Source organism: Candidatus Methylomirabilota bacterium (assembly GCA_035315345.1).
Classification (GTDB): Bacteria; Methylomirabilota; Methylomirabilia; order Rokubacteriales; family CSP1-6; genus CAMLFJ01.
Map to the genome: position 1 here is coordinate 1 of DATFYA010000105.1, position 56174 is coordinate 56174.

A 56174-nucleotide genomic window follows, 5' to 3' on the forward strand; every position below is an offset into this window, starting at 1 on the left:
TGAACGCCACCGTGATGACGATGGGGCCGGGGGTGAGCATGGCGACGGCGACGGCGTCGACGAACTGCTTGTCGTTGAGCCAGCCATACTCCTGGACGACGCCACCGTAGAGGAACGGCACGATGGCGAGGCCGCTGCCGAAGACGAAGGCGCCCGCCTTCGCGAAGAACCAGAGGATCTGCGCCAGCAGCTCCGGCGTCATCGCGACGGCGAAGCACACCGGGGCCGAGCGCCGGAGCCACGCCGGGGGCGCCTGTGCGACCATGACCGCGACGCCGCACAGCAGGAAGAGCCAGAGGCTCTCGGACTCGGTCCACGCGGTGACCACCGCCATCACGGCGAAGACGACCCACTGCAGGCGGTCCTTCGCCATCGTGAGCCGGGCGAGCTTGTAGGCGGCAATGGTGATGATGCCGATCACGGTCGCCCCGACGCCGTAGAATGCGGCCTGCATCCAGGACAAGCCCCCGAACCGCACGTACAGCCAGCTGATCGCCACCGTCATCACGAACGATGGCAGCACGAAGGCGAGCGCCACCATCGTGGCCCCTCGCACCCGGGAGTGCACATAGCCGAGGCAAATCGCAAGCTGCGCCGCGAGCGGCCCCGGGGCCAGCTGCGAGAGGGCCAGGGACTTCATGTACTCGTCCTTCGTGAACCATTTCCGCTGCTCGACCAGGTCGCGCTGCATGTAGCCCACCAGCGCGACGGGTCCCCCGAAGCCGAGGCTGCCCAGATAGAGGAAATACTTGAGCAACTGCATCGTCGTCGGCCGGCTCATCATCGCCCCCATGCGGTCTGGCCCGGCAACGACCGCGCGAGCCGAATCAGCGCCGCGGTGAACCGGGCCAGTCCCATCAAGAAAACGTGATTTCCTTCCACGTATTGCCGATCGTCTCAGCCATCGAGCGCCACCTCCTGACCTCGACCGTCACGCCGCGCCTTCTCGTACACCGCCACCGCCGCCGCCACATCCTGCAGCGCCGTGCCCGAGCTATCGAAGATCGTGATCTCCTCAGCACGGCTACGACCGGGCCGCCCCCCCGCGACGACGTCACCGAGCTCGGCATGCACGTCCTCCGGCGCCAGGAGACCCTGTGCCACCGCATGCTGCAGCTCCCCGATCTCCACGCACTGGGCGAGCACGTCGACGACCACGGTGGAGCTCGCCATCAAGGCGGGCTCGAGCTCCTGCTTGCCGCGCGCATCGGCGCCGACCGCCGCCAGGAACGTGCCGGGAGCGACGTCGGCCGCAGCTACTACCGCCTGGCGCGATGGCGTGCACGTCACGCATACGTCGCTGGCAGTCAGTGCCTTTCGAAGATCCTTGACCGCCTCGACCTCCAGCCCCAGCCGGGTGCTCGCCTGGGCCGCCATGCACTCCGCTCGCGCGTGGTCGATGTCCAGCACCCACGCCCGCTCCAGCGGAAGGACGGCGGCGATGGCCGCCAACTGCAGCTCGCCCTGAATCCCGCACCCCACTATCGTGGCCGTCCGGCTGTCGGGCCGCGCCAGGTACCGCGCCGCAACCCCGGTCGCCGCCCCCGTCCGCAACGCGGTCACGCTCCCGGAGTCGATCACCGCCAGCGGCGTCCCGCGCTCGCCGTCGACCAGCACCACCAATCCCTGGATCGTGGGCAGCCCGGAACATTTGGGGTTGCCGGGGAAGTTGCCGTTGGTCTTCGCCGCGAAGTACGCACGCTCGCCCAGGAGCCCGGCCGCCTTGATGTGGAAGGCCCCACCCGTGGCGGGCACCGAGAGTACGCCGGGCCCGAGGGTTCGACCCTCGGCATGCAGCCGAAAGGCGTACTCGACCACGTCGACGCACTCGCGAAGACTGAGCAGCTCGAACACATCCGCGCGGGACAACGCGAGAATCGGCATCTCAGCCTTTTCCGGAGGTGTTGGTGTACAGCCCTTCGAACAGCGTCATGCCTTGTGCCAGCACCTGGTGATCGTCTGCCGCGGCGGTGAGCAGGGCCCGGATCGCCACGTCGATGCCGCGCGCCTCCTCGCGCGGGTACTTGCCGTCGCGCAGGTCCGCCTCGTGTACTACCTCCGCGAGCCGGATGAGCCGCCGGTCACGCAAATTCGCGCGCTTGATCAGCGTCTCGAATGTGCAGTCCTCGCCCTGATGGCTGAGCTCCGCCCCCGGCGCGTCGTAAGGAATCGCGTCCTTGGGAAACTCGGCCGGCGGAGCGAACAGGAACACTGCATCTGGATCGATGAACCGCCTGATCAGCCACGCCGAAGCGACGCGGTCGACGTGCGGCCTGGGCCGGGTGACCCACCGGCGTCCTCGCAGCTTGGTCAGATCGAGCCGTGGCTCCGGCACCGGTGTTTCGGGACGTCTGGTACGCATGGCGATGGCCTCCTCGAGACGCCTCACCTCGGCTCCGCCGGGGGCGTCGAAGAAGTCGATGCCGCGGATCCGCTGGTGGTCCTTGGACAGGCGGGCGAGCTTGTCGTGCATCTTCGGGCTAATGGCTTTCCCTTCCAGGCCCGGCAGGAGCCGGCGGTAACGTAGAGCGAGCTGTCGATACTCTCGGTCGCGGGGCTCGTGAAACAAGCGCAGCACATCCCCCGGGCTGACGTTCTCGATCTGCTGGACGCGGATGAGCGTGGCTTCGCCCCCGTCGCGCTCCACCTCTTGAGCGAGCCACTGGAAATCCTCGTAACGCTCCGGCGTGTCCGGGAGCAGATACGCGGACCGCTTGAGGGCAACCGCGCCAAGGGAGCGCAGGCGCCTCCATACTCGCACCCGCAGGCTAGACGGCGTGGGGGGCAGGCTCAACAGTAGAAGGAGGAGTTGTTGCTGGCTCATCGCCATGGATGAAACACTAGTTTCATGTCCCTGTCAAGCCGGAGCAGTCGCGCCTGGGCCGAGCGACCGTCGCTCGCAGTCATCCGGCAGCTCATAGCGGCGGAGGTGGGCGTCCTTTCCTACCTCGACGACCGGGAGACGACGTCGGCGACTGGGAACCCATCGCTGCTTCTTGGGGCCGTCGTCCGGGCCCTGCTGCCGCCTGTAACCGGGACGCGCGGGTCCGGATCGGGAGCGAGCCAAAGCGCTGGTGACCCCGGCGGGACTGACCTGACCTGGCTTCCGACGATCCCGCTGCGCCTCGCGCTCCCCGCCGCCGCGTAACCGTCGCCGCCGCCACGGATTCCCGGTCCGTTCCCGCACGGTCCGGGGCCCTCTCAGGGCTCCGACCCTTCCGGACCCCGGCCGTGGCGTGCCTGGGCCCGATCCTCTCGGCCCACCGCCGTCGCCCCATTCCCGGACCCTGAAGGATGTCCGTGCGGGTTGAGAGTCGCGCACACGGTCACGCGGAAATATTGGGACACAGCTATCATGTGTTGTGTCGATCCACTCATGCCCTCGTCGGGAAGCACGCCGCGAACAGGAGAGACAGTAGTGGACATGGACACGGGCAACACCGCGGTCACCGTCTCTCAAGTCGGCCAAACCTCCGCCTTCCCTGTGCGGTAGAGAGGGCTCTGTTCCAGTGCACATGCCGGGCACTCCTAACTACTACGAGGTGCTTCAGGTCAGCCGGGCGGCCCAGCCCCTGATCATCACCAAGGCGTACCGGCTGCTCGCCGCCTTCTACCACCCAGACAACAAGGAGACCGGCGACAGCGAGGCATTCCATAACGTCGTCGCCGCCTACCGCGTGCTGTGCGATCCAGTGCGCCGAGCAGCGTACGACCGCGACACCTTCGGCACGTCCTCGCCGCCGCCGAGCAACGGCGGTCCCCCAGAACGAGAACTCTCGGAGCGCCGCACCGAGGACGAGCGGGACTTACGTCGTCAGTTGTTACAGGCTCTCTACAACGTCCGCCGCACCGAGCCACACCGCCCGAGCTTGCCTCTCATGGTCATCCCTGACCTCTTCGGCTGCTCGATCGACGAGACACAGTTCACTCTGTGGTATCTGCGAGGGAAGAAGTTCATCGAGATGACGGACGATGGAATGGCGATCACTGTGGCTGGCGTCGACTATGTGGAGAGCCGCGAGTTTGGTCTGCCTACCTCGACCTCACCCGATCCGGCGCTAGGCCCCGGGTCGTTCATGCTCGGAGCAGGCGACTCGAGCGGAACGTAGTGACGCGATGACCGCGACCGCCCTCCGCGGGCTTGGAGCGGCGGCGAGTCAGATCAATGGTGACCCCGGCGGGATTCGAACCCGCGATCTCGACCTTGAAAGGGTCGCGTCCTTGGCCAGGCTAGACGACGGGGTCCCTGGGCCGCTGTGCGTGCGGAATGGCAGCGGCATGATAGCAGGCCCCTGGAAACTCGACAACCGGACGACGCGGCCGAAGCGCTGGTAGAACTCCCCTGAAGGCGCGGCAGTGATCGGCGTGGCCGTGCACCGGCTCCTAGTCGGGGACGGGGTCGCGGGCTTGGAGCTCGTGCAACGGGCGCGGCTGCGGACACTGGAGGACACGGCGGAGTTCCTCAACATCGTCCTGGCGGATCTCGTCATCGTTCATGGGCGTGCTCTGGCCGGATCGACTCCGAAGAAGGCTGAGCGCAACGCGTCGGCGGGTCGGCCTGACTCCTCATGCTATATTCGCCGAAGCCTCGTGACGGGAATTTTTCTGAAGAAGCCGAGCGATGGCCGGGTGGGATCTCTTGCGGTGCAGGACGTGCGCGGCGCCTATCGCCCGATCGGCGAGTCTCGCGACTCGAGCCCGGAGCCCATTCCTCTGTCAGAGGAATTGTGCGACGCGCCGGGCCGTCCCGGCGGACCGCTCGCGCGCGGAGGAGGATCCGTGATGCGATATCAAGGTCGATGCGTAGGGTTCGCTCTCGGGCTCGCCCTGGTCGGCGCTATTCTGACCACCTCGTCGGTTCGCGGCCAGGACGGCGGCGGGCCGCGCGGGCCCGTCTTCACGGTGGCGAACGAATCGGGCCGAGCCCGGACGATCAACGTCGCTGGATTCCCGGTCGTCGCCCCCGACAATCCGTTCTTCCGCGACCTCGGACTGAACGGGCGCCGGTGCGTGACCTGCCACCAGCCCGAGAACAACATGAGTGTGAGCGCCCGCGGCATCCAGGCGCGCTTCGAGGCGACCGGCGGTACTGACCCGATCTTCCGGACGAATGACGGCGCGAACTCGCCACTCGCCGATGTCTCCACCCGGGAGGCGCGGGGGCGGGCCTACAGCATGCTCCTGACCAAAGGCCTCATCCGCGTCGGAATTTCCATTCCCGCCAATGCCGAGTTCGAGCTCGTCGCGGTCCGCGATCCGTACGGCTACGCCGGAAACAACCGCGACCGCGAGCTGTCCCTCTTCCGCCGGCCGCTACCCGCGACGAACCTCGCGTTCCTCAGCACCGTGATGTGGGACGGCCGCGAGACCATCGAGCGGGGGTCGCCCTCGGCCATCCACTTCGACCTTTCCCACCAGTCGAACTCGGCGACGCAGGGCCACGCGCAGGCGCCGAACCCGCTCGACGACGTCACGCGGGATGAGATGGTCGAGTACGAAATGGGCAACTTCACCGCCCAGATCTTCGATCGCGCCGCCGGCCATCTCCACACCGCCGGCGCGCAGGGCGGTCCCGAGAGGCTGTCGCGCCGGTCGTTCGTCTTCGGCGACAACGATCCGCTGGGCTGCGATGCGAGCGGCGTCAACTGCGCCGGCTCGAACCCGGCGTTCGATCCGATCGTGTTCACCGAGTACGACGCGTGGGCACGGCTCCTCGGCGGCGGCCGCAATCGCGCGCGGGGCGCCGTCGCCCGCGGCCAGGCCCTGTTCAACACGGTGGTGATTCCGATCGCGGGGGTGTCCGGCGTCAACGACGACTTCGGCGGACCGGGCAACTTCGACGTCCCCATCGTCGGCACGTGCACGACCTGCCACGATACGCCGAACGCGGGCGATCATTCGGTACCGGCGCCGCTCGACATCGGCGTCGCCGACCCCCCCGTGTCGGTGGCCCAGGGTGGTGACGGCGTGCACAACCGGTTCGGGCTGCCCGTCGGCGACATGCCGGTCTACACGTTGCGTAACAAGACCACCCGGGAGATCAAGATCGTGACGGATCCCGGTCGCGCGCTCATCACCGGCAAGTGGAAGGACGTCGGGCGATTCAAGGGGCCGATCCTGCGCGGGCTCGCCGGCCGCGCGCCCTACTTCCACAACGGCGCCGCCGCCACGCTGCGGGACGCCGTCGATTTCTACGACCGCCGGTTCAACCTCGCGCTCAGTGACACGCAGAAGTCCGACCTCGTCGCGTTCCTGCGGAGCCTGTAGTCGCCGTCACGAGCGTGACAGCTGACGCGCGCGCCGGGCGCGCCGGCGCCTGGCCGGTGTACTAGCGTTCGTAGCGTCCGTTTCGCGCGTCGAGTTCTTCGCGGACGATGCGGCGGATGCCTTGGCGCGTCGCGAACCCGATCCGTCGCCCGCCGAACCACACGCCCGCGATCCCGCCCAGGAGCAGGACACCCGTCAGACCCCACTGGTACTCCTCGCGGTGGAGATACCCCTGCTCCTTGTGCTTGATGTCGCAGTCTTCGCGAACGCGCTCCACGTCGGGGAAGCCCGGGTGAATTCGGTCCGCTGCGCTCATGTTACGGTAGGCCCGGTAGTGGAGGTCCCGAAGGTACAGGTCGACCCCATGGTTCCACAGCCGCGTGAACATGCTGTCGGCCCTGGGCACGACTCCGGCCGCGCGCGCGGCCTCCTGGATCGTCTCGACCGGGATGAGGAAGTTGAACCCCTGGACGACCTGCTCCCCCTGGGTCGACGTGAACGTGGCCGCGCCGATGACCTGGCCACGGTCGTCGAACACCGGCCCCCCGCTATTGCCCTGAATGATGGCCGCGTCGGTCTGGATGACACGCTGGCCCCCGATGTCCTCTTTGAATCCCGAGACGCGACCAGTCGTGATCGAGGGCTCGTACCGCGTGGCCCGGCTGAGCAGTTCGTGGGAGGCCACGACACCCGGGAAGCCGATCACGAAGAGCGTCTGCCCCAGATGGAGGTCCGTGCTGTGTCTGGCGAGGCGGACGACGGGCAATTCCTTGTCTTCGATCTTCAGGATCGCGACATCACGGCCGTGCTCCGTGCGGGGCTGCCCCGAGGGATCCGGAGAGCCGGCCACGACCACGTAGGCGGGCGGACTGTAGAACTTCACCGCCGCGGGATAGCCCTTGCCATTGGACAGGTGGACATCCAGCGACCGCTCGACCACGAAGCCTTCCCGGTTCTCGCGCGTGGCCGCGAGCGCGCGGACGCGCTGGGTCCGTGCCGGTGTGGATAGGCCGTCCAACTCGGCGGCGCACGCCGAGGCCACCGCCTGCTCGAGCAATTCGACCGCGAACGATCCGGCCGCGCCGTCCTGGTACGGCTGCACGACGTGACCGTTCGTCACGATCCAACCCTCGGGATGGATGATGGCACCGCTCCCAAGCTCGCCGATCGTGCCCGGCCGCACGACCGTCGTCGTCCCGTCGCTGCACCGCACCGTCGCGCTCGCGCCGATGCGGACGGCGACCATGACAACGGCCGGTTTGGCGCGGAACACGGCCGATTGGAGCTCCGCTTCGGTTGCGGCGTCCGACGGAGCCACGAGGCCCGCCGCCAGGACATACGCCATCGCTCCCAGGATCATCGCGCTCGCTCTCGTCTTGATGGGCCCTCCCCATGCTCCGGCGGCCTGGACGCGTCGTGGAGGCTGCAAGGTTCGTGGCCAGGGATCAGCTCGCCTCTCCGCGTGCCACGGCCGTGATGGCGCGCACACCGAACCCGACGCTCTAATAGCACCCATGCCCGACCCGCTCAAGAACAGCCGAACAGCCGAACCGCCGCCGCCGCTTCCGCCGCTCGCCCATGGGCCACTCCGGTCGCGCGTCTGGGCCGCATCCTCGACCAAGCTCGACCACGCTCTCGGAGACTCGACAACCGGAGGGCCCGCCGCGCGGCGCGCTACTTGGTGTAGGAGACGAAGAAGGAACCGAACTCGATCGGCTCGAAGCAGGCGGGCAGCTCGCCGTGCTTCCACGCGCCCGGGATCTTCTGCAGGTGGAAGTTCTTCTCGTGGCCGAAGCGCTGGTAGAGCTCGCCCTCGCTGAAGACGCGGCAGTGATCGGCGTACCCGTGCACCGGCGCGTAGTCGGGAATGGGGCCGCGGGCGCGGAACTCGTGCATGGGCACCACGAAGCAGAATCGCCCGCCCGGGCGGAGCACGGTCATGATCGATCGGATGGTCTCGTCGACGTCGCGCACGTGCTCGAGCACCGCGAAGGAGTAGACCAGGTCGAAGGAGGCGCCCGGAAAGGCCCGGTGCACCTCCTCGGCGAGGCCCTGGCGGAAGCGGGCGTTGGCGAACCGGTTGAGCCGGTGCGCGATCCGCACGTTGGTGGCCGAGACCTCGACGCCGTCCACCTGCATGTCGGGGTGACGCGCGGCCAGCGCCATTGCCACGCCGCCTTCCCCGCTGCCCGCGTCGAGCACGCGGCGGGCGTGCGCGGCGGCCACCTCGCGCTCGAGGGCCTGGAACTCGGGGTCGCGCGCCCGGCGCTCGATCATCTTGCGGGTCTTGCGGCCGAGCATCATGCGGATGCGCTTCTCGATCAGCTTGAGCCCCATCCGCCAGCGCAGGCGCCGGTACTGCGCGTCCTGGGCCGCGATGTAGGCGTCGCGGTTGGCCAGGTGGCTGAGCCACGAGCGGATGCGGGCGGCCTGCTCGAGATACCGCGGATCGGGATGGACGTGATGGGCGGCCTCGACCATCTCGAGCGCTCCGTAGATGTTCTCGCGGTACAGCTCGAAGCGCACCGCCTGGATGACCGCGTCGAAGTCCTTCGGGTCGGCGCCGAGCCGCCCGAGCGAACCGCCGGTCGCGTCGCCCGCGGTCACGAGCCGCCGGCCACCGGGCGCGGCGCCATGTCGCTCACGGCGGGGCGCCGACGGGAGGCGCGCTCCCGGAATCGCTCCAGGTAGAGATAGATCACGGGGGTGATGTAGAGGGTCAGCAGCTGGGAGAGCAGCAGGCCGCCCACCACCGCGAGACCCAGCGAGCGGCGCGAATCCGCGCCGGCGCCGAAGCCCACCGCGATCGGCAGGGTGCCCATCAGGGCGGCCATGGTGGTCATCATGATCGGCCGGAAGCGCAGCAGGCAGCCCTGGTAGATCGCCTCGGCGGCGGGCTTGCCGCTGCGCTGCGCGTCGATGGCGAAGTCGATCATCATGATCGCGTTCTTCTTCACGATGCCGACCAGCATGATGATGCCGACGAAGCCGTACAGGTTCAGCTCCTGATTGAAGATCAGCAGGGTCAGGAGCGCCCCCACGCCCGCCGACGGCAGGCCGGAGAGGATCGTCAGCGGGTGGATGAAGCTCTCGTACAGGATGCCCAGGATCAGGTAGATCACCAGCACCGCGGCGAGCAGCAGGAGGCCCAGGCCCTGGAGCGAGCGCTGGAAGGCCTGCACCGTGCCCTGGAAGGAGCTGCTGAGCGTCGCGGGCAGCCGCAGCTCGCGCTCCACCTTCTGGATCTCGCTCACCGCCTGACCCAGGGCGATGCCGGGTCGCAGGTTGAAGGAGATCGTGACCGCGGGGAGCTGGCCCAGGTGGTTCACGGTGAGCGGGCCCACCGTGCGGGTGAGCCTGGCCACCGTGCCGAGCGGCACCAGCTTGCCGCTGGACGAGCGGATGTAGAGCATCGAGAGCGCGGCGGGATCGCGCTGGTACTGGGGCAGCAGCTCCATCATCACCCAGTACTGGTTGGTCGGGGTGTAGATGGTGGAGACCTGCGGCGAGCCGTAGGCGTTGTTGAGCGCGTTCTCGATCTGCATCGCGGTGACCCCGAGGGCCGAGGCCTTTTCCCGATCGATCTCCACCAGCACCTGCGGGCTCGTGATCTGCAGGTCCGAATTGACGTCGAGGAAGCCGGGCAAGCCCTTCATGCGCTCGAACATGATCGGCGACCAGCGGTAGAGCGACTGCAGATCCGCGTCCTGCAGGGTGTACTGGTACTGGCCCTTGGTCAGGTTGCCGCCGATGCGGATGGTGGGCAGCACCTGCGGGTAGACGTTGACCCCCGGGATGCCGGAGAGCTTGCGGCGGAGATCCTGCACGATCTCGTCGGCGCTGACCCGCTCGGAGCGCGGCTTGAGCAGCATGAAGATGCGGCCGGTGTTCATGACCACGCTCGAGCCGCTGGCCCCGATCGCCGAGAAGAACTGCTTGACGTAGGGCTGCTGCCCCACGATGTGGGCCACCTTCACCTGGTGCTCCATCATCCCCTCGAAGGAGATGTCCTGCGAGGCCTCGGTGAACGCGAAGACCTGGCCGGTGTCCTCGTTGGGAATGAAGCCCTTGGGCACGATCACGAAGAGGTACGCGGTCATCCCGATGGTGGCGAGGAACACCATGAAGGTGAAGCGGGGATGGCGCAGCACGAGCTGCAGACTGCGCTCGTAGCCCTTCAGCATCGCGGTGAACACGCGCTCGGAGGCCGCGTACACGCGCCCGTGGCTCTCCCGCGGCGGCCGCAGGAAGCGGCTGCACGCCATCGGGGTCAGCGTCAGCGACACCACCCCGGACACGATGACCGCGGTGCCGATCACCACCGCGAACTCGTGTAGCAGCCGGCCCACGATGCCGCCCATGAACAGCACGGGCAGGAACACCGCGGCCAGCGAGGCGGTCATCGACACGATGGTGAAGCCGATCTCGCGCGCCCCGTCGAGCGCGGCCTCCATGCGGCCCTTGCCTTCCTCCATGTGCCGCACGATGTTCTCGAGCATGACGATGGCGTCGTCGACGATGAACCCGACCGCCAGGGTCAGCGCCATGAGCGACAGGTTGTCGATCGTGTAGCCCAGCACGTACATCACCATGAACGTGCCGAGGATCGACATGGGCAGGGCGAGGCTCGGGATCAATGTGGCCGAGACATTTCGTAGAAAGAGGAAGATTACGAGCACCACCAGCGCGATGGCCAGCAGCAGGGTGAACTGCACGTCGTGGACCGAGGCCCGGATGGAGGCCGACCGGTCGTAGAGCGTGTTGAGGTTGACCGCGGCGGGCAGCTGCGCCCGGAAGGCGGGGAAGATGCGGTTGATCGAATCCACCACCTCGATGGTGTTGGTGCCCGGCTGCTTCTGGACCGCGAGCACCACCGCCCGCTCGTCGTTGAACCAGGAGGCCACCTTGTCGGTCTGCACCCCGTCGATCACGCGCCCGAGCTGCTCCAGGCGGACCGGCGAGCCGTTGCGGTAGGCCACGATGAGCGGCCGGTAGGCCGCCGCGCTGGTGAGCTGGCCGGTGGCCTGCACGCTGAAGGCCTGGTTCGGGCCCCACAGGGTGCCGGTCGGCAGGTTCACGTTGCTGTCGGCGAGCGCCTTCTGCACCTCGTCGATGCCGATGCCGAGGGTGGCCATCGCGTTCGGATCGAGCTGGGCGCGCACCGCGTACTTCTGCGAGCCGAAGATCTGCACCTGGGCCACGCCCGCGATGGTGGAGATGCGCTGCGCGAGGTTGGTCTGCGCGTACTCGTCGACGACGTAGAGCGGCAGGGTCGGCGAGCTGAGCGACAGGTAGAGGATCGGCTGGTCGGCCGGGTTGACCTTCTTGTACGACGGCGGCGTGGGCATGCCCGGCGGCATCTGGGGCTGCGCGGCCGCGATGGCGGCCTGCACGTCCTGGGCGGCCGCGTCGATGTTGCGCTCCAGCGTGAACTGGATCGTGATCTGGGTGGTGCCGAGCGCGCTCGTCGACGTCATCGAGTCGATACCCGCGATCGTCGAGAACTGCTTCTCCAGCGGGGTCGCCACCGCGGAGGCCATGGTGTCCGGCGAGGCGCCGGGCAGGCTGGCCGTCACCTGGATGGTCGGGAAGTCGACGTTGGGCAGGTCGCTGACCGGCAGGAGCCGGTAGGCCATGATGCCGAAGACGAGAATGCCCGCCATGAGCAGGGTCGTCATGACGGGCCGCCGGATGAAGAGATCGGTGGTCATCCGCCCGCCTTCGGCGCGGCCGCCGGCGCCGGCGTCCCCGGCGGCGTCGTCTTCACGTCCACCCGCGTTCCCGGCGCCAGGCGCAGCTGGCCGTCGGTCACCACCCGCTCGCCGGGCTGGAGCCCGCTGGTGATGACGACGTCGCGGCCGTCCACGGCGCCCGGCACCACCGTGCGCGCCTCGACGGTCTGGTCCGCCTTGACCACGAAGACGTACTGCCCCTTCTGCCCGCTCTGCACCGCCTGCGACGGCACCAGGATGGCGCCGGGCTGGCGGGTCAGCGTGAGGGCCACGTTGACGAACTGGCCGGGCCACAGCGCGTTCTCGTCGTTCTCGAAGGTGGCCTTGAGCTGGATGGTGCCGGTGCTCGGGTCGACCGTGTTGTTCACGAAGGTGAGCCGGCCACGCACCACGCCGCCCGGCACGCCGTTGACCTGCGCCTCCGCCGGCAGCGGACCGGCCGCCTGGTAGCGCTTGATCTCGGCCAGCTGAGCCTCGGGCACCGAGAAGGCCACGTAGATGGGATGGATGCGGTTGATCACCACCATCGGGTTGCCCACGTCGTTGGCTTTCACCACGTTGCCCTGGTGGAGAAGCAGGCTGCCGGTGCGGCCGCCGATCGGGGCGCGGATCTCGGTGTAGGAGAGCTGCACCTTGACGTTCTCCACCGCCGCCTCGTCGGCCCGCACCAGCGCCTTGGCCGTCTCGACCGCGGCGCGGTCGGCGTCGATGGTGGCAGTGAGCGTGAGCTCCTTGGTCCGGATCTGGTCGTACTGCTCGCGGGCCACGAAGCCGCCCTCGACCAGCTGCTTGTAGCGCGCCTCCTCGACTCTGGCGTTCTCGAGCTCGGCGGTATCCTTGGCCAGGTTCGCTTCGGCCTGCTTCACCGCGGCCTGATGCTGGGCCATGGTGGCCTGGGCCTGGAGCAGCTGCGCCTGCAGCTGGCGCGGGTCGATGGTGAAGAGCGGTGAACCCGGCGGCACTTCCTGGCCCTCGGAGAAGTGGACCTTCAGCACCTCGCCGTTGATCATCGACAGCACCGAAACGGTGGCCAGCGCCTGCACGTTGCCGATCGCGCGGATCTGCACGGGGACGTCGCGCACCATGACGTCGGCGACGGTGACCGGCACGCCGGGCGGAGGGCTCTTGGCGGTGGCCTGCTCCGCGCGGTCACAGCCGACGAGTAACGTGGCGCCGAGGAGGGCGGTCAGGGCCAGAGCGGTGCCGCGCGGGCCGAGCCGGCGCATCAGGCGCGCACCACGGCGGGCTCGGGCCGACGGGTCACCAGCGCGTCGGCGAACCGGCGGAGAAACTCGGTGTGCTGCCGGCGAAAGGCCGGATCGGCCGCGCGCTTGCCCGTCACCATGCGAGTCACCTGAGGGAAGGCGAGCGGATAGGCGAGGACGCCCAGGATGGTCAGGAGCAGGTGGCCCACGTCGAGATCGCCGGGCACGAGGCCCCGGCGCTGCCGCGCCCGCAGGTCCTCGAGGGTCCGCTCGAGCGAGGCCCGCCGCTCCGCCTCGCGGATGACCCTCCCCTCGCCCGCCCCGAGGGCCTCCCACTGGATCAGCCGGATCCAGTCGCTGTCCTCGCAGGCCATCTGGAACCAGTACGCGAGGCTCGCGCCCAGCTCGGCGGGCGCCTCGCTGATCCAGCCGGCCCGCTCCCGCAGCTTGCGGTCGAAGATCTCGCGGAAGAGATCCTCCTTGTTGCCGAAGTAGTGGTAGAGCATGCGCTTGTTGATCTTCGCTCGCCGGGCGATGCGGGCCACCCGGGCGCCCGCGAAGCCCTCGGCGGAGAACTCGGCGAGCGCCGCGGCCAGGATGCGATCGCGCGTCCGCTGCGGATCTCGGACGGGACGGGATACCAGGCGCTTGACGCGGGCTGTGGTCGGCATGAACGACGACTCCCATAGTAACCATCTGGATACTTCGGGTCAAGAAGTGCCCCGGGGCGCAGGAGCTCGCCACTCGGCGGCGAGCCATCCGGCCCGACGCTCGTCACGTGGTCGCAGGTGAAGTGGACGGCGACGGCCAGAGCCGCCGACGTGAGGGCCAGGACGATCGCCGCAACGGTGTACGTGTCGTCATGCGCGAGTGAAGCGAGTGGGTGCGCGGAATCGGTCTCGTGCCGACGCGATTGCGCGTGCAGTGTCGTCGCCGGCCTGCTACCGTGTGGCTCCAACTTTCGTCACCGAGCCACCACCTGGAGGGTGAGCGTGATGCGGCCTCTCCCCGAAATCTGCACGTTTTCGTGACGTTGCACGTGGCCTCTGACTTGCACATCTGAACGGTCGTGCCGATCAAACCGCGCCGAGATCAGCCGCGCCCCATGCCGCGGCCCGCGCCGCCCGCGCTCAACCTGTCCGGGATCGAGGCGGCGAGCCTGGTGAAGTTCGCCTACTTCACCAGCGACGCGCCCGCGCCCGGCACCCTGCTCTACACCGCGTTCCGGCGAAACATGCCGGCCGGCGTCAAGGAGTTCACGGTCCGGACCGCCGCCACGTTCTTCTACGGCATCCAGCAGACGGGCGGGCTGCTGAACATCCAGGTGCGGTGGATCAATCCCGACGGCGTGGTGGTGCGCACCAGCAATCTGCCGATGGACCAGTCACGGGAAGGCGCCCTCTGGACGTGGCAGGTCGATCGGCTGGAGAAGCGCGATCTGGTGCTGCCGGGCGTGTGGGTCGTCGAGCTGCTGATCTCGGGTCACCGGGTCGGCCGGTACCCGCTCCTCGTCCGGCCGGCGGTGCGATAGGCCAGGCACCGTGCGGGACTTGCGCGCCTTGTTAGACTTCGCCCCGGAGCGTGCCGAGCCGAGCCGGAGCCACGAGAGGAGACGATGACCGCGCGGGCCATTGTGCTGGTGGTGGAGGACGAGCCCGACGTGCGCGAGCTGATCGCCGACGTGCTGGCCGAGAACGGCTACGAGATCGAGGTGGCCGCCGACGGGGCCGCCGCGCTGCAGCTCTGCGACGAGCGGCGCTACGACTTGATCCTCAGCGACCTTCGCATGCCCAAGATGGACGGGGCCGCGCTGTACTGGGCCCTGCAGCTGCGCCACGGCTCGGCGATGCCCCGCATCATCTACGTGACGGGGCAGGCGCACTCGATGGACTACGCGGGGTTCCTGGCCGCCTCCCGCGTCCCGGTGATCTCGAAGCCGTTCAGCCCCGACGACCTCCGCACCGCCGTCCGCAGCGCGCTGGACAAAGGCACCAACTAGTCGAGCGTCGTCGTCAGTTCCGCCGCGACCGACGCTGGCGAATCTCGTTCGCCGTCGCGACCCGGGGGCGTCGATCCAGCAGCCGCTCCCGCTCCTCCCACTGCCGCGCCGTCCGTACACGATCGAACCGCTTGCCCAGCCGATCGATGAGGGTCAGGCAGACGATGAAGGCGATGGCCGCGAGGGTGAGGAGGATCAGGTTCATGACTGGCGGGTCGTCAGGGACGAGCGCGACGCTTGCCGGCGGGCCGCGCGCGCTTGACCACCGGGGCGGGGGCCTTCGCAGCGGGCTTTCGCTTGCGGGAGCGCCCGGGCTGGATCATCGGGAAGCTCGGCTTCGGCGTGTAGGTCTTCATCACGGCGGTGCGGTGTCCACACTCCGGGCAGAACTCCCCACGGCTGGCCGCGCACGAGTCGCGCTCGTGCTCGCACGATGGATCTTCCTGACAGTAGACGCACATGGTCCCGTCCCCGCCGACCGGCCCTCCCCCAATCCGGTTCGCAGGGGCACATACCCTAGCACGCCAACCGTCTCAGTGCGAGCGTCTCTTCAGCGAGACGGGGTCGGCGCCGACGGCCCACCCGGGACGTCGGGCACTGGGTCGGCGGAGGGCGCCGGCAGGGGGAGCGGCGCCTGGGGGGCCGAGGGCGTCAGCGTCCGGTCCTGGCAGTCCCACCAGGCGCGGTGCAGGCCGACCGTCACGGTATTGCCCCCGCGGGTGTTCCCCCAGCCCGAGAGCCACCCCCCGGTCCGTCCCTGGCATGCCTGGCCCGAGGCACAGCCGGCCAGGAGCAGGGCGGCCACCAGCACCAGGCAGATGGGGCTCACCATCGGTTCCAGTGCACCAGCTCGGTGAGCGGCCGGCGCCGGCGGGCGACTGAGGCGGCAGGCCCGGCCCGCTCGGCATCCACGTAGCCGAAGCCGATCGCCCGGTTGACGGACAGGTCGGATGGGCGGCCGAGGAGGGTGGCAACCGCGGCCTCGGGGAGGTGGCCCGGGCACGAGCCGATGCCGTCCTTCCAGGCGGCGAGCATCAGGCTCTGCGCGCACCGGCCCGCGTCGAATGCGTGGGCGCGGGTCTGGACCAGCACGAGGACCACCGCGGCGCGGGCGCTGGTCCCGGCGAGCGCGGCCAGCTGCGGTAGGCGCGCTGCTCTCGCTTGTCGACGACGGCGCGGTAGGTGTCCATGCGTGAATTCTACGTGAGGGCAGAGGTGTCGTCGGGCGGGGCTGGTGTACCTTCGAGGCACGCGGGGCCGAGATATCGGACAGGAGCGCGGCCATGAAGCGTTCGACGTGGCGAGTGCAGCTGTGGGGCCTGCTCGTCTATCCCGTCGCGGTGGCCCAGACGTACCTGCTGTTTCGGTCGGAGAACGCGGGCGAATTCTTCTTCCTGAGCTTCGTCTACCTGCTCTTCGGGGTGATCTACGCCTTCCTGGGCTACATGACGCGCGACAGCCGGCCCGACCAGGACGAGGCCGCGGCACCGCGCGAGTCCGGATAGCCGCCCGTCACGGCCCCCGAAAATCGCAATAGCCGCCCATGAGATCGTCGGGTCGCCACCAGCCGCGCTGGCGATCGCATCGGGCCTTGAGCTCGTCCTGCGTGTAGGTCGGCGGGATCGGCGCGGTCGTGCATGCGATGAGGGCGGCGCCGACCAGACCGAGCGTCACGGCGCCCATCCAGCCCGCGACGGTCATCGCCCGGCTACTTGATGATGACGTAGCCGCGCCCTTCCAGATCCTTCACGCAGTTGTCGCGGGTGCGCTTGGCCATCTCGTCCCACCAGCGGCCCGTCGTGCCCGACTCGCCCGAGCAGGTGAAGACCTGGCCGGTCTCCGGATTGCGGAGCCGGATGTCGGGCGACGCCGAGCACCCGGCCAGCGTCACCGCCGCCAGCACCACGCTCCACGCCACCGTCGCCCTGCGCATGCGATACCTCGACCCCGCCGGGAGAACGTTCCGAATGGTGAGCCGTGGTGGGATCGAACCACCGACCCCCTGATTAAAAGTCAGGTGCTCTACCAACTGAGCTAACGGCTCGTTCCGTACGGACGCTGAGTCTACCACGCCGCCACCGCTCGCTCGACGACGGGTCAGAACTCGATCCGCGCGCCCAGCTCGACGACGCGATCGGGGGGCACGCCGAAGAAATCACTGGCCGAGCTGGCGTTCCACGACATGAAATTGAAGAGCCGCTTGCGCCAACGCCACATGGGGGCCGGCCCGTCGGGCAGCCAGTACGCGCGGCCCAGGTAGAACGTGGTGTCCACCGGCCGGGCGAGCATGCCGTGCTCGCAGCAACGGGTCACCACCCAGCGGACATCGGGGCGCTCCATGAAGCCGTAGCGGGCCTCCACCCGCCAGAAACCGGCGCCGAGCGGACGGCTCGACACGCGATGCCGCGCGTCGACCTCCGGCACCGTCTCGGTGACGATCGACACCAAAATCACCTCCTCGTGCAGCACCTTGTTGTAGCGGAAGTGGTGCACGAGGCTCGGCGGGGCGCCCTCCACCGTCGGGGTCAGGAAGACCGCGGTGCCGGGCACGCGCGGAGGCCGGGTCTCCTCCACCGCGGCGAGGAACGTCTCGAGCGGCATCGAGCGCCGGGCCAGCGTCGTCATGACGAGCTCGGTGCCGCGATGCCAGGTGGTCATGATCACGATGACCGCGGTCGCCACCGCCAGCGGCACCCATCCCCCGCCCGCGATCTTGCCGACGTTGGCCCCGAGGAACGCCAGGTCCACGACGAGGAACGCGACGGTCAGGGCCCCCGCCGACCACGGGGACCACCGCCAGCGGTAGCGCGCGATCGCGAAGAACAGCACGCTGGTGATGGCCATGGTTCCGGTGACCGCGACGCCGTAGGCGCCGGCGAGCGCCGCCGAGGAGCGGAAGCCCAGCACGAGGGCCAGGCAGCCCACCATCAGCGCCGAGTTGACGGCGGGCAGGTAGATCTGCCCGAACTCGGAGCGCGAGGTGTGGATGACCGTCATGCGCGGCAGGTAGCGCAGACGGATGCCTTGCTGGGTGAGCGAGAACACGCCCGAGATGAGGGCCTGCGAGGCCACGATCGTGGCCGCGGTGGCGAGGGCCACCAGCGGATAGAGGAGGACCCGCGGGGCCAGGAGATAGAACGGGTTCGCGATCGCCTCGGGCCGCGCGAGCACGAGCGCGCCCTGGCCGAAGTAGTTGAGCAGCAGCGCGGGCAACCCGAGACCGAACCACGCGAGCTGGATCGGCCGCCGCCCGAAGTGCCCGAGATCGGCGTAGAGCGCCTCGGCGCCGGTGACGGTGAGCACCACCCCGCCCAGCACGAGGAACGAGGCGCCGCGATGCTCCCAGAAGAGCCGCGCCCCGTGCCACGGATTGAGCGCGGCCAGGATCGCGGGCTGGCGGACGATCTCGACCGCGCCGAGCGCGCCGATGGTCACGAACCACAGCAGCATGATCGGCCCGAACACGCCGCCCACGCGGGCGGTGCCGTGGCGCTGGAACCGGAAGAGCAGGAACAGCACCACGAGCGTCGCGGGCAGCACGACGTGCGCGATGCCGGGGGCCGCGATCTCGATCCCCTCGGTCGCGCTCAGCACCGAGATGGCGGGCGTGATGATGCCGTCGCCGTAGAGCAGCGCCGCCCCGAAGAGCCCGAGCCCGACGAAGAAGCCGCGGCGCCTCATCCACGGAAGCATGGCGAGCAGGGCCATGGTGCCGCCTTCGCCGTTGTTGTCGAGCCGGATGATCACGAGGAGGTACTTCACGCTGACGATCAGGATCAGCGACCACGCGATCAGCGAGAGCACGCCGAAGACCGCCTCCGGGGTGGCGTCCAGGCCGTAGGTGGGCTTGAAGCACTCGCGGAACGCGTAGAGCGGGCTGGTGCCGATGTCGCCGTAGACGACGCCGAGCGCGGTGAGGGCGAGCGCGGCGAGGCGCCCGCCGCGGGGCAGCTCGGTCGACGGGCCACCGGGGCGACGCGCGGTTTCCGCCGCGCCGATCACGCGGGAGACCGGCTCAGGCGATCGCTTGCTCGAGGCGACGCGCGATCTCCTGCTTGGGCTGCACCCCCACGAGCCGATCGACCTCGCGGCCGTCCTTGAGAACGAGCAGGGTGGGGATCGAGCGCAGGTTGAACCGTGCGGCGGTCCGGGGATTGTCGTCCACGTTGAGCTTCACCACCCGCACGCGGCCGGCCAGCTCGGTCGCGAGCTGCTCGATCACCGGCGCGATCATGTGGCACGGCCCGCACCACGGCGCCCACGCGTCCACCAGCACCGGCAGGGGCGAGCGCTCCACGTCCTGGCCGAAACTGGCGTCGGTGACCGGCTGCGGCTTGCCCACCGGCAGCGGCTCCCGGCACTTGCCGCAGACCGGCTCGAGCCGCGCGCGGAGCCGGTCCGTGGGGACGCGATTGGTCGCGCCGCACGCGGGACACTCGACCATCACCACGTCAGCCATCGTCGCTCTCCTGGCGTATCATGTCTCACTCCCGACTCGATCATGCCCGATCTGAGCCCTCTTCTCGAGCACTGGCGCTACCCGGCGATCTTCCTCGTGGTCATCCTCGGCAACGTGGGGCTGCCGGTCCCCGAGGAGAGCGTGCTCGCCCTCGCCGGCTTCCTCGCCGCGCGGGGCCTGCTGCACCTGCCCGGGGTACTGGCGGTCGGCGCCCTCGCCGCGATCGTCGGCGACAACCTCGGCTACTGGGCCGGCCGCCGCTACGGTCCTGAGGCGCTCGCGCGCTACGGCCGCTACGTGTGGATCACGCCGGGCCGGCTCGCGAAGGCCTCGGCCGCGATGACCCGTCACGGCGGCCTCGCGGTGTTCGCGGCCCGCTTCGTGCCGGGGGTGCGCTCCCTGGCCGGGCCGGTGGCGGGCGCGACCGGGATGCGTCCGCTCACCTTCGTGGTCAGCAACGCGCTCGGGGCGGTCGCCTACGTGCCGTACGCGGTCGGACTGGGCTACGCGCTCGGCTACGGCGCGGGGACCGCGATCGAGCGCGTCCTCGGGCGCGCGGAGCCGGTCTTCGTCGCGGCCATCGTCGTCGTGACGGTCGCCCTCATCGCCTGTCGGCTGGTCCGGCACCGCGCCGCAGCCCGACCGCTCTAGCTCGACTTCGGAAACTTCACCGCGAGCACGTCCACCGTCTCGATCACCGGCGGGCGCGCGAACAGCTCGTCGGCCTTGGCGGCGAGCGCCTTGGCCACCCCGCCCGAGAGGTGCGCCCTCCGGCCGGCCTCGTCCGGGAAGGCGTCGAAGACGCCGAACGTGGTCGGCCCCAGCCGAATCGCGAACCACGTCAGCGTCGCGGGCTCCGCTTCGACCACCGCAAGGCCTCCCCGCAGGAAGGCGTCGACGTCGTTCTCCTTGCCGGGCTTGGCCTCCAGGCGCACCAGCAGGCCGACCTTGACCATGGTCCCTCCTCCGCCGGCACGGACACCGGCTCTCGTCGTCTGGAGGGAATGGTACTCCCGCGCCGCCATCGAGCAAGCCGGCGCAGGCCGCGCCGGGCTAGGACGTGCGGCGGGTCAGTGGGCCGACGAGATCGGCCATCGACGGCGGCGTGGTCGCGTCCTTGTAGACGGCCAGACGCCGATAGATCTCGGCGGCGGCCTCGTGGAAGTCGCCGGGCAGGCCGGCGGCCTCGAAGGCGGCGGTGATCTCCTCCATCTCGCCCACGAAGCGCCAGGCCTTTCGCGCGTTGTCGCGGGCCGCGGCCTCGGAGCGCTTCGGCAGATCCGGCTGCGACCGGTGCCACTCGGCGAGCAGCGCGTCGTCCACTCCCTCGGCGGCCGCAAGCGCGCGCACGCCGATCAGCAGCGCGGAGACGCCCTTGGTGTAGGCGGCGTACGCCATCTTCAGGGCGGAGGCGGCGCCGGGCGCGTCGCTCAGCGCGATCGCCTCGAGCCGGGTGCCGTCGAAGAGCGCGGACGCGCGCTTGGCCTCGCGGCCGGAGAGATACAGGCGTGTCGTGCCCGCGGCGCGGGGCGGCGGCCCGATGAGCCCGCCGTCGACGAAGACGGCGCCGCCGGCCTCCACCGTTCCGCCGATCTCGCGCGCGGTCGACGGTGACACCGCGTTGGCGTCGACGAACAGGCCGGAGAAGCGCAGGGCCGCGACCGCCCGCGCCAGATCGAGCGCGGCGTGCGGCGGGCACACCGAGACGACGACGTCGCTGCCCGCGACGACCGCGGCGAGCCGCGCCGCGTCCTCGAGGCCGGCGGCGGCGGCGCGGTCGCGGGTGCCCGCGCTCCGTCCCTCGGAGGCCCAGAGCACGCGGGAGCCGCCGGCCACCGCGCAGGCGCCGACCACGCTGCCCATGTCACCCGGATGCAGAAGCCCGATCGTCGCCATGTGGTCTCCTCGCGGTGTGTTGCCTAGTCGTCCTCTCCGGCCAGATGCGCGAAGCGGCCCGACGAGCGCCGCAGCGGCGGGGAAGGCAGGATCTCTTCGGGACCGTGGATGGCCTTGATCTGGATCTCGCGGGCCACATCGCCCAGCAGCACCCCGATCAGTCCCAGCATCGCCAGCAGCGGCGAGAACAGCAGCGCGAGCAGCAGCCACGCGAAGAAGCCCTGCACCCCGCGGGTCGCTCCACCGACCGCCCCTACGAAGATCGCGCCCACGATCCAGCCCATCGCGAACAGCACCAGCCAGGGATATGCGACCAGCATCATGGCCACCTCACGTGCTCCACGGACGGAATGGTACCGCAGAGTGTGGCCGCTGCGAAGGAGGTCCCGGGATGCGGCGGGCGGGGCGGCGCGGGCGGCGAGCGGTCAGCGAGCGGAGGGCGACGACGTCAGGACCGGCGAGTCGTCCAGCGGCTGGACCTCGGCGTCGGCCATCAAGAACATCGCGAGGAGGAAGAAGGTGACGAGGATGCCGAGGCCGATGGAAGCGCGCTTCATGCGGGGGCGGTCTCCGGGCGCAGAGCCTGCACGATGCGGCGCAGCTCGCGCGGATTGATGGGCTTCTCGAGCAGGCGCGCCGCTCCGTGTCGGAGGGCTTCGGCCTGCGTGTCCGGCGGGCATTCGGCCGCGATCAGGACGAGGGGCAGCGCGGGATTCAGCTCGCGCACGAGCCGCACCAGTCCCCAGCCGTTCTCGGCGATGCCATGGGCGGGCGGCAGGTCCAGGTCGATCACCGCGACGTCGAACTCGCCGTCCTGCATCTTCGCGAGCGCCTCCACGATGCCTTCGGCGGTCTCGACGACGAGGCTGCCGCCGCGAAGCGCGGCCCCCAGACCCTCGCGGCTGCCGCCGTACGGGTCGACGAGCAGGAGATGAGCGCGCCCGTGCTCCGCCTCGCCGTTGAAGCCGATCATCGCCATGGAGTTCGCTCCGAATCGTCGTGTAGGCAACCGAAGTGCCACTCGATCCGGCGCCGTCGACCCCCGCGTCCACGCGTGGCATTCCGCCACGTTAGGCGAAATCGCGCAGCGGGCCGGCCGGCGACGCCGCGTCACGTTTCTGACACCTGTCGTGTAAGCGTTACATGGAAACGGGTAATTTTTTCTTAACGACGCGCACTTGGAAGACACGAGGCGAGCGGCGCCGGGAGGCGGGGCATGCGAATCTCAGATATCATTCCGAGCGAGAGGAGACGAGAGACATGCGAGTGCTGCTCGTGCACCCGAGCCCGCTGATGTATTCGGAGCTGTATCTTCGCCTGGAGCCGCTGGGCCTCGAGCGGGTGGCCTCGGCGATCCGCGCCGCCGGCCACGAGGTACGGCTGCTCGACCTGCAGGTTTTTCAGCACGCCGACTACTGGCGCGAGCTCGCCGCGTTCGCGCCGCGGGCCATCGGCTTCTCGGTGAATTATCTGGCCAATGTGCCGGAGGTGATCGACCTCGCCAAAGCGACCAGGGCGAAGCGGCCCGACGCGTTCATCATGGTGGGCGGCCACAGCGCGTCGTTCGTGGCGCACGAGTTCCTCGAGCACGCCGAGGGCGCCATCGATTGCATCGTGCGCGGCGAGGGCGAGGTGATCGCCCCGCGCGTCCTCGAGGCCATCGGCGACCCGAAGCTCGACACCCTGCCGGGCGTGGTGACCATGACCGGACAGGGGCCGAGCCCGACCCTGCTCGATGATCTCGATCTGCACCCGCCCGCGCGGGACCTCGGACGAAAGCGCCACAAGTACTTCATCGGCGTGCTCGACCCGTGCGCCTCGGTCGAGTTCACCCGCGGCTGCCCGTGGGACTGCTCGTTCTGCAGCGCGTGGACGTTCTACGGGCGCAGCTATCGCAAGGGCTCGCCCGAGAAGGCGGGCGAGGAGCTGGCCCGCATCCGCGAGCCCAACGTGTTCATCGTGGACGACGTGGCCTTCATCCACGCCGAGCACGGCTTCGCGATCGGGCGCGAGATCGAGCGGCGACGCGTCCGCAAGCAGTACTACCTCGAGACCCGCTGCGACGTGCTGATCAAGAACCAGGAGCTGTTCGCCTTCTGGAAGAAGCTCGGGCTCTTCTACATGTTCCTCGGCATCGAGGCCCTCGACGAGGCCGCGCTGAAGGCACACCGCAAGCGGGTCACCCTCAACGAGAACCTGCGCGCGCTGGAGATCGCGCGCTCCCTCGGCCTCACCGTCGCGATCAACATCATCGCGGATCCGAGCTGGGACGAGGCGCGCTTCGCGGCGGTGCGCGAGTGGGCGCTCGGCGTGCCCGAGGTGGTGCATCTCACGGTGGCCACGCCCTATCCCGGCACCGAGCTCTGGCTCACCGAGTCGCGGCAGCTCACCTCGCGCGACTATCGCCTCTTCGACGTGCAGCACGCGGTGCTGCCCACGAAGCTGCCGCTCAGGCGCTTCTACGAGGAGCTGGTGAACACCCAGGCGATCCTCAACCGCAAGCATCTCGGCTGGGGCGCCCTGCGCCTCTACGGCCTCCCCGCCCTGCGGGCGGCCTCCCGCGGGCAGACCAACTACCTCCGGATGCTGTGGAAGTTCAGCACGGTCTACAACACCGAGCGGCAGTACGCCGATCACCAGCGGCCGGTGCGCTACGAGATGCGCCCGCCGCGGCCGCCGGCCCGGAGCAAGCCCAGCAAGCAGGAGCTGTACATCCACATGCCCGCGCCGGTCCACTAACCCCCTTTCCGGGTTTCGCATGGGTAGACGGATCGTGTAACACTTACACGGCCCGTGTAATTTGTATAAACGTCGCGGCGACCCGGTGCTGGCCGGACGCGGCCGCCCCTCCGCTTCCGCCCGCCAAGTAGGGGAGAGACCACGCCAAACGCCCCGCGCGACGGCGACCGCGGGCTCTGGCTTGGTTGTTGCCTCAAGGAGCCCGTTCGCATTCGTGAATAGGCTGGTCAACGCTCACAAAGGAGGCGGGGGCATATGCGACAGGTGATGAAGCTGGGCGTCCTGCTGCCGGCGGCGGTCCTGCTGGTGTCGGGCTGCGCCACGAAGGACTGGGTCCGCGAGCAGTTCACCAGGAGCGACGCCGCGGCGGATCAGCGCTTCACGAAGGTCGAGGGTCAGGTCGAGGGCGTGAGCACCGAGGTCAAGGGTGTGACCACCCAGGTGAAGAGCCTCGAGGGTTCCGTGGCCGACGCGCGCAACCGCGCCGACGCCGCCATGACCAAGGCGGAGGGCGTCGACAGCCGGCTGACCCGGCTGTGGAGCAACCGCTACAACCAGAAGACGGCCGATACCCTCGAGGTCTACTTCGGCTTCGACAAGGCCGAGCTGACCGACGGAGCGCAGACCGCCCTGCTGGGCGTGGTCAAGGAGCTGCAGGGCAACCCCACGCTGATCGTGGAGCTGGGTGGCTACACCGATCCGAAGGGCACCGTGGATTACAACTACGGGCTGAGCCAGCGCCGGGTCGAGGCGGTACGTCGCTTCCTGGTCGAGAAGGGCGTCTCGCTGACGCGCGTGCACGCGGTGGGCCTCGGGCCCATCACCGCGAAGGAGACCCCGGACGAGAAGAAGCGCCGGGTGACCGTCAAGATGCTGGTGGACCAGGACTAGACACCCGCCTCCCTTCCTCTCCCCGCCGGGGAGAGAGCCGGTGACGGGCTGTTTCGGGGGAGGGACTCACGTCCCTCCCCCGCTTCATTTCTTCTCCGACGTCGCCGCTTCCGGCGCGGCCATGGCGGTCTCGGGGATGCGCTCGAGCTCGCTCAGGAGCAGACCGGCCCACCGATAGATGTTGTGCTCGCGCACGCCCTGGCGCATGCGGGCCATGCGGGCCCGCCGCTCCTCCACCGGCATCGCCACCGCGGTGCGGATCGCCTCCGCCATCCCGTCGATGTCGTAGGGGTTCACCAGGATCGCGTCGCGCAGCTCGGACGAGGCGCCGGTGAACTGGCTCAGGATGAGGGCGCCGTCCTCGTCGTCGCGCACCGAGATGAACTCCTTGGCGACGAGGTTCATGCCGTCGTGCAGCGACGTCACCATGCAGAAGTCGGCGTGCCGGTAGAAGGGCCAGATGTCGCGATGCTCGTGGTGGCGCTTGAGGTAGAGGATCGGCTTCCAGCGGTTGGTCTGGTAGGCGCTGTTGACCTCCTGCACCGCCGCGTCCACCTCGGCCTCCAGCGCCTGGTAGCGGGGGATGGTGCTGCGGCTCGGCGCGGCGAGCTGCACGAACACCACCCGCTCGCGATATTCCGGGAAGCGCTCGAAGAAGCGGCCGAGGGCCCGGAAGCGCTCGGGCAGGCCCTTGGTGTAGTCGAGCCGCTCCACCCCGACGCCCAGGAACTCGGCCGGGGTGTCCAGGCTCTGGAGCAGCGCCTGTCGCGAGATGGTGGGCGGATTGTCCACGAAGCCGGGGGCCACGCTGATCGGGAACGGCTTCACCGACGTCACGTGCTGGCCGCGGGTCACCGAGAAGCGCTCCCAGTCGATGCGGGCCTCGATCGCACGATCCACCGTGTCGAGGAAGTTGTTGCAGTAGTACTGGGTGTGGAACCCGATGAGGTCGGCGCCCAGCATGCCGAGCAGCAGCTCGTCCTGCCACGGGCAGATGCTGAAGGCCTCGAAGTTCGGCCACGGGATATGCCAGAAGATCGCGGTCCGCGCGTCCGGGCGCTCCCGCTTGATGAGCGCGGGCAGCAGCGCGAAGTGATAGTCCTGGATCAGCACCATCGGCGACTCGGTGCCCGCGATCTCCTCCAGCACCGCGCTGGCGAACTTCTCGTTGACGATTCGATACTGCGCCCAGTCCTCCGGACGGAACAGCGGGCGGTTGTGCACGATGTGGCAGAGGGGCCACAGGCCCTCGTTGGAGAAGCCGTAGTAGTAGCCCGCGTCCTCCTCCGGCGTGAGCCACACGCGCCGGAGCGTGTACCGCGGGTCGTCCGGCGGCAGCCGGAGGCGGCCGCGCGCGTCGGCGGTATCGCGGTCGGCATCGCCGCTGGCCTGCGCCACCCACACGCCGCCGCACGCCCGCATGACCGGATCCATCGCGGTCACGAGCCCGCTCGCCGGGGTGACCACCTGGATCGCCCCCTCCTTCCAGACGTGGCTCAGCGGCTCGCGGTTGGACACCACCACGAGCACCCGCTCGCCCAGCCGCATCTTGGCGAACTGCTTGAGCCGCTCCTCGGTCCAGAGCGTCTGGCCGATGAGACGCAGCGCGGCCTCCTCCTCGGCGGCGGCCCGGGCCCGCTGAAGATTCTTGGCCAGTACCGAGACCTCGCGGGCGATCGGCCCGAAGAGGCTCTCGTCGGGCAGCTCGGGGGGATCGATGGCGTGGCCGCGCCGCACCGCCTTGGTCCAGCGCGCCATCTTGGCCAGCGGCTGGGTCAGGCTCATGCGCACCACCAGCAGGGCGATCAGGGCCAGGACCACCGCCAGCACCAGGAAGCGAACCGCGTTGAAGCGCCAGCGCTCCCACTCCGAGCTCTTGAGATCGGAGGCGTCGAGGAACACGGCCAGCGCGCCGGCGGCCCGGTCCTCGCGGATGATCGGATCCGCGTAGACGTAGAGCGTCTTGCCCTCCATCTGGCGGAACCCGGTCTGCACCACGCCCGAGGTGAGAGCCCAGGTGACCTCGGGCGGCGGATTCTCCAGGATCTTGGCCACGTCGGGCGTCGCCACGATCAGCGAGGCCACGCGATCGTAGACCGCGAGTCCCTGATCGGGCTTGCTGAACTTCTTGATCAGCCGGTCCACCTGCGCTTTCGATCCGCCGCGGGCCAGTGCCGGCTCGAGCACCTCCTTGAGTCCCTCGCTGAGGAGCGCGGCCCGGCGGTCCAGCTCCGCGGTGAGCCGCTGCTTCTCCTCCACGACCTGCAGGTACGCGAAGATACCGATGACCACCAGCGAGGCGAGCCAGAGCGCGGCGACGAGCCGGAGCTGAAACCTCACGCGCGCCTCTCGGTCCCGCTGGCGAGCGCGGTCAGCACCTGCTGCACCTCGGAGACGTCCTCAAGCCGGAAGGCCGCCTTCGACGCGGGCACCAGGTCACCGACCCGGATGGTCAGCGCGCGGCTGCCGAGCACCTCGAAGGCGTGCTCGTCGGTCCAGTCGTCACCCAGGTAGAGCCAGAGCACCCGGCCGGCCAAGGTCGAGCCCACGCGCTCTTCGATCCACTCCGCGCACTCGCCCTTCGTCCACGCCACCTGGGGCAGCACCTCGATCACCTTCGTGCCGTGGAAGATCTTGAGCCGGCTCCCCTGCTCGCGGATCGCCCGGGCCAGCTCGATCTCCACGCGGCGAATCTCGTCGGGGGCCACGTGGCGATAGTGCACCGCCACCGCGAGGCCCTTGGTCTCCACCCGCATCCCGTTGACGGCGGGTGCCCGGCGCACGAGCGTCTCGCCCACCGCGCCGACCATCGCCTGCTGGGCCACCGCGTCGGGATGGCAGAACGCCAGCTCGGGCCCTGCGATCTCGAGCCCGTGGCAGCCCGCGTAGATCACCTCCGGGATGTCGATCCGCGCGCGCAGGTCCTCGAGCCCTCGACCGGAGATCACGGCGACGCAGCCGCGCGGCGACCGGGCGAGGCGCACCAGCTGCTCGCGCATCTCCTCCGAGAGGACCGCATCGGCGGGATCGTCCACGATGGGGGTGAGAGTCCCGTCGTAGTCGGTCATGAGCAGCACGCTGCCCCCGCCGGACAGCCACTCGTCGACGGTGGTCAAGATGTGGGCAAGATCGCTCATGCCGCGCGCTCCGCCGCCGGGGGCGGCGCGGTCGGCCCTGAGACGGCTTGCGCGCTCGGTATCGGTATCGCGCATGGTTCGTGAAAGGACAGCCGGGCCGGGCAGGCAGACGTCAGCATAGCGAGCGAACGCGGACGGGTCAAGATTTGGCGCCGCCTCAGGCCCGCGGGTACGGATCGCCGGTGCGCGAGAGCGCCCTCAGGGCCGCGTCGGTGGCCTGCTGGGTCGAGCCCGCGCGGCCCCACTCCGGGCCGTAGGCGTAGTAGTGCGAGTAGCCGCCCTCGTCCAGGCGCGCGAGCATCGAGTCGCCGGTCTCCTGGATCAGGAGCAGCACGCGCTCGGCGGGGCACGCGGTGGTCACGCAGCCGGTGACCGCGACGTAGTTCTGGCCACCCACGCGCACGCCGCGCGGCGAGGCCACACGCCCGAAGTAGGCCTGGGCGCCGCGCTGGATCTTGCCGGTGCCCGGAGCCCAGTCGGCGCCGAAGAGCGTGCGGATCCGGTCGCGAAGCTGCGGGTTGCTCACGACCTCGCCACCGGTGCGGCCGAACCGCGTCTCGCGCGGACCGGATTCGAGCACGCCCGCCATCGGCGCGGGCGGCCTGGCCTCCGGCGGCTCGATGGTGCAGCCCGAAACCAGAAGGCCGAGGGTGCACCCGAACAACAGCCCTGCGCTTCGCATGGCGACCTCCTGGCGTGCGATAAAGTCCGCGGCAAAAATCGCAACCCTTGTGCCACGGGGGCGGCCGCCTGAAAGTTCGCGACTCGCAACACGTCAGATCCGCTCGGGAAGCGCGTGTCTCCGACCGAGTCGGTAATCCTTACCCGGCGTGGCAATCGTTACACGTTTCAGCGCGGGGTCTTCGAGAGCTCGTCGGCGAGCAGGTATGCCTTGTCGGCGAGCGTGAAGGCCCGCTGCATGTCACGGGTCGAGAGCGCCTCACGCGCCTTGCTGAGGAAGCTCTGGATGGTCAGGTAGTTCTCCTGCTGCTCGCGGGCCAGCCGTGACGGGTCGATGCGCTGCACGAGCTTCTCGGTCCCCTCGATGCGTCGCTCGGCCTGCGACTTCATCCGCTGCTCCTCCTCGACGCTGGCCTGCGGTGCCAGCACCGGCAGCGGAGTGGCCGGCTCCTTCGGGATCGCCGCGGTCCGGGGCGGCGGCGAAGGCGGCGCCACCGGCGGAGGCGGTGCCGGGGCGACCGGCGGAGGCGGCGCCGGGCTCACCACCTTCGGCGCCGGCGCCACCGGCTCCTTCACCAGATCGGGCGGCGCCGGCTTCGGCGCCGGCGCCTCCCCGACCACCGCCGCGGTGCGTGGCGGTGACGCCGAGGGCGCGGGCACGAACAGATCGGTGGCGGCCACACAGCCGCCGAGCGGCAGAGTCAGCCAGACGAGCCAGATCGGGCGGCGCATGCGGGTCAGCGTACCGGCAGGCGCACGATCAGCGCGGTGCCGCGGCCGGGCTGCGACTTGGCTTCCACCGTCCCGTCGTGCAGCTGCACGATCCGGTACACGATGGACAGCCCGATACCGCTGCCCCCCGGCTTGCTCGTGTAGTAGAGCTTGAAGATCTTGTCCAGGTCCTCCGGGGCGATGCCCACGCCCTGGTCGGTCACCACCACGCGCACCCAGTCGGCGCCCTCGGGCCGGGTGCGGATGCGCACCGCCCCGCCCTGCGGCATCGCCTGCTCGGCGTTCTGCAGGATATTGATGAAGGCCTGGCGCACCAGCTCCTCGTCGGCGCTGACCAGCGGCAGCGCGGCGTCGAGCTCGAACACGAAGCGCACGCCGTGGCTCTGGCTCTCGGCTTCCAGCAGGGCGCCCACGCTCTGCAGCATGCCGTTGAGATCGACCGGCTTCAGGGTCAGCTCCTGGGGGCGCATGAAGCGCAGGAAGCCCTGCACCACCCGGTCGAGTCGGCGGATCTCTCCGCCGATCACGTCGAGGCTCTGGTGGACGTCGGGCGTCGCGTCCTCCAGCTGCTCCTTCAGCAGCTCGACGTGGATCATCATCGCGTTCAGCGGGTTCTTGACCTCGTGGGCCACGCCCGAGGTCAGACGGCCGAGGGCGGCCAGCTTGGCCGAGTAGCTCACGAGGGACTGCACCGTCTTCACCGACTCCAGGTCCTTCAGGAGAATGGCGACGCCCATCACCCGGTGGGCGTCCTCCATGTGGAACGCGGAGACCAGGAACTCCTTGTCGCGCCCCGCCTGCGGCAGCACCACCGTCGCGTTGCGGATGCCCGGGGCGCCGGCCAGCACGTGGTCCACGAACGGCAGCATCGGATGGGCGGCATCCAGCACCTCGTGGATGGGCAGGCCCACCGTCTGCTCCAGCGACAGGCCGACCACCGTCTCGGCCGCGCGATTGAAGAACAGGATGTGCCGCTCCGGATTCAGGAAGATGACGCCGTCCTCGAGCTGGTCGACCATGCCCTGCAGGTGAGCCTTCTCGCTGAGGCTCGAGATGCGGTCGGCCTGCAGCTCGTGCCCGAGGCGCGAGAGCTGGGCGGACAGCTCCTGGAACTCGTCGCCGCCGACGGTCACCGGCGTCGCCTCCGGCGGCTCGCCGCGCCGGATGCGATCGACCTGGCCCACGATCGCGCGGATGGGCCGCACCGTGAGCTGGGCCAGCACGAGCGCGGCCAGCCAGGCCAGCGGCAGGGCCACCGCGGCCACCGTGAGGCTCTGGCGGAGCGAGGCGGTGACCTCGCGGCGCAGGAGCGTGGTGGAGACGCCGAGCCGGATCGATCCGAACAGCCGGTCATTCAGCGTCATCGGCAGGACCGTCTCGTACGTGCGGCCCGCGTTGTAGAGCGCGGAGAAGCGGCTCAGGGTGTCGACCTTCAGCAGCCCTTCCAGGTTCGGGCGCTCCGGCTCGGGGTCGCCCTCCTTCTGACGCTCGGTGTGGAGCACCACGACCCCGTTGGAATCGGAGATCAGCGCGTAGAGGAGGTGCGGCGAGTACCCCACGCTGGCGTCGAGGAAGCTGCGCAGCTCGGGATCCTGACGCAGGGCCTCGAGCGGATCGGCGCCCGGGCTGCGATGCAGCGCGCGGCCGCTCTGCGCGTAGATCTGCTTGGCGATCAGCTCGGCCTGCTTCACCGCCTCCTGCACCACCACCCGGCTCACCTGCGACAGGTGGATCGCGGTGGCGGTGGCGACCACCAGCATGGTGAGGAGGCTCAGAACCAGCGCCTCCCGTCCCCGTACTCCCAGCCGCATGCTAGCTGCCGTAGGCCTTGAGCTTGTTGTGCAGGGTCTTTAGGCTGATGCCGAGCACGTCGGCGGCCCGGGTCTTGTTGTTGGCGTTGGCCGCGAGGGTCTTCAAGATCAGGGCCTTCTCGGCATCGTCGAGGCTCGTGCCCACGCGGAACGACACCGAGTCGGGCCCGTCCGCCGACTCGGTGGAGCGCAGCGCCGGCGCCGGCGGCATGTGGCGGGGCAGGATCGTGTCGCCGTCGCAGACGATGATCGCCCGCTCCAGGGTGTTGCGCAGCTCGCGCACGTTCCCCGGCCACCCCTGGGCGATGAGCCCGTTCAGCACGCTCTCGTCCACCGAGCGGATGCGCTTGTCGTAGCGGGCGTTGAACTCCTCGATGAAGGCCTGCACCAGCGCCGGGATGTCGTCGCGTCGCTCGCGCAGCGGCGGCAGGGCGAGGCTCACCACGTTCAGACGATAGTACAGGTCCTCGCGGAACGTCCCTTCCTGGATGGCCTTGACCGGATCCTTGTTGGTCGCGGCGAGCACCCGCACGTCCACCTTGATCTCGGTCTTGCCGCCGAGCCGCCGCACGGTGCCGTCCTGGAGGATGCGCAGGAACTTGGCCTGGGTGCCCGGGTTCATCTCGGCGATCTCGTCGAGGAAGATCGTGCCCTCGTGGGCCAGCTCGAAGCAGCCGGGCCGCCGCTCGAGCGCGCCGGTGAAGGCACCCTTCTCGTGTCCGAAGATCTCGCTCTCCAGCAGCGTTTCCGGGATGGCCGCGCAGTTCACCGCCACGAACGGGCCCTTGGCCCGCGGGGACAGCTCGTGCAGCGTGCGCGCCACCAGCTCCTTGCCGGTGCCGCTCTCGCCGCTGATCAGCACCGCGGCGGGCGTGGGCGCGGCGACCTCGATGAGACGATAGACCTCCTGCATGCCGTGGCTGGTGCCGACCAGCCGGCCCATGCCCCAGACCTGGCTGAGCTTCCGGCGCAGCAGCGCGACGTCACGCAGCGCCTCGCCCCGCTCCGCCGCCTTGGGGATGAGCACCCGCAGCCGCGCCACGTCCACCGGCTTGGTGAGGTAGTCGTAGGCGCCCTCGCGCATCGCGGTGACCGCGGTGTCGATCGAGCCCTGGCCGGTCAGCAGGATCACCGAGGCGAACGGCACGTCGGTCTTGAGCGCGCGCAGCAGGTCGAGGCCGTCCATCTTGGGCATGACCAGATCGGAGAGCACCACCGACGGCAGCCCCGCCGCCGCCTTGGCGAGGGCCTCCTGGCCGTCGGCGGCCTCGTCGACGTCGTAGCCCCAGCGGCCGAGGAGCGCGGTCAGCCCCTGGCGGGCCGGCTCCTCGTCGTCGACGATCAGGATCTTGAGCGGCATCGCATCAGGCGCCCGACTAGTGCTCGGGCAGCGCGCTCCGCAGGGCGGGATACCAGCGGGTCAGCGGGGAGTCGTCCACCAGGATCGTCTCGTCGCGGACCGGGCCGGTGGAGACCAGCGAGAAGCTGACCCCGACCAGGTCGGCCAGGCGCTCGACGTACTCCCGCGCCTTGGACGGCAGCTCCGCGTAGCTCCGCATGCCGTGCGTGCTGCTCTGCCAGCCCGAGAGCTCCTCGTACACCGGCTCGGCCTCGTGCCAGATCCGCTCCTCCTCCGGGAAGTCGGTCAGGATCTCACCCCCGTAGCGGTAGCCCACGCAGACGCGCACCGTCTCGCAGGCGTCGAGCACGTCCAGCTTGGTGAGCGCGATGGTGTCGAGCCCGTTGATGCGCGCCGCGTAGCGCAGCGCGACCGCGTCGGCCCAGCCGCAGCGGCGCGGCCGGCCGGTGACCGCGCCATACTCGTTGCCCCGCGCCCGGAGCACGTCGGCCATCTCCCCGTGCACCTCGGTCATGAAGGGCCCGCCGCCCACTCGCGTGCAGTAGGCCTTGGAGATGCCGAGCACGCCGTGGATCTTGGTGGGCGGGATCCCGGTGCCGGTGGAGGCGCCGCCCGACGTGGTGCTGGACGAGGTGATGAACGGATAGGTGCCGTGGTCGATGTCGAGCATCGTGCCCTGCGCGCCCTCGAACAGCACCGAGCGGCCCGCCTCGATCCAGCGGTGCAGGAGCAGCGCGGTGTCGGTGACGTAGGGGGCCAGCCACCCCGCGTAACGCAGGTAGGTCGCCAGGATGCCCTCGACCGTGAAGGTCTGCTCGTCGTAGATCTCCCGCAGCAGTCGGTTCTTCTGCTGGATGTTGAACTCGAGCTTCTCACGGAAGAGCCGCTCGTCCAGCAGATCCGCCATCCGGATGCCGATGCGCGCCGTCTTGTCCGCGTAGGCGGGGCCCACGCCCTTGCCGGTGGTGCCGATGCGCCGCTTGCCGGCCTGCGACTCCGAGGCCCGATCGAGCGCCGGGTGGTAGGGCATGATCAGGTGCGCGTTCTTGGAGATATAGAGGTTGCCGTCCAGGGAGACGCCGCGCTGGACCAGCGACTCCATCTCCTCGATCAGCGAGGAGGGGTCGATCACCACGCCGCAGCCGATCACGCAGCGCACGCCCGGATGCAGGATGCCGGAGGGGATGGACTGCAGCACGAACTTCTCCCGCCCCACCACCACCGTGTGGCCCGCGTTGTTGCCGCCCTGATAGCGGACGACCACGCCCACGTGAGGCGCCAGCACGTCCACGATCTTGCCCTTGCCCTCGTCGCCCCACTGGGCGCCCACCACCACGATGTTAGGCATGAGTGCCTCCGCCTCCGAGACCCGGGAACGGCTCCCGCGGGTCGGCGAGCAGCTCGCCGAGACCCACCGTCCGCTCCGCCGCGTCCCCGCCTGCCTGTAGATCGATCACCCGGATCTGGTCCGGGTCGGCACCGGGCCCGCCGATGACCAGCGCCCAGTGTGCGCGCTGACCCTGCGCGTACGCCAGCGACTCGGCCAGGGGCCGGCTGATGATGTCGCGCGCCACCGCGGCCCCCGCGTCGCGCAGCCGCCGGGACACGGTCAGGGCGCGCGTCTTGTCCGGCGTGAAATCGATCACGAAGAACTCCGGGCCGGACAGCCGCGGCTCCGATCCCTGCGACTCCATGGCCAGGAGGGCGCGGCTCGTCTCGAAGGCGAAGCCGGTCGCCGGGCAATCGTAGCCGAAGCGAGCGAGCATCTGGTCGTAGCGGCCGCCCCCCACCAGGGGGGCGCCGAGCCCCGAGACGTACGCCTCGAAGTGTACGCCCGAGTAGTAGTCGAAGCCGCGAACCTCGCCCAGGTCGAGCAGCACCGAGTCCGCGAGGCCGTAGGTCCGCAGGAGCCGGTAGATCTCGGCCAGGTTGGCGAGCGCGGCCTCCGACCGAGCGTTCTTGACCAGGCGCTCCGCGCGGTCGAGCACGTCCCCGCGCCCGTAGAGGGTGGGCAGCGCCAGCAGCAGCTCGCCGACCGCGGCGGGCGCGTGCAGCTCGCCCACCAGCCGCTCCAGCGCGGAGAGATCCTTGTGGCCGAGGGCCGATCGCAGCTCGCGCGAGGTGTCGGGGTCGGCCCCGACGTCCTCGAGGATGCCGCGGAAGAACTCGGTCTGGCCCACGTCGATCTGGAACCGCTCGAGCCCCAATACCTGGAGCCCCTCGGCGGTCATCGCGATCATCTCGGCGTCGCCTTCCGGGTTGGGCAGCCCGATCAGCTCGACGCCGGCCTGGTAGAACTCGCGATAGCGGCCGACGTGCGGCTCGTCGTAGCGAAACACGTTGGTGACGTAGTGCAGGCGCAGCGGCTTCGGCTCGTCGCGCATGCGCGTCGCCACGATGCGCGCGATCTGCGGGGTGACGTCGGCGCGCAGGGCGAGCAGCCACCCGCTCTCGCGGTCCACCATCTTGAACATGCGCTCCTGCAGCTCGCCGTCGGTGCCGGGGGAGAGCACGTCGAAGTATTCGTAGGCGCTGGTCACCACCTCGCGATAGCCCCAGCGGCGGAACACGTCGAACAGCCGCTCCTCCACCGCCCGCTTGCGGGCGGCCTCGTCGGGCAGATAGATCTTGGCCCCCTTGGGCAGCTGAGTCGGTTGACCCTTGCGCGGCACGCTCACCTCGAGACCTCAGGCCACCGCGATGTCGGCCAGATGGACCAGCGAGTTCATCCGGTGAAGGGTGGTCCAGTCGTCGCGGAATTCCAGCTCGGAGATGCCGGCGGACGAGATGTGGAGCGACCAGAGCCGGTCGGGCCCGAGACCGAGCGCCTCCAGGATCAGCACGCGGCTGGTGATGCCGTGGGACACCAGGCAGATCGTCTGGCCCTGGTGGGCGGCCCGGAGCCGCTCGAGCCCGGCGAGAGCCCGCGCGCGGACCTGATCGAGCGTCTCGGCCCCGGGCCAGCGGGCGGCCTGCGGCGTCTCGGCCCACGCGGACAGCGCGTCGGGAAAGCGCGTGGTCACCTCGTCGCGGGTGAGCCCGACCCATTCGCCGAAGTCCATCTCGGTGAACGCCTCCTCCACCTGCACCGCGAGCCCGTGCGGCGCGGCGATGCGCGTCGCGGTCTCGCGGGCGCGGGAGAGCGGGCTCGACCAGACCGCGGCCAGCGGCGTGGCCGCGAGCAGGCGCGCGGCCGAGTCGGCCTGCCCGCGGCCGGCGTCCGACAGCGGGACGTCGTGCCGGCCCTGGAAGCGGCGCTCCCGGTTCCAGTCGGTCTCGGCGTGACGAAGCAGCAGGACGCGCATGCCGCTCAGCGCTCGCCGAGGGCCTTCTGGACCGCGCGCACCCCGGCGCCCAGATCGACGGGGTGCCCCAGCTCCTGCAGCACCTGCTCGAGGGCGGCGAGGGCGGTGATCACGTCGAAGTCCGCGACGTAGCCCATGTGGCCGAGACGGAAGACCCGCCCTTTCATCTCCCCCTGCCCGCCCGCGATGGTGATGTTGTGCGAGGTCGAGTAGGTCGAGAGCACCGCCTCGCTGTCCATCCCGCGCGGCGCCACCACCGCGGTCAGCGCGGGGCTGGGCGTGGCCTTCGCGAACAGCTCGAGGCCGAGGGCCTCCACCCCGCCGCGCGTCGCCCGGGCCAGCCGCTCGTGACGGCGGAACACGCCGGGCAGCGTCTCGGTCTCGATCATCTTCAGCACTTCGCGCAGCCCCACGAAGATGGAGACCGCGGGCGTGAAGCGGCACTCGTTGCGGGCCACGAACTTCCGCTCGGTGGCGATGTCGAAGTAGTACTTGGGCAGCCGGGACGCCTTCGCGTGGCCCCACGCCTTCTCGGACAGCGCGCAGAAGGAGAGACCCGGCGGCAGCATCAGCCCCTTCTGGGACCCGGCCACCACCACGTCCACGCCCCACTCGTCCATGCGCAGGTCGGCGATGCCGAGGCTCGACACCGCGTCCACCACCAGGATGGCCCCGGTGTCGCGAGTGACCGCCGCGATGCCTCGGACATCGTGGAGGACACCGGTCGACGACTCGCTGTGCTGCATCAGGACCGCCTTGGCCTCCGGATGCGCGCGCAGCGCCTGCTCGAAGGCCTCCGCGGGCACCGTGTGGCCGAACGGCGCGTCCAGCGGGATCACCGTGATGCCGTAGGTGCGGCAGATCTCGTCCCAGCGCTCGCCGAACTTGCCGGCCCGCAGCACCAGGGCGGTGTCCCCCGCGGACAGGGTATTGACCACCGCCGCCTCGAGCGCGCCGGTGCCCGACGCGGTGAACGGGATCACGTCCTGGCTCGTCTGGAAGAGTCGCTTGAGCCCGGCGCGGACCTCGATGAACAGCGCCTCGTACTCCGGCGTCCGATGGTGGATCATCGGCCGGGCCATCGCCAGCAGGACGTTCGACGGCACGGGGGTGGGACCCGGCGCCATCAGGTAGTACTTCTTCATTGCAGGCTCCTTGTGCCTCAGGTTGACCCGAACACGGTAGCAGAACCCCGCGATACGTTGCAATCAACTCACCCCCGGAATGCCGCGTACCATTGCGGCGTGACCTCCGGCGGGACGGCGGCAATCCGGCTCGTGACGGGGGCGCTCACGGTGCCGGACCGGCGTCGTGATCGTGGTCGGGGTCGGCTTCTTCTTCGATCTCCGATTGCCGGGGCTCGGCCGCGGCCTGCCGGTGAGCGCCCTGTCCGCGCACCTGCTGACATGGGCGCGCCTGGGCTTCGGCGTGGTGCTGCCAACCGGCTTCATGATGTTCGCGGCCCACGCCACCGAGCTCGCGAGCAATCCCGCCTTCCGCCTGATCCTGATCGCGGCCGCCGTGCTCGAGGCCTCCGCCTTCCAGCAGTGGCCGTTCAAGTCGGTGGGGCGATGGGACGTGGCGCCGGCCACTCCCGCGTAGGGTGCGCTCGGGCTATCCGCGCCGGACCGACCGCCCCAGTGCGGTCACGAACACCGCATCCCGTCCCGCCGCGTGCGGGGAGAAGAACGCGACCACCTCGCGATCGTAGAAGGTCAGGCCGGTCGCCCCGAAGCGCTGACCGTACGCGCCCAGGTAGAGCCGCCCTCCGATCAGCCCCGCCTCGAGATTCACGAGCCGGTAGCCGCGATTGCCCCAGCGATCCAGCGCGCGCGTCAGGTCGGCGAGGAAGAAGACGGTCGCGCTCGACTGGCCGCCCAGCGGCTGCTCGAGGCACAGGAACGCGGCGTCATCCCGCACGGTGCCGGACCGCAGGGACAGGAGCCCGTGCGCGGCGCGGTCGTAGAAATACGCGCCCGGCGCGATGCCGTCCACGGCGTGGATGGCGAGGTAGAGATCGACCTGCCCGGCGGAGGCGTCGGCGGGGACGCCGCGGGTGGCGTGATAGAGCGCGCTCGACAGGGCCTCGACGCCGATCGCCTCGCCGGAGAACTCGCGCGTCGAGCCGCGGCGGGTGATCGTCTCGCCCAGCGAGCGTCCCGCTTCAGCGCTCGGCGCGGGCAGCGCGATCGGATCGGCCGCCCCGGTGTCGCGGCGTGGCGTAGTCTCGGCGCGGCCGCGCTCGCGCCATTCCTCGACCTCGGCCTCGGAGTCGAGGCGCGAGTCCTCGAGGGCCCGGCGGAGGAGCGGATAGTCGATCTCGCGTGCGGACAGCGGGATCACCTCGGGCGCGAGCGCGGTCACCAGCGGTGGCGCGGAAGCCGGGCGGCCGGCCGCGCCCACCGGCACGACGACCAGCACGGATTCCTTCGAGGCATCGAGCCCGAGCAGCGCGTCCATCTCGACGTCCACGAAGCCGGCGACGAGGCGGGCCGGCAGGCGGAGCGCCCGCGCCGCGGCGAGCAGCTGGGCCAGGAGCGTGCCCGAATCCCAGAAGAGGTGGCGGTAGCCGCGCGCCTGGTACTTCCAGGTATTCCGCCAGTAGATCGCGGACAGCACGATCGACGCCGGTTGCTCGGCCACCGCGTGGTCGGCGGCGGCGAGCGCGACTGCGCCGCGGAAATCACCGGCCCGGAGACGGCGCAGGCTGAAGTCGCCGGGGTTGAAGTGATAGACGCCCGGGTCGAGGCCGGCGACGTCGCCGGCCACCACGTACGCCTCGGTCTGATAGAGCGCGCCGGTCGACGCGGCGGCGCGGAAGTGGACCTGGGTGCCGCCCGGATAGGTCTTGACCCGCGTCACGCCGGCCGAGAAGAAGAGCAGCGCGGCCAGGCGGTGCAGGTCGAGCGGCGGAGCGGGCGCGGGCGGCGGACCCGGCGCCAGGGCGTCGAACGTGTCGACGGCGAGCGCGGGCAGATCGGTGGGCAGACGCAGGGGCTCGATCGCCGGGTAGATCTTGAACGGCAGCGGCTTGATCTCCCAGTCCAGGGCCTGGCCGCGGCGCCGCACCGATTCGGGAGAGTGCGCGGTGCGGTCGTGGTACTGCCGCGCGCCCGCGATCTCGCGATTGCTGGAAATGAGGCTCGCCGGACGCTAGGTGAAGTGGTACGGCGGGCGTACCACGCCCCGCTCGGTGATGATCGCGGTGATCAGCTCCGCGGGCGTGACGTCGAAGGCCGGGTTGAACACCGGCGAATCCGCCGGCGCGGTCTGCCGGCCCGCCACCCCGCGCACCTCGGCGGCGTCTCGCTCCTCGATGACGATGGCGCCGCCGTCCGGGATGGACGGGTCGATGGTGGACCAGGGCGCGGCCACGTAGAACGGGATCCGGTGGTGACGCGCGAGCACCGCGACCGAGTACGTGCCGATCTTGTTCGCGGTGTCCCCGTTGGCCGCGATGCGATCGGCGCCGGTGACCACCAGGTCCACCTCGCCCCGCTGCATGACGAAGCCCGCCGCCACGTCGGAGATCAGCCGGTGGGGGATGCCCTCCCGGGCCAGCTCCCACGCGGTGAGCCGCGAGCCCTGCATGACCGGTCGCGTCTCGTCCACCCACACCATGGCGAGACGGCCGCGCGCGTGCGCCGCGCGGATGACCCCGACCGCGGTGCCGTAGCCGGCGGTGGCCAGCGCGCCCGCATTGCAGTGGGTCAGCACGCGCGCCCCCTCCGGCACCAGCGCCACGCCGTAGGCGCCCATGGCGTGGTTGGCCGCGAGGTCCTCGGCCTGGATCGCGCGGGCCTCGGCGAGCAGCCGCTCGGCCAGCGCGGGCGCCGGCAGATCGGGGCCGGCGTCGATCACCCCGCGCATCCGGTCGAGGGCCCAGAAGAGATTGACCGCGGTGGGGCGGGTCGCGGCGAGCCCCTTGATCGCGTCCTCGAGATCCGAGCGCAGCGCCGAGGCGTCCCGCGCCGCGCTCTCGCGCGCGGCCAGGACCAGGCCGTAGGCCGCGGCCACCCCGATCGCGGGCGCGCCCCGCACCACCAGGCGGCGGATGGCGTCGGCCACCTCGGCCCAGGACGCGCAGGAGCGCTCGACCTCCTCGGCGGGCAGGCGCGTCTGGTCGAGGAGCACGAGACGCCCGTTCTCCCAGCGCACCGGGTTGATCATGGCCGTGCGCTCCGCCGGGGCGGGATCGGGGCCGACCCGATGCGGAACACCTTGTCGCGCGAGGCGGCGCCCCGCACCAGCACGATCCGCGAGATCGGCACGTCGAAGGCCTCGGCCAGCACGCGGCTGACCGCACGGTTCGCCTCGCCGTCGTGGGGCGACGCGGTCACCCGCACCCGCAGCGTCTCATCCTGCCAGCCGACCACTTCGTTCTGCCGGGCGCGCGGCTGCACCCGCACGTGGAGGACCGAGGGGGAGAGGACCGAGGGATGGCCCCTAGCCGGCGTCCTGGCTGGCATCGTGCTCGAGGTCCTGGTCCAGCAGCCGCTGGTACATGTCCACGGTCGCCCGCAGCGACTCGGCGAGCTGCCGCCGCGTGCGCTTGAGCTGGCTGATCTGGGCCTGGATGGCGGCCTCGGCGGTGCGGGCGGACTCGATGGTCTTCTCGCCCTGCATCTCCGCCTCCTTGATGAGCAGCTGAGCCTCGCGCCGGGCGTTGTCCTTCATCTCCTCGACCATCCGCTGGGTGGTGACCAGCGTCTCCTGGAGCATGCGCTCGCGCTGCTCGAGCCCGCGAGTGCGCTCCTCGGCGGCCTGCAGGTGCTCCTTCAGGAGAGTGTTCTCCTTGAGGAGCGCCTCGTAGTCGGCGGCCAGGTCCTCGAGGAAGGTGTCCACCTCCTGGACGTCGAAGCCGCGGAACATCCGGACGGTGAACTGCTGCTGACGGATATCCATGGGCGTGATACGCACGGCAGCCTCCTCAATGCACCTGGCGCAGGCTCGACAGGACCACCCGCTCCACGAACTGGATGGCGATGATGACGATCAGCGGGGAGAAATCGAGCCCGCCGGTCTTCCACGGCGGCAGGAGACGCCGGACCGGCGCGAGCACCGGCTCGGTCACCTGCCGCAGGAACTGGACGATGGGATTGCGTGGATCCGGGCTCACCCACGTGATCAGGGCCGCCGCGATGATCACCCACGAGTACAAGCTGAGGAGCCAGCCGAGGAAGTCCACGAAGCCGTCCACTAGCGCTTGCCTCCGAGCTCGCGCGAGCGCAGGGTGGCTCGCTCGACCGCGCTGATGAATGTCCGCCGCACGCCTCCTTCTTCCAGCGCGGTGATCCCGGCGATCGTGGTCCCGCCGGGGGAGGACACCATGTCCTTGAGCTGCGCCGGATGCATTCCGGTCTCGAGGATGAGCCGGGCCGAGCCCAGCACGGTCTGGGTGGCCAGGGTCATGGCGGTCGCGCGATCGAGCCCCATCCGCACCCCGCCGTCGGCCAGCGATTCGATCACGATCGCCACGTAGGCGGGGCCGGAGCCCGACAGGCCGGTCACCGCATCGAGCGCCTCTTCGTCCAGCACCACCACGCGGCCCACCGCGGCGAACAACTCCTGGGCCAGCTCCAGGTCGCCGGCGTCGAGCCCCTCGGACCGCGCGATCGCGGTGACGCCCTCCAGCACGAGCGCGGGGGTGTTGGGCATCACGCGGATGAGCCGCGCCGGCTTGCCGAGCCCGGCGCGCAAGGCGGACACCGGCACGCCGGCCGCGACCGAGATCAGCAGCTTGGCGCGACTCACCGAGCCGGCAATCTCCTGCAGGACCGACCCCATGATCTGCGGCTTCACCGCGAGGATCACCACGTCGGCCTCGTCGACCATCTCCCGGTTGGACGCGGCGGCGCGGATGCCGTACTGCCGGGCCATCTGCTGGAGCCGATCGGCGCGCGCGTCGGTCGCGGCGATCGAGGCGGCCGGCACGAGCCCGGCCTGCAGCAACCCCTTGATGATGGCCTCGCCCATGTTGCCCGAGCCCAGGAAGCCCACCTTCTTGTCCTTGATGCTCACGCGTGGCTCCCGGGCGATGCGGTGCGCGGGCCGAAGATGGCGGTACCCACGCGCACCATGGTGGCGCCCTCCTCGATCGCGACCTCGTAGTCGGCGCTCATCCCCATCGAGCAGTGCTCGAAGCCCAGCTCGTCGCGCAGCTCGCGCAGTCGCCGGAAATGCGGGCGCGTGTGCTCCGCGCTCTCGGCGGCCGGGGGAATCGCCATCAGCCCGCGCACCCGGAGCCCCGGCAGTCCCGCCACCGACTCGGCGAGGCGCTTGACCTCGGCCGGCGCGATGCCGCCCTTCTGCGGCTCGTCCCCCAGATTGACCTGCAACAGGACGTTCAAGACCCGATCACCGGCCCGGCGGGAGAGCTCGCCGGCCAGGTCGAGCCGGTCCACCGAATGGATCCAGTCGAACAGGCGCGCGGCGTCGCGGGCCTTGTTGGTCTGCAGCGATCCGATGAGATGCCACGGCACCGGGTGGCCCAGCTGCGCGATCTTCTCCTTGGCCTCCTGCACCCGGTTCTCTCCGAGGGCCGCGACCCCGGCCTCGATGGCCAGACGGATGCGCTCGGCTTCCATGGTCTTGGAAACCGCGATGAGCAGGACATGGTCGGGGGAGCGACCGGCCCGCGCGCACGCCCGCGCGACGGCCTCCTGGACCCGCCCGAGGTTGGCGCGTATGTCCAGCATGAGTGGGGGGGATTCTAGCATGGCGGCCGGGGGCCGTCAGGCCCGGCGGAGGGTATCCGGCCCAGGGGCCGGCGACGATGTGGGCAGCGCGGCCACGGCGACCAGCCGGCCGGCCCCGCGCTCGCGGCGATAGGAGAAGAGGAGGTCGGGGCGGCATCCGGTGCAAAGCCCCAGCAGATCGACCCGTTCGGGGCCAACCCCGGCGGCCGCCAGCTGGTCCAGGTTCGCCCGCCACAGGTCGAGCATCCACTTGCCCGGCCCCTTCGGGAGGATCCAGCTGCGCCAGCCACGGGGGAAGGCCGCCTCGAGGCGCTCCAGCACCGGGGCGTCCACCTCGTAGCAGCAGGGGCCGATCGAGGGCCCGATCGCCGCGACCAGATCGACCGCGGCGCTACCCGCCTCGACCAGCCGCCGAACCGCGGCCGTGACGACGGACTGGACGGTGCCCCGCCAGCCCGCGTGCACGCCGGCCAGGCGACCGGCCCGCGGATCGTACAGCACGATGGGCAGGCAGTCGGCGGTGGAGATGCAGAGCGGGAGCCCGGGGCGGGACGTGGCCAGCCCATCGGCGTGGCCCGCGAATCCACCCCGCTCGACCTCGATCACGTCGGCGCCGTGCACCTGGCGCGCGAACGCGGGCTCACCGACCAGGCCGCGGGAAGTCAGGAGGTCCCGTGACCCGGCGCCGAACGGCGGGCGCGGCACGGTGGGACGCGATACCCCGGGAAAGTGACGGGTCGTGAAGAGGTGCGGCAGGCCGCGAGCGGTCAGGAGGGGCGACGTCACGAAGTACGGCAGCTGCTCTTCCCGGCGCGCCCCGCTCGCGGTCACCCGCCCATTCTCTCACGAGTGCGGTTTGCCGCCGGCCGGGCCCTCTGGGCGTACTTGCTCACCTCCACCCTCTCCCCCGTCGAGGGGAGAGGGCAGGGTGAGCGGCATCCCACGCAGTCGCTAGTCGGCCTGCCGACGCAGGAACGCCGGCACGTCGAGATCCTCCTCCGCGGGCTCCTCGCCCTCGGCACGCAGATCGTTGATGCGCCGCCGCCAGTCCTTGGCCGGCGCGGCGCTCCGCGGCCCCGACGGGATCGGCACCACCTTGGGGCCGGGGATCGTCGCCTCCTTGCGCTCGGTGAAGCCGGTGGCGATGACGGTGATGCGGACCTCGTCCTGCAGGCTCTCGTCGAGCACCGCGCCGAAGATGATGTTGGCCTCCTCGTGGGCGGCCTCCTGCACGATGCGCGCGGCCTCCTCGACCTCGTGGATCGAGAGATCGGAGCCGCCGGTGAAGTTGATCAGGATGCCGCGGGCGCCCTCGATCGAGGTCTCGTCCAGCAGCGGGCTGGCCACCGCCTTCTGCGCGGCGTCCAGCGCGCGGTGCTCGCCCTTGCCGGTGCCGGTGCCCATCAGGGCCATGCCCATGCCGGACATGATCGTGCGCACGTCGGCGAAGTCGAGGTTGATCAGTCCCGGGACCAGGATCAGGTCGGAGATGCCCTGCACCGCCTGCAGCAGCACGGTGTCCGCGACCTTGAAGGCCTCGAGTAACGGAGTGCCGCGGTCGACCACCGCGAGCAGCCGCTGGTTCGGGATCGCGATCAGGGTGTCGACCACCGCACGCAGCTCGGCCATGCCCGCCTCGGCCTGGAGCGCGCGCTTGCGGCCCTCGAAGCCGAACGGCTTCGTCACCACCGCCACCGTGAGGATGCCCAGCCCCTTGGCCACCGAGGCGACGATCGGCGCGGAGCCGGTGCCGGTGCCGCCGCCGAGGCCGGCGGTCACGAAGACCATGTCCGCACCCTCGAGCACGGTCTTGATCTCGTTGCGATCCTCGAGCGCCGCGTTCTTGCCCACCTCGGGATCGGACCCGGCGCCGAGGCCGCCGGTGAGCCGCGCGCCGAGCTGCAGCTTCACCGGCGCGGGCGACGAGCGCAGAGCCTGCAGGTCCGTGTTGCCCACGATGAAGTCGACGCCGGTGAACGAGGCCGCCATCATGCGGTTGACCGCGTTGGAGCCGCCTCCGCCGAGGCCGATCACCTTGATCTTCGCCGCCTCGCGCTCTTCCTCCAGCTCGAACACCGGCCGCCGCCCTTGAGAATGCTCCATCGACTCCTCCTTGGGTTGCTCCGGCAGGGATTGTCCCCGCGGGGTCCGACCCTGTGGCTGCCGCTCCCGGACGTGCGGCACGGTGTTGAACAGCTCCGCCTGTCCGGCGGCGCGGGGAGGCTTGCCTCCGCCGCCCTTCCTAGAAGAGCTCCGCAAACCAGTCCCTCAGCCGCCGGCCGATGCGACCGACCCGCGCCGCTTCCTCGACCTCGGTGGGCCCGCCCGCGCCGTGCCCGCGCGCCCCGTACAGGGCCAGCCCGACCGCGGTCGCGTGGATCGGGCTCTGCACCACGTCGGAGAGCCCGGAGAGCCCGGTGGGCACCCCGCGGCGCACCGGCATGTCGAACACCTGCTCGGCCAGCTCGGGCACCCCGTGCATGATCGAGCTGCCGCCGGTGACCACCACCCCGCCCGCGGCCACGTCGTTGAGCCCGCCCCGCACCAGATCGCGCGCCACCAGCGTGAAGATCTCCTCCACGCGGGGCTGGATGATCTCGGACAGGATCTGGCGCGAGAGCTGCCGCGCCTTGCGTCCGCCCACGCTCGGCACGTCCACCACCTCGTCCTCGCGCACCAGCGCGGTGAGCGCGCAGCCGTGGCGCTTCTTCAGCTCCTCGGCGTCCGCGGTGGGGGTGCGCAGGCCCACCGCGATGTCGTTGGAGATGTGGTCACCGCCGAGCGGCAGGCTGCCGGTGTGCCACACCGCGCCGTCGCGGAAGAGGGCCACGTCGGTGGTGCCGCCGCCGAGATCGATCAGGAGGATGCCCAGCTCCTTCTCCTCGGTCGAGATCACCGCCTCCGCGGAGGCCAGCGGCTCCAGCACGAGGTCCTGCACCTGCAGGCCGGCGCGGTTGACGCTGCGGACCACGTTGCGCACCGACGTGGTGGCGCCGGTGACGAGATGCACCTCGACCTCGAGGCGCACGCCCGACATGCCGAGCGGCTCCTTGACTCCGTCCTGGTCGTCGACCAGGAAGGACTGGGGCAGCACGTGGATGATCTCGCGATCCTGCGGCAGGTTGACCGCGCGGGCCGCGTCGAGCGCCCGGTCGATGTCGGTCTGGCTCACCTCGCGGTGCTTGCCCGAGACCGCCACCACGCCGCGGCTGTTCATGCCGCGGATGTGGCCGCCGGCCACGCCCGCGATCACCGAGCTGATCTCCACGCCGGCCATCTCCTCGGCCTCGGCCACCGCGTGCTTGATCGACTCCACGGTGGAGTCGATGTTGACGACCACCCCCTTGCGGAGTCCGCGCGACGGGCTCGCTCCGACGCCGATGATGTCGAGGTTGCCCACCGGCGACCAGTCGGCGATGACACAGCAGATCTTGGTGGTGCCCACGTCCAGTCCGGCGATGACCTGCCGCGTTCGGGATCTCGCCATTACCCTCCTCACCGGCTCATGGTCTTGAGCACCACCTGGTCGCGGAAGCGCAGATCGATGGCGCTGACCGCCTCGCCGCCCGCGCGGATCTGGGCGAGCACGCCCTGCAGGCGGCCGAGGCGCGCCTCCCAGTCCTCGGCCCCGATGCGGACCTCCACCCCCTCCACCGTGTAGAGCACGGGTCCGTCGGGTCGGCTCACGTCGATCTCGGAGATCTGCTGGATCAGCGCGGTCTCCGAGCGCAGCAGCACGCGCAGCAGCGAGATGCCCGCGGCCACCCGCGCGGAGGGCGGGTGGCCCTCGAGGTCGGTCGGCTGCAGCCCGGTGATCACCGGCACCGACGGGGCCACCGCTTTCGACTCGGCGCCGAGGCTCACCCCGTGCTCGTCGATCCAGTGGAGCCGGCCCGCGTGGACGAGCGTGAACGGACGGCGCTCCTCGATCGAGATCGTGATGCGATTGGGGAACCGCCGCACCAGATCGGCCCGGCGCACCAGCGGCAGCGCTTCCAGCCGCGCCACCACCTCGGCCCGGTCCAGCCGGAACAGATTGGTGCCCGGGCCGATGCCGGAGGCGCTCACGACGTCTTCGGGGGTGAGGCGACTCGCCCCGCTCACCGCCACCTCGGTGATCGCGAAGCGCGGCGAGGTCAGCAGCCAGCCCACGCCGAGCCCCACCGCGGCGAGGAGGAGCAGGCACGCCCCGATCCACACCGCGCGCGCGGCCACCCAGCGGACGCGGCGGCCGAGCCGCCGGGCCAGCCGAGTGCGCGAGACGCGCTGGCGCGACATGGCGGAGCCGCGCTCGGCGAGATCCTCGAGCCCGCCGCCCCGCCCCGAGCGGGGCGACAGCACCGAGCTATGCGTGCGGACGAGCCGTCCCTCGCTCACCGGCGGCTAGATCTCCCCCATCGTGCGGATCTCCGGCTCGAGCGTGATGCCGAAGTGGTTGCGCACGCGGTCGTGGGTCATCTGCATGAGGGCCTTGATGTCAGCCGCGCCCGCGCCGCCGCGGTTGACGATGAAGTTGGCGTGCTTGGCCGAGATCTCGGCGCCGTTCAGACGCTTGCCCTTGAGCCCCACCTTCTCGATCAGCCGCGACGCCGTCTCTCCCTGCGGGCTCTTCCACACGCAGCCCGCCGAGGCCAGGGCCAGCGGCTGCGTCGACTTCTTCTGCTTGAGCCGCACCTTGATGTCGCGCTGGATCTCCGCGAAGGGCCGCCGGTGCAGCTGCAGCCGCGCCCCGATCAGCACCGAGCCGGGCGGGGCCGCGAACATCCGATAGCTGAACGAGCCGGCGCCCGGCTTGAACTCGCCGAGGGTGCCGTCGGGGTGCAGGAAGTAGACCGCCGAGATGAAGTCGGCGATGCCGCCGTCGGCGGTGCCCGCGTTCATGGCGACCGCGCCACCCACCGTGGCCGGTACGCCGACCAGGCACTCGATGCCGCCCAGGTTGAGCGCGGCCGCCTCGCGGATGAGGGCCGACAGGCTCACCCCCGCCCCGGCCACCGCCTCCTCACCGTGGAACTCGGCGCGGCCCAGGCAGCCCTCGAGCTTGAGCACCACCCCGCGCACGCCGCGGTCGCTGACCAGCAGGTTGTTGCCGCCGCCGATCACGTCGAGCGAGAGCTGCTCCCGCTCCGCGAAGGACAGCGCGAGACGGATGTCCTCCACGTCCTGCGGGACGATGAAGATGTCCGCGGGGCCTCCGATGCGCAAGGAGGTGTGGAAGCTGAGGGGCTCCTTGAATCGGACCTCGCCTCGGATCTCTCCCAGCATGTGTTATCTCCTCTTGGACGACGTCCCGGAGCCGTCGTCGAGCCGCGTGAGCAGTTCCCCGCCCAGCTGCCCCACGTCGCCGGCCCCGAGAGTGAGCACGAGATCACCCGCTCTGGTGGATTCGCACAGGTAGTCGACGATCGCCGCGCGATCGGAGCCCATGTAGAGCACCTCCCGGTGCCCGTGAGCCGCGATGCCGTCGGCCAGGTCGCGGGAGTGGACGCCGGGGATCGGCGCCTCGCCCGCCGCATAGATGTCCATGACGATGAGCACGTCGGATTGGTAGAACGCGGTCAGGAAGTCGCTGCGCAGGTGCTGGGTCCGCGAGTAGCGATGCGGCTGGAACACCGTGATCACGCGCCGGTCGAACCCGGCCTTGGCGGCGGCGAGGGTCGCGCGGATCTCGGCGGGATGATGGCCGTAGTCGTCGACGACGAGGACGCCCCGGGCCTCGCCGCGGATCTGGAACCGGCGCTGCACGCCTTCGAAGCCGGCGAGGGCCTGCTGGATGCGGTCGAACGGCACCTCGAGGTCGAGGCCGACCGCGGCGGCGGCGAGGGCGTTCAGCACGTTGTGGCGGCCCGGCACCCGCAGGGACACCGGCCCGAGCAAAGCGCCGCGGTGGAGCACCTCGAAGGTGGAGCGCATCTCGGCGAAGGCGAGCCGGCGCGCGGTGAGGTCGGCGCTCGCCTCGAGCCCGTAGGTGATCACGCGCTTGTCCATCATGCGCGGGATCATGCGCTGGATGTTCCGGTCGTCCAGACACACCACCGCCGCGCCGTAGAACGGCACCTTGTTCACGAAGGCGATGAAGGCGGAGACGATCGCGTCGAGGTTCGCGTAGTGATCGAGGTGCTCGGCGTCCACCGTGGTGACCACCGCGATGGTCGGGGTCAAGGTCAGGAACGAGCCGTCCGACTCGTCGGCCTCCGCCACCAGGAACTCGCCCTGGCCGAGCCGGGCGTTGGTGCCGAGGCCGTGCACGCGGCCGCCGACCACCACGGTGGGATCGAACCCGCCCGCGCCCAGCACCGCCGCCACCATCGAGGTGGTGGTGGTCTTGCCGTGGGTGCCCGCGATCGCGATGCCGTACTTCAGCCGCATCAGCTCGGCGAGCATCTCCGCGCGCGGGACGACCGGAATGCCGCGCTGCCGTGCGGCCGCGACTTCCACGTTGTCGCGCGCCACCGCCGAGGAATACACGACGACGTGGGCGCCCTCCGCGTGGGCCGGCTCGTGGCCCGTGAACACCTTGGCCCCCAGGCGCTCGAGCCGCTCCACCGTCTCGGAGCGCCGGGCGTCGGAGCCGGTGACGCGGTAGCCGAGGGTGAGCAGGACCTCGGCGATGCCGCTCATGCCGACGCCGCCGATACCCACGAAGTGGATGTGCTGGTACTTCTTGAACATCACGCCGACCTTCTCGAGTACAGCTCTCGGTCGCCGGTTCCATGCTGCGAGATGTTGAGCAGCACGCCGGCCGAGAACATGGTCATGAGCAGCGCGGACCCGCCGAAGGAGATGAACGGCAGCGGCAGCCCCTTGGTGGGCAGCGCGCCGGTCACCACCCCGATGTTCACGAGGGTCTGGGTGGCCAGCATGATGGTGAGGCCCAGGGCCAGATAGGCGCCGAAGGCGTCGGGGGCCCGCAGCCCCACGCGCAGCCCGCGCCAGATGAGCAGCGCGAAGAGGGTCAGGATCGCGGTGGTGCCGACCAGGCCCAGCTCCTCGCCGATGATCGAGAAGATGAAGTCGGTGTAGGGCTCGGGCAGGTAGAAGAGCTTCTGCTTCGAGTCGCCGAGCCCGACCCCGAGCCAGCCGCCCGAGCCCAGGGCCAGGAACGACTGGATGATCTGGAAGCCGATGCCCCGCGGGTCGTCCCAGGGATCCATGAACGCCACCATCCGCCGCCAGCGGTACGGCTTCATCGCGATGAGGGCGATCACCACCGGCAGCGCCGCGGCCGCGATCAGGGCCATGTGGTGCACGCGCGCGCCGGCCAGGTAGGCGAGGGCCAGCGTGAGGATGATCAGGGCCAGGCTGTTGCCCAGATCGGGCTGCAGCAGCGTGAGCGCGGCCATCCCGCCGGCCACCAGCAGCACCGGCAAGAGTCCCTCGGTGAATCGGGCCACCGACTCCTGCCGCCGGGTGAGGAACGCGGCGAGATAGAGCACGAGCGAGAACTTCGCCAGCTCGACCGGCTGGAAGGAGACCGGCCCCACGTGGAACCAGCGGCGGGTGCCGTTGATGGACTGCCCGAACGGCGGCACCAGCACCAGCACCAGCAGCGCGAACGACACCACGAGGAGCGGGGTGACCAGCGGCTCCAGGCGCCGGTAGTCGAGCAGCATGCCGGCCCACAGCACCGCGAGCCCCAGCATCGCCCAGAACAGCTGCTTCTTGAGGAAGAAGAACGGGTCGTGGAAACGGTCGGCGGCCACGATGGCGCTGGCCGAGTAGACCATCACCACGCCGACGCACACCAGCGACACCACCACCCCGAAGAGCGGCAGGTCGGGCGTGAGCTTGCGGGGCATCAGCCGAGCAGCGCCCGCACCACGGACTTGAACACGTCGCCGCGGTGCTCGAAGTTGCGGAACATGTCGAAGGAGGCGCACGCCGGGGACAGGAGCACCACGTCGCCCGCTCGCGCCGCGTCGCGCGCCCGGCGCACCGCGTCCTCCAACGAGTCCGCGGATTCCGCGGACATACCGGCCGTCTCCAGGGCGATCCGGATCTTGTCCCGGTCCTCCCCGATCAGGATCGCCCGCCGCACCCGCCCGCGGGCCGCCTCGGCGAGCGGCGCGAAGTCCTGCCCCTTGCCCTTGCCCCCCGCGATCAGCACCACCGGCTCGGTGAAGCTCTCGAGCGCCTTGATGGTGGAGTCGACGTTGGTGCCCTTGGAGTCGTTGTAGTAGACCACGCCGCGGTCGTCGTGCACCCGCTCGATACGGTGGGCCACCCCACGGAAGGCCCCGATGCCCCGACGGATCGCGGAGGGCGCCATGCCGGTCCAGAGCGCGCACGCGGTCGCGGCCAGGACGTTCTCCACGTTGTGCTGGCCGCGCAGGGTGATCTCGCTCACCGGACAGATGCGCTCGGTGGTGCCGTTGAGCTTGGCCACGATCCAGCCGTCGTAGATGAACACCCCGTGGGCGAGCGGGGTGGTGCGGCTGAACCAGATGACGCGCCCGCGCGTGCGCCCGGCGAGCCCGGCGGTGACCGGGTCGTCCGCGTTCAGCACCGCGCAGTCGGTGGGCCCCTGGTTGGCGAACAGGCGTGCCTTCGCGTCGACGTAGCGCTCGAAGGTGCCGTGGCGGTCGAGATGATCCGGGGTGATGTTGAGGATGACCCCCACGCGCGGCCGGAAGCGCTCGATCGTGTCGAGCTGGAAGCTGGAGGTCTCCGCGACCACGATCCCGTCGCCCGGGAACTCCAGCGCGTGCTCGGCGAGGGGCGTGCCGATGTTGCCGCCCACCAGCACCGGCCGCACCTGGGTGCGCAGCAGCTCGCCGGTCAGCGCGGTGGTGGTGGTCTTGCCGTTGGTGCCGGTGATCGCGATGGTGTCGGCCTCCATCACCCGCCAGGCCAGCTCCAGCTCGCCGATGATGGGCACCCCGCGCGCGCGCACCGCGGCCAGCGCGGGCAGCTCGAGCGGCACCCCCGGGCTCACCACGACCAGCTCCGCGCCCCGGAAGGCGTCGTCGGGATGCCCGCCCGCCCAGAGCGCGCAGCCCTCGCGGTCCAGCGCGCGGGCGTCCGCGGTCAGCGCCTCGAGCGGGCTCGAGTCGGAGGCGAGCACGCGCGCGCCGAGGCGCCTCAGCAGCCGCGCCGCGGCCACGCCGCTCTTGGCCAGCCCCACGACCGCGGTGGTCTTGCCCGCGAGCGACTCGCGATACGGCACGCCGCGCGTCCCGTCGCCGCTCACGAAGATCCCCACCTGATAGGTGACGTCTCGCCGCAGGATGACCGTCGTCGCCATGGTCTCACCGCCCTAGCGGAGCTTGAGTGTGGTCAGGGCCAGAAGCGCCAGCATGATGGACACGATCCAGAAGCGGACGATGATCTTGGGCTCCGCCCAGCCCTTGATCTCGTAGTGGTGATGCAACGGCGCCATGCGGAACACGCGCCGCCCCGTCAACTTGAACGACGCGACCTGGATGATGACCGAGGCCGCCTCCACCACGTAGATGCCGCCGATCAGGGGCAGCAGCAGCTCCGACTTGGTCACCACCGCCAGCGTGCCGAGGCTTCCGCCCAGGGCCAGCGAGCCCACGTCGCCCATGAAGACCTGGGCCGGGTAGCTGTTGAACCAGAGGAAGCCCAGCGCGGCGCCCACCAGCGCGCCGCAGAAGATGGTCAGCTCCCCGGTGCCCTTGACGTTCAGGATGCGCAGGTACTCGGCGGCCCGGAAGTTGCCGGTGAGGTACGCGATCACCGCGAAGGCACCGCCCGCGGTCACGATCGGCCCGATGGCCAGGCCGTCGAGGCCGTCGGTGAGGTTCACCGCGTTCGAGGCGCCCACGACCACCAGGATCGCGAAGGGCAGCCAGAGCCAGCCGAAGGTCAGGAGCCACCCCTTGAAGAACGGGATCACCACCGAGGTGGTGAAGCCGTCGGGCGGCCACACGTAGATCCAGCCCATGAGCGCGCCGACCAGCAGGATCTGGGCGCCGAGCTTCTGACGGGCCGAGATGCCCTTGCGGGTCTTGAGCTTGTGCCAGTCGTCCTTGAGCCCGATCAGGCCGAGGCCCGCGGTGGCCAGCACCAGGACCCACACGTAGCGATTGCGCAGGTTGGCCCAGAGCAGCGTGGAGACGAGGATCGCCACCAGGATGCCGATCCCGCCCATGGTCGGCGTGCCCGCCTTGGTCTTCTGGTGCCGCTCCGGCGTGTCTTCGCGGATCGAGGAGCCGCCGTGCTGCATCTGGCGCAGCCGGTTGATGAGCCAGGGCCCCAGGATGAAGGAGATGACGAGCGCGGTCACGGTGGCCATCGCGGTCCGGAAGGTGATGTACCGGAACACGTTGAACGCGGTGTGGTACTTGGCCAGCGGCACGAGCAGCTCGTACAGCATCAGGCATCGTCTCCTCCGAAGCGGGCCACGAGCGCGTCCACCACGCGCTCCATGCGCATGCCCCGGGAGCCCTTGACGAGCACCGCGTCGCCGGGCGCCAGCCGCTTGAGCAGCAGCGCCACCGCATCCTCGAACGTGGTCACGTGGTGGCTCTCGGCGAGCCCGGCCGCCCGCGCGGCCTCGACCGCGACCTGCGCCCAGCGGCCCAGGCCCACGAACTCGGCGGCCCCGGAGGCGGCGACCGCGCGGCCCATCTCCCGGTGCGCGGACTCGCTGCTGTCGCCCAGCTCGAGCATGTCGCCGAAGACCACCACGCGCCGGCACCCCTCGGAGGTGGCCGCGAGCGTCTCCAGCGCGGCGCCGACCGAGCCGGGATTGGCGTTGTAGGTGTCGTCGAGGATGCGGAGGCGGCCGGCGGGACGCCAGACGCAGCGGCCCTTCACCGGCCGTGCGGACTCGAGCCCGAGCGCGATCTGCTCGATCGACAGACCGAGCGCGCGGCCCACGCCCGCGGCGGCCAGCGCGTTGGTCACGTTGTGGCGGCCCGCGAAGGCGAGCTGCAGCGGCCGCCGGGCCTGGCCGATGGCCAGCGTGAACCGGAGGCCGTCGGGCCCGTCCACCGCGGGGCTCGCCGCGACCACGTCGGCGCCCGGCCGCGTGCTGAAGTAGAGCACGCGCGCCCGGCTCTGCGTGTGCATGGCGAGCACGCGCGGGTCGTCGGCGTTCAGCACCACCGCGCCGTCGGGCGGAATCGCGCGCACCAGCGCGCTCTTCTCGTGGGCCACGCCGTCCAGCGAGCCGAAGAACTCGGTGTGGGCGCCCTGCACGACGGTCACCACCCCCACGGTCGGCCGGCAGATCGCGGCCAGCGATTCGATCTCGCCCGGCGTGTTGGCGCCCAGCTCGAGCGCCATCGCCCGATGCTCGGGTGAGAGGCGGAGCAGGGTCAGGGGCAGGCCCCACTGGTTGTTGAAGCTGCCCTCGGGCTTGAGCACCGGGCCCAGCGCGGCGAGCACGCCCGCCATCATCTCCTTGGTGGTGGTCTTGCCGTTGGAGCCCGTGACCGCGGCCACCGGCACGTCGAACCGCGCGCGATGATAGGCGGCCAGGCGCCCGAGGGCGCGGGTGGTGTCATCCACCAGGACCGTCGGCACCGAGGGCGGCATGTCGTCCGGCAGGTTGTGGACGACCAGACAGCTCGCCCCGCGCGCCGCCGCGTCGCGCAGGAAGTCGTGGCCGTCGCGGGCGGCCCGGATCGCGAAGAACGCCTCGCCGATGGTGAGCCGGCGGCTGTCGATGCTGACGCCGATCACCGGGACGCCCAGGTCGCCCGCCACCAGGGCGCCCTGGGTGCCGCGCACGATGTCCTCCACGCTCAGCGGCGCCACGCCTCGCCTCCGGGGCCGCCCCGCTCCACCAGCGCGGCGCGCGCCACGTCTCGATCGTCGAACGGCAGCGTCGTCCCGCCGATGATCTGGTAGGTCTCGTGCCCCTTCCCGGCGATGACCACCACGTCGCCCTCGCGCGCCCACGCCACCGCGGATTGGATGGCCCGCCGGCGGTCCGCGATGGACTCGTGACGGCCCGCCGCCTCCGCGGGGATGCCGGTCTCGATCTCGGCCAGGATCGCCTCCGGCCGCTCGCTGCGCGGATTGTCGGAGGTCACCCAGGCCCGGTCGGCCAGCCGCGCGGCGATGCCGCCCATGATCGGTCGCTTCCCGCGGTCGCGATCGCCGCCGCACCCGAAGACCACCCCCAGGCGCGCGCCCGGCCGCAGGAGCTTGCGTGCGGTGCCGAGCACGTTCTCGAGAGCGTCGGGCGTGTGGGCGTAGTCGACGACCACCAGGAAGCGCTGACCGGCCTCGACCCGCTCGAAGCGCCCGGGCACCGTCGAGACCCGGGAGAGAATCTCGCCGATCCGCCGCGGCTCCATGTCCAGGGACAGTCCGACGCCGATGGCCCCCAGGAGATTCATCACGTTGTGCTCGCCGACCAGCGGCGAGACGATCTCGATGACGCCGCCCGCGGAGGCGACCTCCAGGCGGATGCCGCCCATGCCCGACTCCCAGCGGCGCGGATGCAGGTCGGCCCGCTCCGACAGGCCGAACGTGAGGCGCCGGACTCCCGGGTCGGCCGACGCCGCCCGGATCATGGCGGCGCCCGCCGGATCGTCCACGTTGACGACCGCCGCGCGCCGGGGCTTCCGCCCGACGGCCAGCGCCGAGAACAGCCGCGCCTTCGCGTCCCGGTACGACTCGAGCGTGCCGTGGAAGTCGAGATGGTCCTGAGTCAGGTTGGTGAAGACCGCGACGTCGAACTCGATGCCGTCCACCCGGTGCAGCGCCAGCGCGTGCGAGGAGACCTCCATGACCACCCCACCCACGTTCGCCCGCACCATGCGCGCGAGCAGGGCCTGCAGCTCGAGCGCCTCCGGCGTGGTCTGGCTCGCGCTCTCGACCTGACCGCCGACCCGGTACTCGATCGTGCCGATCACGCCGGTCGGTCGCCCGCCCGCGGCGAGCAGAGCCTCGACCAGCAGCGAGGTGGTGGTCTTGCCGTTCGTGCCGGTGATGCCGACCACGGTCAGCCGCTGCGAGGGATGGCCGTGATAGGCGTCGGCCAGCCGGGCGAGCGCGGCGCGGCTGGACGGCACCAGCACCCGCGCGGTCGGGCTTTCCGGCAGCGGATCCTCGCCCTCCGCGACCACGATGGTGGCCCCCCGGCCGAGCGCGTCGGCGGCGAAGCGCCGGCCGTCCTGCTTGAAGCCGGGGATCGCCACGAAGAGCTCCCCGGCCCGGACCTTGCGCGAGTCGTAGGCCACGCCGGTGACGCGCGCGGGCGCTCTGCCCAGCACCGTCTTCTCGGTCAGCGCGTCGAGCAGCGTGGTCGTGGGCACGGGCTCGCTCATGTCCTCACTGGCGGA

Annotated in this window: 58 protein-coding genes and 2 tRNA genes (1 of these 60 running past the window's edge); 9 read left to right on the plus strand and 51 right to left on the minus strand. The window is 70.5% G+C overall.

Translation table 11 applies throughout. The features are described 5' to 3' along the window. From chrA to VKN16_13960, 3 genes are all read right to left on the minus strand, one after another. A partial coding sequence (gene chrA, locus VKN16_13950; protein ID HME95306.1) for a chromate efflux transporter occupies nt 1-763 on the minus strand: 763 nt, incomplete at its 3' end. Nucleotides 764-897: 134 nt separating this feature from the next. After that, nucleotides 898-1884: an ornithine cyclodeaminase family protein gene (locus tag VKN16_13955; protein ID HME95307.1), complete on the minus strand. Its 987-nt coding sequence runs from the start codon at nt 1882-1884 to the stop codon at nt 898-900. Nucleotide 1885: 1 nt separating this feature from the next. Continuing rightward, complete coding sequence (locus tag VKN16_13960) at nt 1886-2830, minus strand: chromate resistance protein ChrB domain-containing protein (protein HME95308.1); 945 nt, start codon at nt 2828-2830, stop codon at nt 1886-1888. Nucleotides 2831-3515: 685 nt separating this feature from the next. Here VKN16_13960 and VKN16_13965 point away from each other — a divergent pair. Next, nucleotides 3516-4109, plus strand: coding sequence for a J domain-containing protein (locus VKN16_13965; GenBank protein HME95309.1), 594 nt, complete (start codon nt 3516-3518; stop codon nt 4107-4109). Nucleotides 4110-4166: 57 nt separating this feature from the next. Here VKN16_13965 and VKN16_13970 read toward each other — a convergent pair. Then, nucleotides 4167-4245, minus strand: a tRNA-Glu gene (locus tag VKN16_13970). Between the two features lie 537 nt (nt 4246-4782). On the opposite strand from VKN16_13970, the gene VKN16_13975 reads away from it, so the two are divergent. Continuing rightward, on the plus strand, nt 4783-6267 hold the full coding sequence (locus VKN16_13975; protein HME95310.1) for a hypothetical protein: 1485 nt from the start codon (nt 4783-4785) through the stop codon (nt 6265-6267). A gap of 61 nt (nt 6268-6328) precedes the next feature. Here the strand turns inward: VKN16_13975 and VKN16_13980 are convergent, their stop codons facing one another. The 5 genes from VKN16_13980 to VKN16_14000 are packed head-to-tail and all read right to left on the minus strand — an operon-like array spanning nt 6329 to nt 13875. After that, on the minus strand, nt 6329-7888 hold the full coding sequence (locus tag VKN16_13980; protein HME95311.1) for a S1C family serine protease: 1560 nt from the start codon (nt 7886-7888) through the stop codon (nt 6329-6331). 53 nt (nt 7889-7941) lie between these two features. Next, on the minus strand, nt 7942-8874 hold the full coding sequence (locus tag VKN16_13985) for a class I SAM-dependent methyltransferase (protein HME95312.1): 933 nt from the start codon (nt 8872-8874) through the stop codon (nt 7942-7944). Continuing rightward, nucleotides 8871-11978 (minus strand): efflux RND transporter permease subunit, encoded by a 3108-nt coding sequence (locus VKN16_13990; GenBank protein HME95313.1) that lies wholly within the window; start codon nt 11976-11978, stop codon nt 8871-8873. Before VKN16_13990 ends, VKN16_13985 begins: the two co-directional genes overlap by 4 nt. Then, a complete protein-coding gene (locus tag VKN16_13995; protein ID HME95314.1) occupies nt 11975-13225 on the minus strand; it encodes an efflux RND transporter periplasmic adaptor subunit in 1251 nt (416 codons plus the stop codon). The genes VKN16_13990 and VKN16_13995 overlap by 4 nt, the downstream gene beginning before the upstream one ends. Continuing rightward, entirely contained in the window at nt 13225-13875 is a 651-nt protein-coding gene (locus tag VKN16_14000) for a TetR family transcriptional regulator (GenBank protein HME95315.1), read from the minus strand. Before VKN16_14000 ends, VKN16_13995 begins: the two co-directional genes overlap by 1 nt. Nucleotides 13876-14309: 434 nt before the next feature. Here VKN16_14000 and VKN16_14005 point away from each other — a divergent pair, with 434 nt between their 5' ends. Then, on the plus strand, nt 14310-14735 hold the full coding sequence (locus tag VKN16_14005; protein HME95316.1) for a hypothetical protein: 426 nt from the start codon (nt 14310-14312) through the stop codon (nt 14733-14735). An 84-nt stretch (nt 14736-14819) separates the two neighbouring features. After that, entirely contained in the window at nt 14820-15203 is a 384-nt protein-coding gene (locus tag VKN16_14010; GenBank protein HME95317.1) for a response regulator, read from the plus strand. 13 nt (nt 15204-15216) lie between these two features. Here the strand turns inward: VKN16_14010 and VKN16_14015 are convergent, their stop codons facing one another. The 3 genes from VKN16_14015 to VKN16_14025 form a co-directional block, all read right to left on the minus strand. Next, a complete protein-coding gene (locus VKN16_14015) occupies nt 15217-15408 on the minus strand; it encodes a hypothetical protein (protein HME95318.1) in 192 nt (63 codons plus the stop codon). Between the two features lie 345 nt (nt 15409-15753). Continuing rightward, complete coding sequence (locus VKN16_14020; GenBank protein HME95319.1) at nt 15754-16035, minus strand: hypothetical protein; 282 nt, start codon at nt 16033-16035, stop codon at nt 15754-15756. Then, complete coding sequence (locus tag VKN16_14025; GenBank protein HME95320.1) at nt 16029-16454, minus strand: nitroreductase family protein; 426 nt, start codon at nt 16452-16454, stop codon at nt 16029-16031. The genes VKN16_14020 and VKN16_14025 overlap by 7 nt, the downstream gene beginning before the upstream one ends. A gap of 32 nt (nt 16455-16486) precedes the next feature. On the opposite strand from VKN16_14025, the gene VKN16_14030 reads away from it, so the two are divergent. Further along, nucleotides 16487-16708, plus strand: a complete 222-nt coding sequence (locus VKN16_14030) for a hypothetical protein (GenBank protein HME95321.1) — start codon at nt 16487-16489, stop codon at nt 16706-16708. Nucleotides 16709-16715: 7 nt separating this feature from the next. Here the strand turns inward: VKN16_14030 and VKN16_14035 are convergent, their stop codons facing one another. The 5 genes from VKN16_14035 to trxC form a co-directional block, all read right to left on the minus strand. Then, the gene (locus VKN16_14035) at nt 16716-16904 is read right to left on the minus strand and encodes a hypothetical protein (GenBank protein HME95322.1); all 189 of its coding nucleotides are present in this window, start codon (nt 16902-16904) and stop codon (nt 16716-16718) included. A 7-nt stretch (nt 16905-16911) separates the two neighbouring features. Further along, nucleotides 16912-17136: a hypothetical protein gene (locus VKN16_14040; GenBank protein ID HME95323.1), complete on the minus strand. Its 225-nt coding sequence runs from the start codon at nt 17134-17136 to the stop codon at nt 16912-16914. Nucleotides 17137-17171: 35 nt separating this feature from the next. Further along, nucleotides 17172-17247, minus strand: a tRNA-Lys gene (locus VKN16_14045). 53 nt (nt 17248-17300) lie between these two features. Continuing rightward, on the minus strand, nt 17301-19154 hold the full coding sequence (locus VKN16_14050) for a potassium transporter Kup (protein ID HME95324.1): 1854 nt from the start codon (nt 19152-19154) through the stop codon (nt 17301-17303). Nucleotides 19155-19218: 64 nt separating this feature from the next. Next, complete coding sequence (gene trxC, locus VKN16_14055; protein ID HME95325.1) at nt 19219-19662, minus strand: thioredoxin TrxC; 444 nt, start codon at nt 19660-19662, stop codon at nt 19219-19221. 42 nt (nt 19663-19704) lie between these two features. On the opposite strand from trxC, the gene VKN16_14060 reads away from it, so the two are divergent. Beyond that, entirely contained in the window at nt 19705-20313 is a 609-nt protein-coding gene (locus tag VKN16_14060) for a DedA family protein (GenBank protein HME95326.1), read from the plus strand. Here VKN16_14060 and VKN16_14065 read toward each other — a convergent pair. From VKN16_14065 to VKN16_14085, 5 genes are all read right to left on the minus strand, one after another. Then, nucleotides 20310-20618, minus strand: coding sequence for an antibiotic biosynthesis monooxygenase (locus tag VKN16_14065; protein ID HME95327.1), 309 nt, complete (start codon nt 20616-20618; stop codon nt 20310-20312). The two genes, VKN16_14060 and VKN16_14065, sit on opposite strands and share 4 nt — an antisense overlap. Nucleotides 20619-20715: 97 nt before the next feature. Continuing rightward, nucleotides 20716-21558, minus strand: coding sequence for a DUF1932 domain-containing protein (locus VKN16_14070; protein HME95328.1), 843 nt, complete (start codon nt 21556-21558; stop codon nt 20716-20718). 23 nt (nt 21559-21581) lie between these two features. Beyond that, nucleotides 21582-21881, minus strand: a complete 300-nt coding sequence (locus VKN16_14075; protein HME95329.1) for a hypothetical protein — start codon at nt 21879-21881, stop codon at nt 21582-21584. A 102-nt stretch (nt 21882-21983) separates the two neighbouring features. Next, nucleotides 21984-22115, minus strand: a complete 132-nt coding sequence (locus tag VKN16_14080; protein HME95330.1) for a hypothetical protein — start codon at nt 22113-22115, stop codon at nt 21984-21986. Continuing rightward, complete coding sequence (locus VKN16_14085; GenBank protein HME95331.1) at nt 22112-22537, minus strand: response regulator; 426 nt, start codon at nt 22535-22537, stop codon at nt 22112-22114. Before VKN16_14085 ends, VKN16_14080 begins: the two co-directional genes overlap by 4 nt. 281 nt (nt 22538-22818) lie before the next feature. On the opposite strand from VKN16_14085, the gene hpnR reads away from it, so the two are divergent. Both hpnR and VKN16_14095 read left to right on the plus strand, forming a co-directional pair. Continuing rightward, complete coding sequence (gene hpnR, locus VKN16_14090) at nt 22819-24297, plus strand: hopanoid C-3 methylase HpnR (protein ID HME95332.1); 1479 nt, start codon at nt 22819-22821, stop codon at nt 24295-24297. A gap of 255 nt (nt 24298-24552) precedes the next feature. Then, the gene (locus tag VKN16_14095; protein ID HME95333.1) at nt 24553-25188 is read left to right on the plus strand and encodes an OmpA family protein; all 636 of its coding nucleotides are present in this window, start codon (nt 24553-24555) and stop codon (nt 25186-25188) included. A gap of 84 nt (nt 25189-25272) precedes the next feature. Here VKN16_14095 and VKN16_14100 read toward each other — a convergent pair whose 3' ends face one another. From VKN16_14100 to VKN16_14145, 10 genes are all read right to left on the minus strand, one after another. After that, nucleotides 25273-27528, minus strand: coding sequence for a trehalose-6-phosphate synthase (locus tag VKN16_14100; protein ID HME95334.1), 2256 nt, complete (start codon nt 27526-27528; stop codon nt 25273-25275). Next, nucleotides 27525-28325: a trehalose-phosphatase gene (gene otsB, locus VKN16_14105; protein HME95335.1), complete on the minus strand. Its 801-nt coding sequence runs from the start codon at nt 28323-28325 to the stop codon at nt 27525-27527. The genes VKN16_14100 and otsB overlap by 4 nt, the downstream gene beginning before the upstream one ends. 157 nt (nt 28326-28482) lie before the next feature. Next, nucleotides 28483-29007 (minus strand): hypothetical protein, encoded by a 525-nt coding sequence (locus VKN16_14110; GenBank protein HME95336.1) that lies wholly within the window; start codon nt 29005-29007, stop codon nt 28483-28485. 167 nt (nt 29008-29174) lie between these two features. Next, the gene (locus VKN16_14115; GenBank protein HME95337.1) at nt 29175-29738 is read right to left on the minus strand and encodes a hypothetical protein; all 564 of its coding nucleotides are present in this window, start codon (nt 29736-29738) and stop codon (nt 29175-29177) included. A 5-nt stretch (nt 29739-29743) separates the two neighbouring features. After that, nucleotides 29744-31549, minus strand: coding sequence for an ATP-binding protein (locus VKN16_14120; GenBank protein HME95338.1), 1806 nt, complete (start codon nt 31547-31549; stop codon nt 29744-29746). A gap of 1 nt (nt 31550) precedes the next feature. Beyond that, complete coding sequence (locus VKN16_14125; GenBank protein HME95339.1) at nt 31551-32909, minus strand: sigma-54 dependent transcriptional regulator; 1359 nt, start codon at nt 32907-32909, stop codon at nt 31551-31553. Between the two features lie 16 nt (nt 32910-32925). Next, on the minus strand, nt 32926-34257 hold the full coding sequence (locus tag VKN16_14130) for an adenylosuccinate synthase (GenBank protein HME95340.1): 1332 nt from the start codon (nt 34255-34257) through the stop codon (nt 32926-32928). Continuing rightward, nucleotides 34250-35587 carry an ATP phosphoribosyltransferase regulatory subunit gene (gene hisZ, locus VKN16_14135; GenBank protein ID HME95341.1) on the minus strand — a complete coding sequence of 446 codons (1338 nt, stop codon included), beginning with the start codon at nt 35585-35587 and terminating at the stop codon, nt 34250-34252. Before hisZ ends, VKN16_14130 begins: the two co-directional genes overlap by 8 nt. 9 nt (nt 35588-35596) lie before the next feature. Then, nucleotides 35597-36214, minus strand: coding sequence for a histidine phosphatase family protein (locus tag VKN16_14140; protein HME95342.1), 618 nt, complete (start codon nt 36212-36214; stop codon nt 35597-35599). A gap of 5 nt (nt 36215-36219) precedes the next feature. Beyond that, on the minus strand, nt 36220-37359 hold the full coding sequence (locus VKN16_14145; protein HME95343.1) for an alanine--glyoxylate aminotransferase family protein: 1140 nt from the start codon (nt 37357-37359) through the stop codon (nt 36220-36222). Between the two features lie 166 nt (nt 37360-37525). On the opposite strand from VKN16_14145, the gene VKN16_14150 reads away from it, so the two are divergent. Continuing rightward, entirely contained in the window at nt 37526-37816 is a 291-nt protein-coding gene (locus tag VKN16_14150; GenBank protein ID HME95344.1) for a hypothetical protein, read from the plus strand. 12 nt (nt 37817-37828) lie between these two features. Here the strand turns inward: VKN16_14150 and VKN16_14155 are convergent, their stop codons facing one another. The 19 genes from VKN16_14155 to VKN16_14245 form a co-directional block, all read right to left on the minus strand. Next, nucleotides 37829-39283, minus strand: a complete 1455-nt coding sequence (locus VKN16_14155) for a SagB/ThcOx family dehydrogenase (protein HME95345.1) — start codon at nt 39281-39283, stop codon at nt 37829-37831. Nucleotides 39284-39367: 84 nt separating this feature from the next. Then, nucleotides 39368-40384 (minus strand): S-methyl-5-thioribose-1-phosphate isomerase, encoded by a 1017-nt coding sequence (gene mtnA, locus VKN16_14160; protein HME95346.1) that lies wholly within the window; start codon nt 40382-40384, stop codon nt 39368-39370. Next, nucleotides 40381-40683, minus strand: coding sequence for a DUF167 domain-containing protein (locus VKN16_14165; GenBank protein ID HME95347.1), 303 nt, complete (start codon nt 40681-40683; stop codon nt 40381-40383). Before VKN16_14165 ends, mtnA begins: the two co-directional genes overlap by 4 nt. After that, nucleotides 40661-41134, minus strand: a complete 474-nt coding sequence (locus VKN16_14170; GenBank protein ID HME95348.1) for a DivIVA domain-containing protein — start codon at nt 41132-41134, stop codon at nt 40661-40663. The genes VKN16_14165 and VKN16_14170 overlap by 23 nt, the downstream gene beginning before the upstream one ends. Before the next feature lie 10 nt (nt 41135-41144). Beyond that, complete coding sequence (locus VKN16_14175; GenBank protein HME95349.1) at nt 41145-41414, minus strand: YggT family protein; 270 nt, start codon at nt 41412-41414, stop codon at nt 41145-41147. After that, a complete protein-coding gene (proC, locus tag VKN16_14180; GenBank protein HME95350.1) occupies nt 41414-42235 on the minus strand; it encodes a pyrroline-5-carboxylate reductase in 822 nt (273 codons plus the stop codon). The genes VKN16_14175 and proC overlap by 1 nt, the downstream gene beginning before the upstream one ends. After that, nucleotides 42232-42912 (minus strand): YggS family pyridoxal phosphate-dependent enzyme, encoded by a 681-nt coding sequence (locus tag VKN16_14185; protein HME95351.1) that lies wholly within the window; start codon nt 42910-42912, stop codon nt 42232-42234. Before VKN16_14185 ends, proC begins: the two co-directional genes overlap by 4 nt. A 36-nt stretch (nt 42913-42948) precedes the next feature. Beyond that, nucleotides 42949-43743, minus strand: a complete 795-nt coding sequence (pgeF, locus tag VKN16_14190; protein HME95352.1) for a peptidoglycan editing factor PgeF — start codon at nt 43741-43743, stop codon at nt 42949-42951. A gap of 120 nt (nt 43744-43863) precedes the next feature. Next, nucleotides 43864-45015, minus strand: coding sequence for a cell division protein FtsZ (ftsZ, locus tag VKN16_14195; GenBank protein ID HME95353.1), 1152 nt, complete (start codon nt 45013-45015; stop codon nt 43864-43866). 139 nt (nt 45016-45154) lie between these two features. Further along, entirely contained in the window at nt 45155-46399 is a 1245-nt protein-coding gene (gene ftsA, locus VKN16_14200; GenBank protein ID HME95354.1) for a cell division protein FtsA, read from the minus strand. Nucleotides 46400-46407: 8 nt separating this feature from the next. Continuing rightward, nucleotides 46408-47289, minus strand: coding sequence for an FtsQ-type POTRA domain-containing protein (locus VKN16_14205; protein ID HME95355.1), 882 nt, complete (start codon nt 47287-47289; stop codon nt 46408-46410). Between the two features lie 6 nt (nt 47290-47295). After that, entirely contained in the window at nt 47296-48177 is an 882-nt protein-coding gene (murB, locus tag VKN16_14210) for a UDP-N-acetylmuramate dehydrogenase (GenBank protein ID HME95356.1), read from the minus strand. A 3-nt stretch (nt 48178-48180) separates the two neighbouring features. Next, nucleotides 48181-49584 (minus strand): UDP-N-acetylmuramate--L-alanine ligase, encoded by a 1404-nt coding sequence (gene murC / locus VKN16_14215; protein HME95357.1) that lies wholly within the window; start codon nt 49582-49584, stop codon nt 48181-48183. Beyond that, complete coding sequence (ftsW, locus tag VKN16_14220; GenBank protein ID HME95358.1) at nt 49584-50711, minus strand: putative lipid II flippase FtsW; 1128 nt, start codon at nt 50709-50711, stop codon at nt 49584-49586. The genes murC and ftsW overlap by 1 nt, the downstream gene beginning before the upstream one ends. Further along, nucleotides 50711-52156: a UDP-N-acetylmuramoyl-L-alanine--D-glutamate ligase gene (gene murD / locus VKN16_14225; protein ID HME95359.1), complete on the minus strand. Its 1446-nt coding sequence runs from the start codon at nt 52154-52156 to the stop codon at nt 50711-50713. The genes ftsW and murD overlap by 1 nt, the downstream gene beginning before the upstream one ends. Before the next feature lie 12 nt (nt 52157-52168). Then, on the minus strand, nt 52169-53251 hold the full coding sequence (gene mraY / locus VKN16_14230) for a phospho-N-acetylmuramoyl-pentapeptide-transferase (GenBank protein ID HME95360.1): 1083 nt from the start codon (nt 53249-53251) through the stop codon (nt 52169-52171). Beyond that, nucleotides 53251-54639 carry a UDP-N-acetylmuramoyl-tripeptide--D-alanyl-D-alanine ligase gene (gene murF / locus VKN16_14235; protein ID HME95361.1) on the minus strand — a complete coding sequence of 463 codons (1389 nt, stop codon included), beginning with the start codon at nt 54637-54639 and terminating at the stop codon, nt 53251-53253. Before murF ends, mraY begins: the two co-directional genes overlap by 1 nt. Further along, nucleotides 54627-56147 (minus strand): UDP-N-acetylmuramoyl-L-alanyl-D-glutamate--2,6-diaminopimelate ligase, encoded by a 1521-nt coding sequence (locus VKN16_14240; GenBank protein HME95362.1) that lies wholly within the window; start codon nt 56145-56147, stop codon nt 54627-54629. The genes murF and VKN16_14240 overlap by 13 nt, the downstream gene beginning before the upstream one ends. Before the next feature lie 16 nt (nt 56148-56163). Next, a protein-coding gene (locus VKN16_14245) for a penicillin-binding transpeptidase domain-containing protein (protein HME95363.1) crosses the window boundary here: on the minus strand, nt 56164-56174 show its 3' portion. It continues 2032 nt past the right edge of the window; only the last 11 of its 2043 coding nucleotides appear in the window; the start codon falls outside the window, past its right edge; the stop codon is at nt 56164-56166.

What these genes read in the sequence shown, in the direction of transcription:
- VKN16_13955 (HME95307.1), bottom strand. Translation starts at nt 1,884, where the DNA reads ATGCCGATTCTCGCGTTGTCCCGCGCGGATGTGTTCGAGCTGCTCAGT.
- VKN16_13960 (HME95308.1), bottom strand. Translation starts at nt 2,830, where the DNA reads ATGGCGATGAGCCAGCAACAACTCCTCCTTCTACTGTTGAGCCTGCCC.
- VKN16_13965 (HME95309.1), top strand. Translation starts at nt 3,516, where the DNA reads ATGCCGGGCACTCCTAACTACTACGAGGTGCTTCAGGTCAGCCGGGCG.
- VKN16_13975 (HME95310.1), top strand. Translation starts at nt 4,783, where the DNA reads ATGCGATATCAAGGTCGATGCGTAGGGTTCGCTCTCGGGCTCGCCCTG.
- VKN16_13990 (HME95313.1), bottom strand. Translation starts at nt 11,978, where the DNA reads ATGACCACCGATCTCTTCATCCGGCGGCCCGTCATGACGACCCTGCTC.
- VKN16_13995 (HME95314.1), bottom strand. Translation starts at nt 13,225, where the DNA reads ATGCGCCGGCTCGGCCCGCGCGGCACCGCTCTGGCCCTGACCGCCCTC.
- VKN16_14000 (HME95315.1), bottom strand. Translation starts at nt 13,875, where the DNA reads ATGCCGACCACAGCCCGCGTCAAGCGCCTGGTATCCCGTCCCGTCCGA.
- VKN16_14005 (HME95316.1), top strand. Translation starts at nt 14,310, where the DNA reads ATGCCGCGGCCCGCGCCGCCCGCGCTCAACCTGTCCGGGATCGAGGCG.
- VKN16_14010 (HME95317.1), top strand. Translation starts at nt 14,820, where the DNA reads ATGACCGCGCGGGCCATTGTGCTGGTGGTGGAGGACGAGCCCGACGTG.
- VKN16_14015 (HME95318.1), bottom strand. Translation starts at nt 15,408, where the DNA reads ATGAACCTGATCCTCCTCACCCTCGCGGCCATCGCCTTCATCGTCTGC.
- VKN16_14020 (HME95319.1), bottom strand. Translation starts at nt 16,035, where the DNA reads ATGGTGAGCCCCATCTGCCTGGTGCTGGTGGCCGCCCTGCTCCTGGCC.
- VKN16_14030 (HME95321.1), top strand. Translation starts at nt 16,487, where the DNA reads ATGAAGCGTTCGACGTGGCGAGTGCAGCTGTGGGGCCTGCTCGTCTAT.
- VKN16_14035 (HME95322.1), bottom strand. Translation starts at nt 16,904, where the DNA reads ATGACCGTCGCGGGCTGGATGGGCGCCGTGACGCTCGGTCTGGTCGGC.
- VKN16_14040 (HME95323.1), bottom strand. Translation starts at nt 17,136, where the DNA reads ATGCGCAGGGCGACGGTGGCGTGGAGCGTGGTGCTGGCGGCGGTGACG.
- trxC (HME95325.1), bottom strand. Translation starts at nt 19,662, where the DNA reads ATGGCTGACGTGGTGATGGTCGAGTGTCCCGCGTGCGGCGCGACCAAT.
- VKN16_14060 (HME95326.1), top strand. Translation starts at nt 19,705, where the DNA reads ATGCCCGATCTGAGCCCTCTTCTCGAGCACTGGCGCTACCCGGCGATC.
- VKN16_14065 (HME95327.1), bottom strand. Translation starts at nt 20,618, where the DNA reads ATGGTCAAGGTCGGCCTGCTGGTGCGCCTGGAGGCCAAGCCCGGCAAG.
- VKN16_14070 (HME95328.1), bottom strand. Translation starts at nt 21,558, where the DNA reads ATGGCGACGATCGGGCTTCTGCATCCGGGTGACATGGGCAGCGTGGTC.
- VKN16_14075 (HME95329.1), bottom strand. Translation starts at nt 21,881, where the DNA reads ATGATGCTGGTCGCATATCCCTGGCTGGTGCTGTTCGCGATGGGCTGG.
- VKN16_14080 (HME95330.1), bottom strand. Translation starts at nt 22,115, where the DNA reads ATGAAGCGCGCTTCCATCGGCCTCGGCATCCTCGTCACCTTCTTCCTC.
- VKN16_14085 (HME95331.1), bottom strand. Translation starts at nt 22,537, where the DNA reads ATGGCGATGATCGGCTTCAACGGCGAGGCGGAGCACGGGCGCGCTCAT.
- hpnR (HME95332.1), top strand. Translation starts at nt 22,819, where the DNA reads ATGCGAGTGCTGCTCGTGCACCCGAGCCCGCTGATGTATTCGGAGCTG.
- VKN16_14095 (HME95333.1), top strand. Translation starts at nt 24,553, where the DNA reads ATGCGACAGGTGATGAAGCTGGGCGTCCTGCTGCCGGCGGCGGTCCTG.
- otsB (HME95335.1), bottom strand. Translation starts at nt 28,325, where the DNA reads ATGAGCGATCTTGCCCACATCTTGACCACCGTCGACGAGTGGCTGTCC.
- VKN16_14110 (HME95336.1), bottom strand. Translation starts at nt 29,007, where the DNA reads ATGCGAAGCGCAGGGCTGTTGTTCGGGTGCACCCTCGGCCTTCTGGTT.
- VKN16_14115 (HME95337.1), bottom strand. Translation starts at nt 29,738, where the DNA reads ATGCGCCGCCCGATCTGGCTCGTCTGGCTGACTCTGCCGCTCGGCGGC.
- VKN16_14120 (HME95338.1), bottom strand. Translation starts at nt 31,549, where the DNA reads ATGCGGCTGGGAGTACGGGGACGGGAGGCGCTGGTTCTGAGCCTCCTC.
- VKN16_14125 (HME95339.1), bottom strand. Translation starts at nt 32,909, where the DNA reads ATGCCGCTCAAGATCCTGATCGTCGACGACGAGGAGCCGGCCCGCCAG.
- VKN16_14130 (HME95340.1), bottom strand. Translation starts at nt 34,257, where the DNA reads ATGCCTAACATCGTGGTGGTGGGCGCCCAGTGGGGCGACGAGGGCAAG.
- VKN16_14140 (HME95342.1), bottom strand. Translation starts at nt 36,214, where the DNA reads ATGCGCGTCCTGCTGCTTCGTCACGCCGAGACCGACTGGAACCGGGAG.
- VKN16_14145 (HME95343.1), bottom strand. Translation starts at nt 37,359, where the DNA reads ATGAAGAAGTACTACCTGATGGCGCCGGGTCCCACCCCCGTGCCGTCG.
- mtnA (HME95346.1), bottom strand. Translation starts at nt 40,384, where the DNA reads ATGATCAACCCGGTGCGCTGGGAGAACGGGCGTCTCGTGCTCCTCGAC.
- VKN16_14165 (HME95347.1), bottom strand. Translation starts at nt 40,683, where the DNA reads ATGCCAGCCAGGACGCCGGCTAGGGGCCATCCCTCGGTCCTCTCCCCC.
- VKN16_14185 (HME95351.1), bottom strand. Translation starts at nt 42,912, where the DNA reads ATGCTGGACATACGCGCCAACCTCGGGCGGGTCCAGGAGGCCGTCGCG.
- ftsZ (HME95353.1), bottom strand. Translation starts at nt 45,015, where the DNA reads ATGGAGCATTCTCAAGGGCGGCGGCCGGTGTTCGAGCTGGAGGAAGAG.
- ftsA (HME95354.1), bottom strand. Translation starts at nt 46,399, where the DNA reads ATGGCGAGATCCCGAACGCGGCAGGTCATCGCCGGACTGGACGTGGGC.
- murB (HME95356.1), bottom strand. Translation starts at nt 48,177, where the DNA reads ATGCTGGGAGAGATCCGAGGCGAGGTCCGATTCAAGGAGCCCCTCAGC.
- murC (HME95357.1), bottom strand. Translation starts at nt 49,584, where the DNA reads ATGTTCAAGAAGTACCAGCACATCCACTTCGTGGGTATCGGCGGCGTC.
- ftsW (HME95358.1), bottom strand. Translation starts at nt 50,711, where the DNA reads ATGCCCCGCAAGCTCACGCCCGACCTGCCGCTCTTCGGGGTGGTGGTG.
- murD (HME95359.1), bottom strand. Translation starts at nt 52,156, where the DNA reads ATGGCGACGACGGTCATCCTGCGGCGAGACGTCACCTATCAGGTGGGG.
- mraY (HME95360.1), bottom strand. Translation starts at nt 53,251, where the DNA reads ATGCTGTACGAGCTGCTCGTGCCGCTGGCCAAGTACCACACCGCGTTC.